This is a genomic window from Neisseria sp. P0014.S009, assembly GCF_051958155.1.
Taxonomy (GTDB): domain Bacteria; phylum Pseudomonadota; class Gammaproteobacteria; order Burkholderiales; family Neisseriaceae; genus Neisseria; species Neisseria flavescens_C.
The window spans coordinates 1-50958 of sequence record NZ_JBQCVS010000014.1; the positions used below are offsets into that span (position 1 = coordinate 1).

Consider the following 50958-nt stretch of genomic DNA (forward strand, 5'->3'; position numbering starts at 1 on the left):
TGCTCATGGAAAATCCCCTAAATGTCTTGGTGGGAATTTAGGGGATTTTGGGGAATTTTGCAAAGGTCTCGGCCTTTTTGTTTTTTTATTTTATTCACAATATTCTTTTTATAATCCAAAGTCCGATAACTTTTTGTGTTTACTTTCAAGTAAATCATGAATAAATTGTGGTTCTATTTCTAATAATGATTTTACAGTATCATGGATTTCCCAATACCGTTTACTTGGATAGTCAATAATATGCTGTAGATATTCTTTAACGAGCGGCACATACTCTATAAACTGCATTTTCGTGACCAGCCAAAACAACTCACTGATAGAAAAATCTGCCGATGATGCTTTACGAATAATTCTAACCACAAGAGGAAAGATTTTCTGACGTGCATCATCACCTTTTTGCTGACTCTGATCTGCTTTAGATGCCCAGTAACTGATAAAAGCAGACAAGATATGCCGATCTGTATCATCATAACCATGTAAACGATGATCAATCATTCCCTCTGTCTCCCCTTTCTCAAACATCAAAACCAAAGTATCAAAGCCTTCATCAATACCCCAATGAGCAAGCAGGCGTGCTGAATCAAATTGTAATACCTCATTTTCATTGGATAGCAATTCGATTAATCCATCTATCCTCTCTTGCGGCACATCCTCCAAGTCAAGCTCTTCTGGAATCGTCGTATAGTCCACATTTTCCGGTACACTATACAGCAAAAAATCTATTTTTTTCTCATCCATTAATTTGACCCTTAGATAACTTGCTTCAGCTGCATATTTTAATAGAGCGTTTCAACTGATTTGGATTCTGGGCAACCCAAATAACCAGTTTGAAACGCTCCAATCCGCTTCCGATTTATTCCACTTTCCCTAAAATCATCGCATCGCCATAGCTGAAAAAGCGGTATTCTTGTTCCACCGCATGACGGTAAACGCTGCGGATATGCTCCATGCCCGAAAACGCACTGACGAGCATCAGCAAGGTTGATTTGGGCAGGTGGAAATTGGTAATCAATCGGTCGGCAACATTGAAGCGGTAACCCGGCGTAATGAAAATATCGGTATCACCGCGTCCGGCTTTCAGACGGCCTGTTTCGCGTGCGGCGGACTCCAAGGCGCGCATGGAGGTTGTGCCCACTGCCCACACCTTATTGCCGCGCGCTTTGGCGGCTTCAACGGTAGCAACGGTCTCGGCCGGTACGTCAAACCACTCGCTGTGCATTTTGTGTTCTTCAATTTTATCGACGCGCACGGGTTGGAATGTGCCGGCACCGACGTGCAGGGTTACTTCTGCGGTTTCTACGCCTTTGGCTTTCAGACGGCCCAACAACTCATCGGTAAAGTGCAAACCTGCCGTCGGCGCGGCCACTGCGCCTTGATATTTGGCGTACACGGTCTGATAGCGGCTGTCGTCTTCATCATCGGCCGCACGTTCGATATAAGGCGGCAACGGCAAATGGCCGTTTTGCTCCAAAAGTTCGTAAACGGTTTGCTCGCCTTCAAATTTCAGGCAAAACAATTCCTCCGCGCGCTCCATCATGACGGCACGGATATCGCCTTCAAAAATCAATTCTGTACCCGGTTTCGGCGATTTGGACGAGCGGATGTGCGCCAATGCAGTATGCGCGTCCAATACCCGCTCAATCAGGGCCTCAATTTTGCCGCCGCTGGCTTTTTGGCCGAACAGGCGTGCCTTCATCACTTTGGTATTGTTAAACACCAGCACATCGCCCGGTGCAACATAATCGGGTAAATCGCCGAAATATTGGTCTTCAATCGGCAATATAGGCAAAGCAACCAAAAGCCTGCTGCTGCCGCGCACTTCCGGAGGATGCTGGGCAATCAGTTTTTCGGGCAATTCAAAATCAAAATCGGAAATATCCATTGTCGCGCATACTTTAAAAAAACAGGCGCCATTATACGCGCAAAGTTGGTTTTCAGACGGCATGTTTTGTCGAAAAACCAATAAATTAGAATAAACGCTCTTGAAAAAATCACTTTTTAACAAAAATCAGCGTTCCTTTCTTTTTTCGCCGAAAAACGCCTTTTTTCTATCTTTTACTGGACATTTACCGACAAGTTCGGGAAAATAACCAGATTCATTTCTCAGGCTCAGCCCTGTTCCGACATTATTTAAACGCCGGATGGCAAACCTGCCTTCCGACGTCTCAGGAAATCATCTAAAACCACAGCGGCGCATACCCAATATGCACTTTATGCCGCGCTAAAAAGGAAAAGCAATGGATTTGCGTAAATTAAAAAAACTGATTGATTTGGTCGAAGAATCAGGCATTGCAGAAATTGAAGTTACCGAAGGCGAAGAAAAAGTCCGCATTACGCGCACCACTGCCGCCGCAGCGCCTATTTATGCTGCTCCGGCACCTGCCGCAGCCGCTCCGGTTGCCGCCCCTGTTGCTGCTGCTCCGGTCGCAGCCGCTCCAGCCGCCACCCCTGCCGCTCGCGATTTGTCCAACGCGCAAAAATCGCCTATGGTCGGTACGTTCTACCGCGCCCCAGGCCCTAACGCCGCAGCTTTCGTTGAAGTAGGTAAACAAGTAAAAGCCGGCGATACTTTGTGCATTATCGAAGCCATGAAGCTGATGAATGAAATCGAAGCCGAGAAATCCGGTGTCGTTAAAGAAATTCTGGTTGAAAACGGTACTCCGGTCGAATACGGCGAGCCGCTCTTCATCATTGAATAATCCGTTTTTTCAGACGGCCTTTATCTTTAAGGCCGTCTGAAATTCCTTTTTCTGTTCATTAAGGACAAACCATGCGTCTGATTTTGGCTATTTTCTTGCCATGGTTGCAGTTTTTCACCATCGGCCGTCCGTTTGCAGGCATCATCTGTCTGATTCTGCAATGTACGCTGGTTGGCTGGATACCGGCAGCCATGTGGTCGGTTTATGCCTTGAGCCAATACAAAACCGACCAAAAAATCCGCAACGCATTAGGCGGCCGATGAGGCCGTCTGAACCATCCGGAAAGATTATCATGCTGAAAAAAGTATTGATCGCCAACCGGGGCGAAATCGCCCTGCGCGTCCTGCGTGCCTGCCGTGAAATGGGCATCGCCACCGTCGCCGTCCATTCCGAAGCCGACAAAGACAGCCTGCACGTCAAACTCGCCGACGAATCCGTGTGCATCGGCCCTGCCGCATCTGCACAAAGCTACCTCAACATTCCCGCCCTCATTGCTGCCGCCGAAGTAACCGAAGCCGACGGCATCCACCCGGGCTACGGCTTCCTCGCCGAAAACGCCAATTTTGCCGAACAAGTCGAACAATCCGGCTTTGTCTTCATCGGCCCGAAAGCCGACACCATCCGTCTGATGGGCGACAAAGTATCCGCCAAACACGCCATGATCGAAGCCGGCGTGCCTTGCGTTCCCGGCTCTGAAGGCGCATTGCCGGACGACGGTGAAGAAATCCTGAAAATTGCCGATAAAGTCGGTTATCCCGTCATTATCAAAGCCTCCGGCGGCGGCGGCGGTCGCGGTATGCGCGTCGTCGAGAAAAAAGAAGACCTCCTCCAGTCTGTCGAAATGACCAAAGCCGAAGCAGGCGCAGCATTCGGCAACCCGATGGTTTACATGGAGCGCTACCTGCAGCGTCCGCGCCACGTCGAAATCCAAGTGATTGCCGACGAACACGGCAACGCCATCTACCTCGCCGAGCGCGACTGCTCCATGCAGCGCCGCCACCAAAAAGTCATCGAAGAAGCACCGGCTCCGTTCATCACTGAAGAAGAACGCGCCAAAATCGGCAAAGCCTGTGCCGACGCTTGCAAACGCATCGGCTATCGCGGCGCAGGTACGTTTGAATTCCTGTACGAAGACGGCGAATTCTTCTTTATCGAGATGAACACACGCGTTCAGGTTGAGCATCCGGTTACCGAGCTCATCACCGGCGTGGACATCGTCCAAGAGCAATTGCGCATCGCATCCGGCCTGCCTTTGCAATACAAACAGGAAGACATCCAAGTTGAAGGCCATGCGTTTGAGTGCCGTATCAACGCCGAAGACCCGTACAACTTCATTCCAAGTCCGGGCCTGATTGAAAGCTGCCACTTGCCCGGCGGCTTCGGCGTCCGCGTCGACAGCCATATTTACCAAGGCTACCGCATCCCTCCTTACTACGACAGCCTAATCGGCAAAGTCTGTGTCGTCGGTAAAGACCGCGACCAAGCCATGGCCAAAATGCGTGTTGCCCTCGATGAGCTGGCGATTACCGGCATCAAAACCAATACGCCGCTGCACCGTGACTTGTTCAGCGACCCAGGCTTCCAAAAAGGCGGCGTCAGCATCCACTACTTGGAACATTGGTTGGAAGAACGCAAAGCCAAACTGGATAAATAATCCCTTGTTTTGACTAAAAATCGGGCCGTCTGAAACGCAAAATAAAGTTTCAGACGGCCTTTTTTAAGGCGAAGCAGGCTTCTCCAAATACCGCGTGGACTTTGACGCGCTGGAAAGCCTGCCCGAACTCAAAGCAGGCAAAATCGGCGCGATTTGCTGTTCGCGTCCGACCAACCCGACCGGCAACATGCTGACCGACGGCGAAATGGCGCAGCTGGACGCTTTGGCGCAAGAACACGGCATTCCGCTGATTATCGACAACGCCTACGGAATGCCGTTCCCCAACATTATTTACAGCGACGTGAGGCTGAATTGGCACGAAAACATCATCCTCTGCTTCAGCCTGTCCAAAGTCGGCTTACCTGGCGTGCGCACCAGCATCATCGTCGCCGCGCCCGAAGTCGTCAAAGCCGTCAGCAGCCTGAATGCGATTGTGAACCTGTCGCCCACCCGCTTCGGCGCGGCCATCGCAACGCCGCTGTTGCGGGACGGTCATCTGAAACAGCTTTCAGACGACGTCATCCGGCCGTTTTACCGCAGCCGTCTCGCTGCTCAAGCGCGAGCTGGGCGCGTATCCGCTGAAAATCCACAAGCCCGAAGGTGCGATTTTCCTGTGGCTCTGGTTTGAAAACCTGCCCGTTTCGTCGCAAACTCTGTACGAAATGCTCAAAGCCGAAGGCACGCTGATTATTCCGGGCGAGCATTTCTTTGTCGGCATCGATAGGCAAGACTATCCGCACGCGCACGAGTGCATCCGCATGAGCATTGCGCAGGACGCGGAAACGCTGGAAAAAGGCATTACCGCCATCGGCAGGGTGGTGCGCGGTTTGTACGATGCGGCGTAAACGGTAAAGTTGATAGCCATTCAGTCAAAAGGTCGTCTGAAAACAGTTTCAGACGACCTTTTATCATTTATTTATTTTTTTGAAATGAAATTAATTTTCTTTTAAAATTAGCCGTTACGATCGACTTTTGAAAGAAAATACAAATGATTAAGCCCGCTTCCAGACTCAGCATCCTCAGCCTCTCCCTCCTTGCCGTTTCGGCGGCATTTGCCTCAGACGAACCTCAAGCCCGAGAAATCTCCGAACTTGAAACCATCACCGTAACCGCCAGCGCGGACGCATCCAAGGGCGGTTTGATTCCTGCATTTAAGGGCGGACAGGTGGCTCGCGGCAGCCGCGTGGGTATTTTGGGCAATAAAAAAAACCTAGAATCGCCGTTCTCCAATACTGCTTACACCAATAGGCTGATTCAGGACAAACATGCGCGCAGCGTCGGCGACGTACTGCAAAACGACCCGACCGTCCGCGTTGCGCGCGGTTACGGCAATTTTCAGGAATCGTATTTCATACGCGGCTTTGCCGCCGAATCGGACGATACCATGTACAACGGCCTTTACGGCATCCTGCCGCGCCAATACATCGCCACCGAGCTTTTCGAACGCGTGGAAGTCCAACGCGGCGCATCCGCCTTCTTAAACGGCATGGCGCCGGGCAGCAACAATATCGGCGGCACGGTATCCGTATTGCCCAAACGCGCGCCCAATGAAGGATTGAACCGGCTGACTGCCAATTACGGCGCGGGAAAACGCGGTGGTTTGGCGGCGGACGTGGCGCGCCGTTTCGGACAAAATCAGGAATTCGGCGTGCGCGTCAATGCGGCGCACCATAACGGCAAAACCGCAATAGATGACGAAAAGTCCAAACTCAGCCTGGTCAATGTCGGCCTAGACTGGCGCAATGAAAATGCCCGCCTGTCCGCCGATTTGGGCTGGCAGGACAACAAGCTCAAAGCCACGCGTACCAATGTTACCCTGTCAGGCATGGCCGCCGTGCCGGCCGCGCCTGATGCCTCGTCCAACTGGGCGCAGCCGTGGACGTATTCCAACGAGCGCGACTGGTTCGGCACAATGCGCGGCGAATACGATTTCAACGACAACCTGACTGCCTACGCCGCCTACGGCTTCCGCCGCAGCAAGGAAAATAATTCTCTGGCAAACCTGACTGTCGGCAATGTCAACGGCGATGGATCGATTTACCGCTTCGACAACGCGCGTAAGGATAAAATCGACACGGGCGAAATCGGTTTGCGCGGCAAATTCAATACGGGCGCGGTAGAACACGAATGGACCGCCGCCGCCAACCGGTTCCAATCCTCGCGCAAAAACGCTTATATCATGGATTGGGGCAACCAATATACGACCAACCTCTACAACCCATCCCGCTATCCGCAACCCGCAGCCGCCGACCCGCTGTATTCGGGCAACGACATGGGCAATCCTGCTGTTACCGGCAAAACACGCCTGACCAGCTTCGCCTTGGGTGACACCTTCAGCCTTTGGGACAAACGCCTGCAATTCATGCTCGGTGCGCGCTGGCAGCAGGTGCATAACAAGGCTTACGCCTATAATACGGGCGCGCAAACCGAAAATTACAAAAAATCGCGCCTCAGTCCCGCCGCCGGCGCGGTGTACCGCATTACGCCGAATTGGTCGGTGTACGGCAACTACATCGAAAGCCTGGGACAAGGCGCGACTGCAGGCTCGACTGCCTCCATCAACGGCCGGGTCTACGCCGTCAGCAATACCGGCGAATCGCTCAAACCCTATGTTTCCAAACAAAAAGAAATCGGCACGAAATTTGAAGCCAACGGCTTCGGCGCGGGATTGGCCCTGTTCCACACCGACAAACCGCGTTCGCTTTACGTTGCCGAAAGCGACAACACCGCCCGCTTCACCTCCGAAGGCAAAGACCGCCACCGGGGCGCGGAAATCACCGTTTACGGGGAAGTCGCACAAGGTGTGAGGCTCTTGGGCGGCATTACCCTGCTCGATGCCAAGCAGAAATCTACCGGCTCATCTTTAACTGACGGCAAACGCACCATCGGCGCGGCTAAAACCCAAGCCAACATTGGCTTGGAATGGGAAGTGCCGAAAGTGCAAGGTTTGGCATTTGACGGACGCATGGTTTACACCGGTTCTTCCTACGCCGATGCGGCCAATACGCTTAAAGTTAGCGGCTGGACGCGCTTCGACATCGGCGCGCGCTACCACACCCAAATCGGCAGGCACGAAGCCACCTTCCGCGCCCGCCTCGATAATGTTGCCAACAAGAAATACTGGGCATCCGTCGGCGGATACCCTAACAGCGGCTACCTGAACGCCGGCGCACCGCGCAGCTTCACCCTGTCGGCTTCGGTCGATTTTTAAGGGACGGGCAGCAAACGGCCTCCAACGGTTCAAAGGTCGTCTGAAACGTTTTCAGACGACCTTGGAGCCTGGGGCGTCCGACTTTGCCCTACGCTTTCGGACAACCGCCGTAAAACTCCGCCTTTGCGGCATCGGTACCGACAACGGGCAATGGATTTTGCTGCGCCGCCGCTTTCTCCGAATAACGTCAAACCCACTAAAAGGTCGTCTGAAACGTGTTCCAAATCCAAAACGCCACCTTCGCCATACCAGGCCACTCGCTGCTGCACGACATCAGCGTCAACTTTTCCCCTAACCGCGTGTACGGCCTCATTGGTCATAACGGCTCGGGCAAGTCCACGCTGTTGAAACTGCTCACCCGCCAGCATGAACCCGCAGGCGGCAGGATATTGCTGAACGACAAAGAAATACGCGCCTATTCCGCCCGCGCATACGCCAAAGAAGTCGCCTATCTTCCGCAGCAACTGCCCGCCGCTACCGCGCTGACCGCGCGCGAGCTGGTTATGATGGGGCGTTATGCCTGGAGCGGGCTTTTAGGGCGCACGAACGATGCGGACAGACAGGCGGTGGAACAGGCGTTGCGGCTGACGCATACGGAAAAATTTGCCGATCAAATCGTCGATACGCTATCGGGCGGCGAACGTTCGCGCGTCTGGCTGGCGATGTGCCTGGCGCAGCAAAGCCGCTTTTTGCTGCTGGACGAACCACTTGCCGCTTTGGACATCGCCCACCAAATCGACGTGATGGCACTGGTGCGCGAGCTGTCTCGCAATTTGGGTTTGGGCGTCATCATCGTCATCCACGACATTAATCTGGCGGCGCAGTATTGCGATGAACTGGTCGCGCTCAAACAGGGACGGCTATTAAAAACGGGCAAACCCGCCGACATTATGACCGCAGAAGTGTTGAAAGACATTTACAGCGTCGATATGAACATCATCGCCCATCCTGAAAACGGCTGCCCCGTGGCATTGCCTTGACGCAGGCAAACCGTCCCGCCGCATAAGTTCCGACCATAAAATCCGCCGCCCGAATCCAAACCGGATGACATCGCAGACCATTGTGGAATACCTGTATCCGATATGTTTCAGACGACCCTTTATTCAAAAACCGAAAGACCTTCCAAGCTCATGTCCCACCGCTTTTCAGACGACATTCCCCGCCTTGCCGCACGGCTGTTTTTTACTGCTGCCCTCCTATTTTCCCTGCCTGCACCCGCCGCACCGCGCGTGGCGACTTCGGACTGGACGGTCGCCGAAACACTGACGGCGATGGGGCATCCGCCCGTCAGCGTTGCCGACCGCCGCGTGTACGATACCTGGGTGAACCATCCGCCACTGCCCGCTGCCGTCAAGGAAGCGGGGCTGCGCTTCCAGCCGAATTTGGAGCGGCTGTATCAGATAAAGCCTGATTTTTTCGTGCAATCTTCCTGGTATGCCGCCGCCAAGTCCCAGTTTGAAAAAATCGCCCCGGTACGCGAAGTGGATTTCGGCACGGCAAAAGGCATCGAATATGCCCACACGGTCGAAGCCACGCGCAGGCTGGGTAAAATCATCGGCGACCCTGCCGCTGCCGAAAAGCTGATTGCCGGTACGGAAAACCTGTTTGCCCGCGCCAAACCCGTGCTTTCGGCATATCGCGGCCGCCCGTTTGCGGTGGTGCAGTTTGTCGACGGGCGGCATTTGCGGATTTACGGCAAGACTTCGCTGTTTCAGGCCGTGTTCGACAAATTGGGGCTGAACAATGCCTGGACGGGCAAAAGCAACGAATGGGGTTTCGAAAACATCACGCTTTTAGATTTGGCAAAGCTGCCGCCGGACACGCTGCTAATCATCGTCAAACCGCATCCTCAAAATACACGTGCAACGCTCGAAAAAAGCGCGCTTTGGCAACGCCTGCCGTTCTGCCGCCCTGCAAACCGCCGCATCTTCGAGCCATCGTGGAGCTACGGCGCACTGCCGTCCATGCAGCGTTTCACTTTGCAACTGATGCGTTCGATGTCGTCTGAAAACCCGTCCGCACAAAAGGAAGCCGCATGGTAAAGATTTTCAGACGACCCCTGCCTATCCTTGCCGCCGCGTTGGCAATATCGTGCGCGCTGACGGCGTTTTGGATATTGAAGCTGGAATGGACGCTGCCGTGGCTGCGGCTGTTTGACCGTCCCGACAGCCTGCCTTTGGATGCGCTGATGGTGCAGAACAACACCCTGCCCCGCATGGCGATGGCGCTGCTCGCGGGCGGCAGTACGGCGATGGCGACCATGCTGATGCAGCAGTTGATGCGCAATCCGCTCGCATCCGACAGTACACTGGCAGTCAGCAGCGGCGCGCAGGCGGCTTTGGTGGCGGCGACCGTGTTCGCCCCTTCCTTCCTTGCCTACGGCACGTCCGCCGTGGCGTTTGCTGGCGCAGCGGCGGCTTTGGGCGCGGTATTGCGGCTGTCGGCTCGGCGCGCCCTGCAACCTCTCAGCGTCGTGCTGGCGGGTTTGGTGGTCAGCCTGTATCTGGGTTCCCTCACCGGTATCGTGATGCTGTTTTTCAGCGAAGAGACGCGCGGCGTGATGCAGTGGGGCAGCGGCTCCCTGGTGCAGGACAGTTGGCGCGATACGTTGGGGCTTTTGTGGCGGATTGCCGTTGCCGCCATACTTACCGCCTTTTTAATCAAACCGTTAAACATCATGAGCCTGGGCGACATACAGGCGGAATCGGCAGGCATACCGGTGAAGAAAATCCGTCTGCTGTCTTTGGCGGTTGCTGCATTTTTGAGTGCGGGCGTGGTCGGCTTTGTCGGCATGATGGGCTTTGTCGGATTGGCGGCGGCGACGCTGGTGCGGCAAATGGGCGTACGCACGCTGTCCATGCGCCTGATTTGTTCCTTCATCGTCGGCGCACTGCTTTTGATGCTGACGGACAACGGCCTGATGCTGCTGAAACACTACCGCGGCACCGATCTGCCCGCCGGCGCTGTAACTGCCCTCGTCGGCGCGCCGCTTTTGTTGTGGCTGACGGCGAAAGCACCTCCGCGTCCTTCGTTTCAGACGACCTCCGATATTTCAACCGCCGCGCCGTACGTCCCGCGCCTCTTGCGTTTTCTGCTGCTTATCGCCGTCGCCGTATCGGTATTGGCGTTTACGGTCGGACGCTATGACGAAACCCTGCGCCTGACCATAGACCCGGAATATTTCGTATTCCGCTACCCGCGCGTGCTGCTCGCCGCCGCCACCGGCACCATGCTCGCGTTGACCGGCGTCATACTGCAAAGGCTGACGCAAAACCCGATGGCGGGACCCGAACTCTTGGGCATCAGCTCTGGAACGGCATTCGGCGCGATGTCGGTAGTGATGCTGTTCGGCATTACCTCGGGCAGCGGCTGGTTTTGGCTGACAGGTATCGTTTCCGCTCTCGTATCCTTGGGGCTGTTGATGCTGTTCAACCGCAAAAACGGATTTACTCCCGAAAAAATCCTGCTTACCGGCATGGCGCTGGCCGCACTCGCCGATGCCGCCATCCGCATTTGGATGGCAACCGGCGATTTCCGCGTACAACTGCTTTTATTGTGGATGTCAGGTTCGACCTATCAGGCAACACCCGAATCCGCCCTTACCGTCGGCCTCCTTGCCGCCGCCTCGCTCCTCCTCATCCTCACGCTGCAACGCTGGCTCGGACTGCTCAGTCTGAACGCAACAATCGCCCGCTCCGTCGGCATCAACGTCCCCCTCGCACGGCTGGTGCTGATCGTCTCAAGCGCAGCGTTAACCGCCTTATCCACACTGCTTATCGGCCCCTTGAGCTTCGTCGGACTGCTTGCGCCGCATCTGGCCCGTATGCTCGGCGCACGCCTGCCCAAACAGCAACTTGCCGCCGCCGCACTCATCGGCGCATCGGTTATGATGACGGCCGACTGGCTGGGCAGGCAGATAATGTTCCCTTACGAAGTCCCCGCCGGAATGATGGCCACGCTCATAGGCGGCGCATATTTCATGATGATGATGCGCAAGCTTTAATGCGAACGGAGATACAAAAAGGTCGTCTGAAAACAGTTTCAGACGGCCTTTTTGTTTAACATGTTTATTCGATAATAAAAATCTAACAAAAATAAAATCTCAATTAACAATAACAATATTAAATTGAAGTCATAGTTCCAATAGTCAAAGCCTTTCTGTATAGTTCTTTTCATAGTTTAAATAAAAGGAAAAACAAATGTCGATACAAGAAATTTATGAGAATCAAGAAACCGGCTACGAATATGCCTTCCGGCAAATCGTTTTATAAACCACTGACCATTTTGCAAAGGAAACCATCATGACTACCTCCAAATGCCCTGTTACCCACCTGACCATGAACAACGGAGCGCCCGTTGCCGACAATCAAAACAGCCTGACCGCCGGCCCACGCGGCCCGCTGCTGGCGCAGGATTTATGGCTGAATGAAAAACTCGCTGACTTCGTGCGCGAAGTCATCCCCGAACGCCGTATGCACGCCAAAGGTTCAGGCGCGTTCGGTACGTTTACCGTAACACACGACATCACAAAATACACCCGCGCCAAAATCTTCAGCGAAGTCGGCAAAAAAACCGAGATGTTTGCCCGTTTCACCACCGTGGCAGGCGAGCGCGGCGCAGCCGATGCAGAACGCGACATCCGCGGCTTTGCGCTGAAGTTCTATACCGAAGAAGGCAACTGGGATATGGTCGGCAACAACACGCCCGTGTTCTTCCTGCGCGACCCGCGTAAATTCCCCGACCTGAACAAAGCCGTCAAACGTGACCCGCGTACCAATATGCGTTCTGCCACGAACAACTGGGACTTCTGGACGCTGCTGCCCGAAGCCCTGCACCAAGTTACCATCGTCATGAGCGACCGCGGCATCCCAGCCAGCTACCGCCATATGCACGGCTTCGGTTCGCATACATACAGCTTCTGGAACGAAGCGGGCGAACGTTTCTGGGTGAAATTCCATTTCCGCAGCCAGCAAGGGATTAAAAACCTGACCAACGAAGAAGCCGCAAAAATCATCGCCGACGATCGCGAAAGCCACCAGAGCGACTTATACGAAGCCATCGAACGCGGCGAGTTTCCAAAATGGACGATGTACATCCAGGTCATGCCTGAAGCCGATGCGGAAAAAGTACCTTATCATCCGTTTGACTTGACCAAAGTTTGGCCGAAAAAAGACTATCCGCTGATTGAAGTGGGCGAATTTGAGTTAAACCGCAATCCCGAAAACTTCTTCGCAGATGTGGAACAATCAGCTTTTGCACCAAGCAACCTTGTGCCCGGTATCGGCGCCAGCCCCGACAAAATGCTGCAAGCCCGTTTGTTCAATTACGCCGATGCGCAACGCTACCGTTTGGGCGTAAACTTCCGCCAAATTCCCGTCAACCGCCCGCGTTGCCCCATCCATAGCAACCAGCGCGACGGACAAGGCCGCGCCGACGGCAACTACGGCAGCCTGCCGCACTACGAACCCAACAGCTTCGGCCAATGGCAGCAACAACCCGACTTCGCCGAACCGCCTTTGAAAATCAACGGCGACGCGGCGCACTGGGACTACCGCCAAGACGATGACGACTATTTCAGCCAACCGCGTGCTTTGTTCAACCTGATGAGCGACGCACAGAAACAGGCTTTGTTCGACAACACCGCCGCAGCCATGGGCGATGCGCCTGACTTCATCAAATACCGCCATATCCGCAACTGCTACCGTTGCGACCCGGCATACGGCGAAGGCGTAGCCAAAGCCCTTGGACTGACTGTCGAAGATGCCCAAGCGGCACGAGCCAACGATCCGGCTTTAGGTCAACCTGGTTTACTGTAAGGAGGCATTATGTGGATAGAAATTGAAGAAATCTTGTCTCAAGCTGTCCGATACAGCCGTTCAAACAAAAAGTAACAGTTTAGATCATTAATCAGGCCGTCTGAAACGCAAAATAAAGTTTCAGACGGCCTTATTTTGATGATGAAGTTTATTTGATTGCTTCTGATTCAATGGAACTGACTGCCCTTATTTCTCTGTAAATCATGGCGTACCCCTTACCATCTCATGCCTCTACTGCAAATAAAAAACCGCACGGCTGCTTGCCGTGCGGTTTTGCTTTTTGTCTGAAGGTTTCAGACGGCCTTACATCATGCCGCCCATACCACCCATGCCGCCCATATCAGGCATAGCAGGTTTTTCTTCAGGGATTTCAGCGATCATGCAGTCTGTGGTCAGCATCAGGCCGGCGATAGATGCGGCGTGTTGCAGCGCAGAACGGGTTACTTTGGCAGGGTCGAGTACGCCCATTTCGATCATGTCGCCGTATTCGCCAGAGCCTGCGTTGTAACCGTAGTTGCCTTTGCCTTCCAACACTTTGTTCACAACCACGCTAGGTTCGCCGCCTGCGTTGGCAACGATTTGGCGCAGCGGAGACTCAACGGCGCGCAAGACGATTTGTACGCCTGCGTCTTGGTCTGCATTGCCGGTGTGCAGGTTTTCCAAAGCCGCACGGGCACGCAACAGGGCTACGCCGCCGCCGGCAACCACGCCTTCTTCAACGGCTGCGCGGGTAGCGTGCAACGCGTCTTCCACGCGGTCTTTTTTCTCTTTCATTTCGACTTCGGTAGCGGCACCGACTTTGATCACTGCCACACCGCCGGCCAATTTAGCCACGCGCTCTTGCAGTTTTTCTTTGTCGTATTCGCTGGTTGCGGTTTCAATTTGTTGGCGGATTTCGGCAACACGCGCTTCGATTTGGGCTGCGTCGCCGAAGCCGTCGATGATGGTGGTGTTTTCTTTACCGATTTCGATGCGTTTGGCTTGACCCAAGTCGTCCAAAGTCGCTTTTTCCAGAGACAGGCCGACTTCTTCGGAAATCACCACACCGCCGGTCAGGATGGCGATGTCTTGCAACATGGCTTTGCGGCGGTCGCCGAAGCCTGGGGCTTTAACGGCAACGGTTTTCAGAATACCGCGGATGTTGTTCACCACCAAAGTCGCCAAGGCTTCGCCTTCTACGTCTTCAGCGATAATCAAGAGCGGACGGCTGGCTTTGGCCACTTGTTCCAAAACAGGCAACAAATCGCGGATGTTGCTGATTTTTTTGTCGAACAACAATACAAACGGATTGTCCAAAGCAGCGATTTGTTTTTCAGCGTCGTTGATGAAGTAAGGAGACAGGTAGCCGCGGTCGAATTGCATACCTTCAACCACATCCAGCTCGTTTTCCAAAGATTTGCCGTCTTCAACGGTAATCACGCCTTCTTTGCCGACTTTTTCCATCGCTTCGGCGATAATCGCGCCGACTTGTTCGTCAGAGTTAGCGGAAATAGAGCCGACTTGGGCGATTTCTTTAGAAGTGTCGCAAGGTTTGGCGATGTTTTTCAGCTCGTCAACCAAAGCGGCAACAGCTTTGTCGATACCGCGTTTCAGGTCGGTCGGGTTCATGCCGGCGGTAACGTATTTCATGCCTTCGGCAACGATGGATTGCGCCAATACGGTTGCAGTAGTGGTACCGTCACCAGCCACGTCGTTGGTTTTGGACGCCACTTCTTTCACCATCTGCGCGCCCATGTTTTCGAATTTGTCTTTCAATTCGATTTCTTTTGCAACAGACACACCGTCTTTAGTGATGTGCGGGCCGCCGAAAGCGCGGTCAAGTACCACGTTGCGGCCTTTAGGGCCCAAAGTTACGCGTACGGCGTTTGCCAATACATTGACGCCGTTTACCATTTTTTGGCGAACTTCATTGCCGAATTGTACGTCTTTTGCTGCCATTTAAATTCTCCAAATCAATATTAAAAATCTGTTCGAGGCCGTCTGAAAACTTCATGTTTGATTCAGACGGCCTTTTGGTTCTGAAACTTAATTCAACAATTATTCAACGATACCGAAGATGTCTTCTTCACGCATTACCAACAGCTCTTCGCCGTCGGCTTTTACAGTTTGGCCGCTGTATTTGCCGAAGATCACTTTGTCGCCGACTTTGACATCCAGCGGACGGCGCTCACCGTCTTTACCGATTTTGCCCGCACCCACGGCGATTACTTCGCCCATGTCGGGTTTTTCAGTAGCCGCACCCGGCAAAACGATGCCGGAGGCGGTTTTTTCTTCAGCTTCTAAGCGTTTGACGACTACGCGGTCGTATAAAGGGCGGATGGTCATGTCTTAATGCTCCGATAAATAAATAGATTGAAAACAATTGTCTGTCGGACATGACAGACACGGTTTGCTTGGAAATAGCGGCACACTTAGTAGAAAGCCTGCCGTAATGGCGGGTAGATTTGGGTTGTTTGCGACAAATTCAAGGGAAAAAGTAAAAAATTCTATGCAGTCTTTCCAAATATTTTCATACGCAAAAATGCCCGATCACTTATTTTTCAGACGGCCTGACATACAAACTGCAAAATTCGTTTAAAAACAACACAATTCCTTTACAAATGCAACACAACTCTTTACAACTATTTCTTTTCAATGCATTATTATAAATGATGATTATTCTTAATTGCATATTTTAAAGATAATTTCTCTTTATTTGCTTTTATTTTTTTATTACTGTCATTTTATTAAGGACATTTCTCAATGAATACGCCCCTGTTCCGACTGAGCCTGCTGTCACTGACACTGGCGGCCGGTTTTGCACACGCAGAAAATGAAGCCAAAGACAATGTTGTGCTTGATACCGTTACCGTTAAAGGTGACCGCCAAGGCAGCAAAATCAAAACCAATATCGTCACCCTTCGTCAAAAAGACGAAAGCACATCAACCGATTTGCGCGAATTGTTAAAAGAAGAACCAGCCATCGATTTCGGCGGCGGTAACGGCACATCCCAACACATGACCTTGCGCGGCATGGGTCAGAACTCTGTCGACATCAAGGTAGACAACGCCTATTCCGACAGCCAAATACTGTATCACCAAGGCCGTTTCATCATCGACCCTGCGCTGGTCAAAATCGTCTCCGTACAGAAAGGCGCGGGCTCGGCATCTGCCGGTATTGGCGCGACCAACGGCGCGATTATTACTAAAACAGTCGATGCCGAAGACTTGCTAAAAGGTTTGGACAAAAACTGGGGCGTGCGCCTCAGCAGCGGCTATGCCAGCAATGACGGCGTAAACTACGGCGCCAGCGTGTTCGGAAAAGCCGGCAACTTCGACAGCTTATTCTCTTACAACCGCAACGATGAAAAAGATTACGAAGCAGGTAAAGGCTACAAAAGTCCCAACGGCGGCAAAACCGTACCTTACAGCGCACTGGACAAACGCAGCTACCTGGCCAAAATCGGAACAACCTTCGGCGACGGCGACCACCGCATCGTGTTGAGCCACATGAAAGACCAGCACCGGGGCATCCGTACTGTGCGTGAAGAGTTTACAATCTTCGAGTCCGACCCTGCAAAAGACAGGCAGAAACCCTCATACCGTGAAACTACCCAATCCAACACCAACTTGGAGTACACGGGTAAAAACCTGGGCTTTGTCGAAAAACTGAACGCCAACGCCTATGTGTTGGAAAACGAACGCTATTCCGCCGATGACAGCGGCAGCGGTTACGCAGGCAATGTGGCAGGTCCGACCACAACCAAAATCACCACCAAAGGTGCAAATATCAACTTCGACAGCCGCCTTGCCGAAAAAACCCTGTTGAAATACGGTGTCAACTACCGCCATCAGGAAATCAAACCTCATACCTTCCTGAATTCGCAATACACCAGCACCGATGCCGCCCTGCAAAGTCTGGTACGCGGATACAGCCTGACCAACCCGACCAAAACCGATTACGGCGTGTATGTCGAAGCCATCCAAGATATCGGCGATGTTACCCTGACCGGCGGTCTGCGTTACGACCATTTCGATATCAAAACCCATGACGGCAAATCGGTTTCAGACGGCAAAGTCAACCCGAGTCTGGGCGTAATTTACCAACCTGTCGAAAACTTGAGCTTCAGCGTAAGCCACAACTACGCCAGCCGCAGCCCGCGCCTGTATGACGCGCTGCAAACCCACGGCAAACGCGGCATCATCTCGATTGCCGACGGCACTAAAGCTGAACGCGCGCGCAATACCGAAATCGGCTTCAACTACAACGACGGCACGTTTGCCGCAAACGGCAGCTACTTCTGGCAGACCATCAAAGACGCGCTTGCCAATCCGCAAAACCGCCACGACTCTGTCGCCATCCGTGAAGCCGTCAACGCCGGCTACGTCAAAAACCACGGTTACGAATTAGGCGCGTCCTACCGTACAGGCGGCCTGACTGCCAAAGTCGGCGTAAGCCACAGCAAACCGCGTTTTTACGATACGCACAAAGATAAATTGTTAAGCGCGAACCCCGAGTTTGGCGCACAAACCGGCCGCACTTGGACGGCCTCCCTTGCCTACCGCTTCCAAAATCCGAATCTGGAAATCGGCTGGCGCGGACGCTATGTTCAAAAAGCCGTGGGTTCGATATTGGTGGCGGGTCAAAAAGGTCGCGACGGCAAACTGGAAAACGTTGTACGCCAAGGTTTCGGTGTGAACGATGTCTTCGCCAACTGGAAACCGCTGGGCAAAGACACGCTCAATGTCAATCTTTCAGTCAACAACGTGTTTAACAAGTTCTACTATCCGCACAGCCAACGCTGGACCAATACCCTACCAGGTACCGGACGTGATGTACGCTTGGGCGTGAACTACCGCTTCTAAGCAATCAGCTTGAAAAGGCCGTCTGAAAACAAAAGTTTTCAGACGGCATCTAGCTTTATAATCCGATACAAGTTATCATTTCGATTTACTTTATTTCCGACCACGGAGAAACCCTATGTTACGTTTGACCGCTTTAGCCGTATGCTGCGCCCTTGCTTTGGGTGCGTGTTCACCGAAAGATTCTGCTTCCAATCAGGCGCAAACTGCTTCCGCTTCTGCCGCACAAACCGAAGGCGCAGGCCTGACGGTGAAAACCGCACGCGGCGATGCGAAAGTGCCGCAAAATCCGGAGCGTATCGCCGTTTACGATTTGGGCATGCTCGATACTTTAAACAAATTGGGCGTGAAAACCGGTTTGTCCATCGACAAAAACCGCCTACCCTACTTGGACGAATATTTCAAAACGACCAAACCTGCCGGCACGCTGTTTGAGCCTGACTACGAAGCCTTAAACGCTTACAAACCGCAGCTTATCATCATCGGCAGCCGTGCAGCCAAAGCATTTGACAAGTTGAACGAGATTGCCCCGACCATCGAAATGACCGCCGAAACCGCCAATCTGAAAGAAAGCTCAAAAGAGCGCATCGACGCGCTGGCGCAAATCTTCGGCAAACAGGCCGAAGCGGACAAGCTGAAAGCGGAAATCGATGCTTCGTTTGAAGCGGCGAAAACTGCTGCGCAAGGCAAAGGCAAGGGTTTGGTGGTATTGGTCAACGGCGGTAAAATGTCGGCTTTCGGCCCTTCCTCACGTTTGGGCGGTTGGTTGCATAAAGACATCGGCGTTCCCGCTGTTGATGAATCGATTAAAGAAGGCAGCCACGGCCAGCCTATCAGCTTTGAATACCTGAAAGAGAAAAACCCTGATTGGCTGTTTGTTTTGGACCGCGGCGCGGCCATCGGCGAAGAAGGTCAGGCTGCGAAAGATGTGTTGAACAATCCACTGGTTGCCGAAACGACCGCCTGGAAAAAAGGCCAAGTCGTGTACCTCGTGCCGGAAACCTATCTGGCAGCCGGCGGCGCACAAGAATTGCTGAACGCTTCCAAACAGGTAAGCGATGCGTTTAATGCAGCCAAGTAATTCGGCGCTGGCATAGCCGCCCGCTTCTTTCAGACGGCCTGAAGGGTTTGATGATACACAGGATCAAGCTGCTTGACTTGAAGTCATTGGATCTAGGCCGTCTGAAAATACATGGTGCAAATGGACAATTTTTGCCTGTTTGCATCTGTTTTTATGATGGGCAAACCTGCCCTTTTTTGCCAAATACCTTAACCCTTCTTTCAGACGGCCTTATTTTTTTCGAACCATTTTATGTTTCACAAACCTTCATTTTTAAATGCGATCAACGGTGTGGCGCTGCTGATGTTGTTTGCCGTCAGCCTGTCGGTCGGCGTGGCCGACTTCAAATGGTCCGCCCTGTTTTCACTATCCGACAGCCAGCAAGTGATGTTCATCAGCCGCCTGCCGCGCACGTTTGCGATTGTGCTGACGGGTGCGTCGATGGCGGTGGCCGGCATGATTATGCAGATTTTGATGCGCAACCGTTTTGTCGAACCGTCGATGGTGGGCGCAAGCCAAAGCGCGGCTTTGGGTTTGCTTCTGATGACCCTGATGCTGCCGGCCGCGCCGCTGCTGGCAAAAATGTCGGTTGCCGCCGTTGCCGCGCTGATCGGGATGCTGGTCTTTATGCTGCTGATCCGCCGCCTGCCGCCGACTGCGCAACTGATGGTGCCTTTGGTCGGGATTATTTTCGGCGGTGTGATTGAGGCGGTGGCCACCTTTATCGCGTATGAAAACGAAATGCTGCAAATGCTCGGCGTGTGGCAACAGGGCGATTTTTCCGGCGTGTTGCTCGGGCGGTATGAATTGTTGTGGGCAACGGGGATTTTGGCTTTGTTTGCCTATTTGATTGCCGACCAGCTGACGATTTTGGGTTTGGGCGAAACGGTAAGCGTGAATTTGGGGCTGAACCGGACGGCGATTCTGTGGTCGGGGCTGATTATTGTGGCGCTGATTACGTCTTTAGTGGTCGTGACGGTCGGCAATATTCCGTTTATCGGCTTGGTCGTGCCGAACATCATCAGCCGCCTGATGGGCGACAAGCTGCGCCAAAGCCTGCCTGCAGTGGCCTTGCTGGGCGCGTCTTTGGTGTTGCTGTGCGATATTGTCGGACGCGTGATTGTGTTTCCGTTTGAAATTCCGGTCTCTACGGTTTTTGGTGTGATGGGGACGGCTTTGTTTTTATGGCTTTTATTAAGGAAACCTGCTCATGCCGTCTGAAAAAAATATCGGTTTTATGGCAGGAAGCAGCCGTCCATTGTGGGTCGCCTTTGCATTGTTGCTGGTTTCCTGCATTCTGTTTATGACACTCAACGTCAAAGGCGACTGGGACTTTGTCTTGCACCTGCGCCTGACCAAGCTTGCCGCGCTGCTGATGGTCGCCTATGCAGTCGGCGTGTCCACGCAACTCTTCCAAACGCTGACCAACAATCCGATTCTGACCCCTTCAATTTTGGGTTTCGATTCGCTGTATGTGTTTTTGCAGACCTTGCTGGTGTTTACGCTCGGCGGCGTGGGCTATGCATCCTTGCCGTTGACGGGCAAATTCGGCTTTGAACTGGTCATCATGATGGGCGGCTCGCTGCTGCTGTTCTACACGCTCATCAAACAGGGCGGACGCGATTTGTCGCGCATGATTTTAATCGGCGTGATTTTCGGGATTTTGTTCCGCAGCCTGTCATCGCTGCTTTCGCGCATGATTGACCCCGAAGAATTTACCGCCGCGCAGGCGAATATGTTTGCCACTTTCAATACCGTCCATTCGGAATTGTTGGGTATCGGCGCAATCGTGTTGCTCATCAGCGCCGCCGTGATCTGGCGCGAACGCCACCGCCTCGATGTTTACCTGCTCGGTCGCAATCAAGCCATCAATTTGGGCATCAACTACACGCGCAATACCTTATGGCTGCTGCTCTGGATCGCCGCACTGGTTGCAACCGCCACCGCCGTTGTCGGCCCGGTGAGCTTTTTCGGCCTGCTGGTTGCCGCGCTGGCCAACCATTTTTCCCCATCGGTCAAACATTCCGTCCGCCTGCCCATGACTTTTTGTGTCGGCGGCATCCTGTTGGTCGGCGGGCAAACCATCTTCGAGCACTTCCTCGGCATGCAGGCTGTATTGAGCGTGGTCGTCGAATTTGCAGGCGGATTGGTATTTTTATATTTGGTGTTGAAAAAGAAATAAATTAAACGTGCCCAACCGCTCGCAAAAATAAACTCAGGCCGTCTGAAACCTTCAGACGGCCTAAGCAAACCCATAAAGGACAACCCTCATGACACAAGAACGCCTCCCTTCATTCTTCGATAATGCCCCGACCATTACCGTCCAAGACGCATTGGCCGACTTCCTCGGCGCAGCCGAAAACGGCATCCTCACTTACCGCTACGCCGATGCCGTGCGCCTGTGCGGCCACTCCTGCCCGACCGTCGCCGGTGCCTACCTGATGGTGGTCAAAGGCCTGAAAGCCCTTTACGGCGCAGAGCTGCCGCAACGCGGCGACATCGAAGCCTTTATGCAGGGCGAGCGTGACGAAGGCACGACCGGCGTTACCGCTTCCGTTGTCCAACTCCTTACCGGTGCGGCACCCGAAACCGGCTTTGGCGGCGTAGGCTCGGCCGGGCGCTTTGCCCGCCGCCACCTCTTGTCCTTTGGTGCAGGCGAAATCAACGGCACGCTCGCACTCCGCCGCCGCGATACCGGCAAAACCGTTGCCGTCAGCCTCAACGCCGCGCTCCAACCCTTTGCGCCGCAAATGCGCGACATCATGCCCAAAGCCGTCAGCGGCAGCGCAAGTGCCGACGAACTCAAACAATTCGGCGAACTTTGGCAAGAACGCGTTCGCGCCTTCCTGATTGACCAAGCCAACAATCCCGAATTTGTCACCGTCAGCGAAATCTAACCACACCATACAAGAATAAAATTCAGACGGCCTCACGCTGAAAGGCCGTCTGAAACTCAAATTTCCACTTGGATCCGCCTATGATTACCATCCGCAACGTCAGCCACACCATCGGCAGCAACCCCATCCTCAACGACGTCAGCCTCGACATCCCCGAAGGCGGCATTACCGCGCTGATCGGCCCGAACGGCGCAGGCAAGTCCACCCTCCTCTCCTTTATGGCTCGCCTGCAGCCCTTGGTATACGGCAACATCAGCTACGCAGGCAAAGACATTAAAACCACCCCCACCGCCGAACTCGCCCGCACGCTTTCCATCCTCACCCAAGAAAACAGCATCATGAGCCGCATTACCGTGCGCGACCTGCTCATGTTCGGCCGCTATCCCTACCATCAAGGCAGGCCGTCTGAAAACGACAAAACCATCGTCGAAGAAGCGCTTGCCGAGTTCCACCTGCAAGACTTTGCCGACCGTTACCTGACCGAGCTTTCCGGCGGCCAACGCCAGCGTGCCATGATTGCCATGGTGTTCTGCCAGCGCACCGACTACGTTTTGCTGGACGAACCGCTGAACAACCTCGACATGTATCATGCCCGCTCCCTCATGCAAATCCTGCGCCGACTGACCGACGAACACAAACGCACCACCGTCGTCGTCCTGCACGACATCAACCAAGCCGCCGCCTACGCCGATTACGTCGTCGCCATGAAAAACGGCCAAGTCGCCATGCAGGGCAAGCCCAACGATATTTTCACCGCCGAAAACATCAAAACCTTATTCGATATGGACGTCAACGTCCTCGATTACGAAGGCAAAAAACTGGTTATCCACCATATCTAAATCCGACAAAAAGGCCGTCTGAAACCCGATTGTTCATGTTTCAGACGGCCTTTGTCTATTCAAAGCGTTTATTTTTTATCGTACAAACCGCGCACCACGCGACCGATCGCGGCAATGCCTTTTTCCAGCGTTTCCGCGTCCTGTGCAATGCTCATGCGAATGCACTCGTGCGCGTGCGGATAGTCTTGCGTATCAATGCCGACAAAGAAATGCTCGCCCGGAATAATCAGCGTGCCTTCGGCCTTGAGCATTTCGTACAAGGTTTTCGACGAAACAGGCAGGTTTTCAAACCAAAGCCATAAGAAAATCGCACCTTCAGGCTTGTGGATTTTCAACGGATACGCGCCCAATTCGTGTTTGATCAGGGAGACCGCCGTTTGCGCCTGCTGACGGTAAAACGGCTGAATCACTTGGTCGGCCAGCTGTTTCAGACGGCCGTCGTTCAACAGCGGAGTCGCAATCGCCGCACCGAAACGGGTTGGCGACAGGTTCACAATCGCATTCAAACTGCTGACGGCTTTGACCACTTCCGGCGCAGCGACAATAATGCCGGTACGCACGCCGGGCAGGCCGATTTTAGAAAGGCTGAAGCAGAGGATGATGTTTTCGTGCCAGTTGAGCGTCACATCACTATAAATAATATTCGGGAACGGCATTCCGTAAGCGTTGTCGATAATCAGCGGAATCCCGTGTTCCTGCGCCAATGCGTCCAAACGCGCCATCTCGCCGTCGGTCAATACATTGCCGGTCGGGTTGGTCGGGCGCGAACAGCAAATCGCACCGATTTTGCCCTCTTTCAATTCAGGCAGGCTCTCCAGCGCGTCAAAATCCACGCGGTATTTGAAAAAGCCCGCTTCGCCTTCGTGTTCGACATTTTCGATTTTCGGTTTTACCGAAATAAAATGCTGCCCCTCAACATGCACGTCGGCATAACCGATATATTCAGGCGCCAGCGGCAGCAAAATGGCTTTCTCAGCCGTTTGGCCGTCTGAAAGATTGAATTTGCCGCCGAACAAGTTAAACAAATAGAAAAACGCATTTTGCGAACCATTGGTCAGCGCGATATTGTCCGCCGTCAGGTTCCAGCCGTATTCGCGGTTGAGAAACTCAGTCAAAGCCGCAATCAGCGCCGCATCGCCCTGCGGATTGGAATAATTGCCGATATTCTCAACAGCGTGTTCCGCTGCCAACTTGGAAAACACATCGGCGAACACCGCATTGACTTCGGCGATCCGCGCCGGATTGCCGCCGCCGAGCATGTTGACGGGCTTGTCGCTTTTGAGCGCGTCGCCCAAATCGTCCATCAACTGCAAAATACCGCTGTGTTGTGTGAATTTTTCGCCGAATGCTGAAAACTGCATGGAAACTCCGTTGCTGAGTGTGTAAAAAAATAAACCACTATTATAAGAACAAAGGCCGTCTGAAAACCAGTTATCCTGATTTTTCAGACAGCCTATTTGACGGAATGGTGGCTTGATACAACCTTATTGGTCTACAGGTATTATTTCTTCCTGCCAAAAATCAATGATATCACCGACAAGATCAAGAAACCGGCAAATAAAATTTTGGCTATGCCTGCCGCACTACCTGCAATACCACCGAAACCTAATACAGCTGCAATAATAGCGATGATAAAGAAAACGATCGAATAATGAAGCATGATTTTTTCCTTTCGGTTTAATATAAAAACGGTCAAGGGAGACACGACCGTTTATTGGGAAATTCAACGGTCTTAGCTGTTCAACCAATCATCAATTTCTTTTTCAGCTTCATCTTTAGTGCGACCGTAACGCTCTTGGAGCTTACCAGCCAACTGATCGCGCTTGCCTTCGATGATTTCTAAATCATCGTTTGTCAACTCGCCCCATTTTTCTTTGGCTTTACCTTTAAGTTGCTCCCATTTTCCTTTGATAATATCTTCATTCATGGTTATACCATCCTATCTTATTGATTAATATTTAACTCACGGATAAAACCGCTTGTATTTAACCTTACTTGATAATTTTTTAATTTGCAAGCAATGCCAATGCTGATTTTTTAATCAGCTACCCAATATCTTATTAATTTCATAAATAATCAATAAGTTATATAAAATTGTTAAATTTTGAAAATATTAAGATATTATTGATTACCGCCTTTTAAGTGTATTCTTTAAATCAATCGACCTCACTATAAAAAACAGGCCGTCTGAAAATCTTTCAGACGGCCTTTACTATCCAATCTTTCCTTTAACGGCCAAAATTCTCGCGGCGTTCGCGCCAGTCTTGGCGGATGGAGCCGCTTTTGCCGACCGGTGTGTCTTGTTCGACTTCCCAAATAAAATTCGTTCCGCCACCAATCGGATGCGAACCGCGCAAGCCGATGTGGCTGCCTTGGTCGGCAACGGCAGTTCGGCTGTATGTTTGGCCGCCGAAACGGGTTTGCGAGGTTTCGATGCCGCTTTTGATGCTGCCGTAAAGCTGTACGTCGGCATATGCGGCAAGTGCGACGGTGGAAAGTGCGGCAGTGAGGAGAAGTTTTAAGTTCATGGTTTATCCTTTTTTTGGAGAGGAATTGTGTGACGATTGTATCGGCCTTGTGCGTAAACAAGTTACAATTCTTGCAAAATCTGACAGGAGTTTTGATGATGCGCTCTTTACGCGCCACCGCTGTGCAAATGGTGTCGTCTACCGACCCCGAAACCAATATTGCCACCATGAGGCGACTTGTCCGCGAGGCGGCCGAACAAGGGGCGGATTGGGTGTTGCTGCCCGAATATTGGCCGCTGATGGGCAAAAGCGATACGGATAAGCTGACATTTGCCGAGCCTTTAGATGATGGACGCGTTGGCGAAACCTGCCATCCCCGTTTTCAGACGGCCTTAAGCGAAACGGCAAGGGAATGCGGTGTGGTGTTGTTTGGCGGTACGGTTCCGCTTCAAAGCCCAGACGCTGGCAAGGTGATGAACACGATGCTGGTGTATGACCGCGACGGCAACCGAATCGGGCTTTACCACAAAATGCATCTTTTCGGCTTTTCCGGTTTGGGCGAACGCTACGCCGAAGCCGATACGATACTGGCAGGAAGCGATGTGCCGAAGTTAAGCGTGGACGATGTTCCGCTGGCGGCCGGCGTCTGCTACGATTTGCGCTTTCCTGAGTTTTTCCGCGCCCAGCAGCCATTTGATGTTTTGCTGTTGCCGGCCGCGTTTACCTACACGACCGGCAAGGCGCATTGGGAATTGCTGCTGCGCGCCCGTGCTGTGGAAAACCAATGCTACGTCATTGCGTCGGCACAAGGCGGACTGCATGAAAGCGGCCGCCGCACATTCGGCCACAGTATGATTATCGACCCTTGGGGCGATGTGTTGGCGACGTTGCCGGAAGGCGAAGGCGTGATTTGTGCCGATTTGGATACCGCGCGCCTGCAAAGCGTGCGCACGCGCCTGCCAGCCCTGAAACACCGATTACTTTAAACACGCACTATGTCCCAGCTCCAACCCACACGCATTCTCGGCATTGATCCCGGCAGCCGCGTGACCGGCTTCGGCGTGATTGATGTCCACGGCCGCGAGCATCATTATGTTGCTTCCGGCTGTATCAAAACGCCGACCGGCGCGTCGCTTTCCGAACGCATCGCCGTGATTGTCCGCCATATCGACGAAATCATCCGCCACTATCAACCCCATCAGGCGGCCATCGAGCAAGTCTTCGTCAACGTCAATCCGGCCGCGACGTTAATGCTCGGTCAGGCGCGCGGTGCGGCGATTGCCGCTTTGGTCATGCACGATTTGCCCGTATTTGAATACACCGCGCTTCAGGTCAAGCAGGCCGTGGTCGGCAAGGGCAAGGCCGCCAAAGAGCAGGTGCAGCATATGGTGGTCCAAATGCTTGCACTTTCAGGTACGCCGCAAGCCGATGCCGCCGACGGACTCGCCGTCGCCCTCACCCATGCCCTGCGCAATCACGGATTGGCTTCGCAACTCAACCCCGACGGCTTGCAGGTCAAGCGCGGCCGTTTCCAATGGTAAGCCGACATTCAGGCCGTCTGAAATAGTGTTCCAGCCCTTTTTCAGACGGCCTTTCGGTTATAATAACCCTTTGCCTACATACAGCGAGCCTTCATGAAAGCCGCCTTCCTTTTTCTCTACCTCATCCGCCTGCTGCCCTTTTGCGTGTTGCACAAAATTGCCGACGCAATCGGCATTCTCGCCTATTACGCAGTCAAACCGCGCCGCAAAGTCGGCGAGGTCAACCTCAAAAAATGCTTTCCCGAGCTGAACGACAGCCAGCGCACCGTCCTGCTCAAACGCCATTTTCAGCACATGGCGAAGCTGATGCTCGAATACGGCCTCTACTGGTACGCACCTGCGGACAAGCTGCACTCGTTGGTGCGTTATCAAGACAAACACCATCTTGACGAAGCCCTCGCCGTCGGCGAAAAAGTCATCATCCTCTATCCGCACTTTACCGCATTTGAAATGGCGGTTTACACGCTCAATCAGGATGTGCCGCTGACCAGCATGTATTCGCATCAAAAAAACAAAGCCCTGGACGAGCAAATCCTGAAAGGCCGCCACCGCTACAACAATGTTTTCCTGATCGGCCGTACAGAAGGCCTGCGCGCCATCATCAAACACCTGCGCAAAAGCGATGCGCCCTTTCTTTATCTGCCCGACCAAGACTTCGGCCGCAACGATTCCATTTTCGTCAATTTCTTCGGCATTCAGACGGCCACGATTACCGGCCTCAGCCGTATCGCCGGCATGACCAAAGCCAAAATCATTCCCGCCATTCCCACGCGCGAAGCTGACAATACCGTAACCCTGCGCTTCTATCCGGCTTGGGACAATTTCCCGACCGAAGATGTTGAAGCCGATACCCAGCGCATGAACGACTTCATCGAAGAGCGGGTACGCAAGCATCCCGAACAATATTTCTGGCTGCACAAACGCTTCAAAACCCGTCCCGAAGGCGAAAACAGCTTTTATTGACTACACTGAATTACAATTTAAATATGCAAAAAGCGGCGAAATCCTTCTTTCGCCGCTTTTTCATTTTAATTGAATCAAACCGAAACTCATGTTTGATTTTAAACAATCAAATAATATTCCGCTTTAAATGCTTTAAAAACAACTTTTTTCATCATGATTGAAACTTTCAAACAACCCTATATTTTTTCTCAAATGAAAAACATCAGGCTCAATACACTTTTTTCATTTACATATTAAATTTAATTTCTTTTAAAAACAATATATTACAAAACAGTTCATCTGAAAAAATACATTTTAATCATTCAAAATATGAAATAAAATTAAATTAAAATTTAAAAATACAAAATAAATATCTAAATTTAAAACAATTATGAAATATAATTGCAAAAATATGACAATACCTGAAATTTATACCGAAACTAGCCTTCAGAAAAAAATACTTGGCAAACTGTAAAAATTCGCGTAAATTTCACTACATCAGATTACAAAACATTCAGACGGCCTCGCCGGTTTTAGATACTTTTGTAAGCAGTTTTCTGATATTGCAAGAATTTGCGGTATTTTAGAGGATTTCGGTGCAATGCCCGAAATGAAAGTTTACTGATGCAGAGTTGAGCTGCATCTGTAAAGCCGCAGGTGAAAGCCTGTATTGTTTGTGAAGCGTAAATCTCTGATTTGAGGTATTGGGGCAATCCTGTGGGGGATTGCCTCTTTTTTTATCTGCGCCGTCATGCCACAATGACATCATCCCTTATCCAATCCGATCACGCCATGACTCCGATACTCGCCTTCGACATCGAAACCATCCCCGACGTAAACGGCATCCGCCAGCTTTACGATTTACCTGCTGATTTGCCCGACAACGAAGTCGTCCTGTTTGCCCAGCAGCAACGCCGTGCCAAAACCGGCAGCGACTTTATGCAACACCATCTGCACCAAGTCGTCGCCATCTCCTGCTGTATGCGCTGGGGTCAGGACAAAATCCGCGTCAGCACCATCGGCGATCCCGAAGACAGCGAAGAAGTCATGATTGCCAAATTCTTCGAGGTCATCGAAAACTATACGCCGCAACTCGTCAGCTGGAACGGCGGCGGTTTCGACCTGCCCGTCCTCCACTACCGCGCCCTGATACACGGCATCAGCGCCGCCCGCTATTGGGACACGGGCGACGGCGACTTTGGCGACAGCCGCGACTTTAAGTGGAACAACTACATCAGCCGCTACCACACCCGCCATTGCGACCTGATGGATTTGCTCGCCCTCTACCAACCGCGTGCCAGCGTGCCTTTGGACGATATGGCCAAACTCTGCGGCTTCCCAGGCAAATTGGGCATGGACGGCAGCAAGGTTTGGGACGCTTATCATGCAGGCCGTCTGAAAGACATCCGCGACTATTGCGAAACCGATGCCGCCAACACCTACCTGATGTACATGCGCTTTCGCATGATGAGCGGCGCGCTCGACGCCGACGAATACGAAGTCGAAATCAAACGCATCAAACATTATCTGGCTGCACAAGCCGAAGAAAAACAACACTGGGCGGAGTTCGTCGCTGCTTGGCGTTAAACCAAACCGTCTGAACAGACAAACCAAAAAACCAAAAGGGCGTGATCGACACGCCCTTTTTTATTTCCGACAAACCATGCCCACTAAGCTGGCAAACGCCCCAGCGTTATCCTGTCCAATCCAGCCAAATCCTGCTCTGTTGCCACTTCTGAAAAACCGTTCTCCAGCATAATGTTCCGCACTGCTTCGCCTTGGTCGTAGCCGTGTTCAAACAGCAGCCAGCCGTTGGCTTTCAGGTATTTGGGGGCTTCTTGGGTAATATGGCGGATATGGCTGAGGCCGTCTGAAAAGTCGGTCAACGCGTTTTGCGGTTCAAACCTCAAATCGCCTTGCGACAAATGTTCATCGCCGTCCTCGATGTACGGCGGATTGGAAACAATCACATCGTATCGGCCTTCAGACGGCCTGTCGGTATCAAACCACGAACCCTGCGCAAACTCGACTTTTGCGCCCAATTCGGCCGCATTTTGACGGGCAGTATCCAAAGCACCGACGCTGATATCGGATGCGCGAACATCGGCATCAACGCATTCAAGCGCGACGGTCACGGCAATGGCGCCGCTGCCCGTTCCCAAATCCCACACGCGGCCTTGCGGCGGCAAGCGTTTGAGCACGGCTTCCACCAAATGCTCGGTTTCAGGACGGGGAATCAGCACATGGGGATTGACGGCAAAGCGTCGTCCGTAGAACTCGCGTTCGCCCAACAGATAGGCCATCGGCTCGCCTTTCAGACGGCGTTGCGCCAAAGCCTCCAAGATTTGCAGGTCAGATTCCGCCAAATCGTCCGTACCGCGTGTAACCAACTGCGCGCGCGTGTAACCCAGCGCATATTGCAACAACATCCGCGCTTCGTTTTTGGGCAGTGCCGATTGGCGCAACCATTCATCAAGCATCATTTTTCGTCCCATCTGCCATCACTGTGGCTTTTCTTTCCTTAATCTTTCCGGCAAACGTGCTGATGGTGGCAACCGCAAATGCGGCATACCACAAATAAAATCCTGCACCGTAGCGCACGATATCCGATGTATTCCCTGCTTCATCGACGTGTACGGCTTTCACACTGAAAGCCACCAGCGCCAAGCCCCAAAGTGCCGCATGGACAGGCACGACCTTCTTCCGCAACGCCAGCAACACAATGGCCGCCAACCAAACATAATTGGCATAGGCCGCACAATACCTGATATCCAAAGAAGTAAATATCGACCCCAAAATCAAAACGGTCACGCCCTTCATGCTTTCATGATTGTCCAAATAAAATACAACATTGGACAAAGACGCGATCCACAGGGCAACCGACACCAGCAACATCACTATGGGAAAACTTGATTTCCGATTCTGTTTCTGCATGGTTTTATCCTAATGTAAAAGGCCGTCTGAAAACCTTTCAGACGGCCTGCCGTTTAAATTTCGCTACCGCCGACGGTCAGTCCTGCATCAATCCTCAGTGTCGGTTGTCCGACGCCGACCGGAACGCTCTGCCCTTCTTTGCCGCATACGCCGATGCCGCTGTCGAGCGCAGTGTCGTTGCCTATCATGGAAACGTGTTTCAGCACTTCGGGGCCGTTGCCGATAATGGTCGCGCCTTTGACAGGGTATTGCAGCTTGCCGCCTTCCACCCACCACGCTTCGGATGCGCTGAACACGAACTTGCCACTGGTAATGTCCACTTGTCCGCCGCCGAAGTTGACGGCGTAAATGCCCTTGTCGATGGACGCGATGATTTCTTCCGGCTCATAGCCGCCGTTTTCCATAAAGGTATTGGTCATGCGCGGCATAGGAGCGGAAGCGTAACTTTCGCGGCGGCCGTTGCCGGTCGATTGCGTACCCATCAGGCGGGCGTTGGTTTCGTCCTGCATATAGCCGACCAAAATACCGTCTTCAATCAATACCGTACGGCGGGTCTCATTGCCTTCGTCGTCGATATTGAGCGAACCGCGTCTGTCGGCAATATCGCCTTGATCCACAACGGTAACACCTTTGGCGGCCACACGTTCGCCGATTCTGCCGGAGAAAACGCTGGTTTCTTTGCGGTTGAAATCGCCTTCCAAACCATGTCCGACCGCTTCGTGCAACAACACGCCCGGCCAGCCGTTGCCCAAAACGACGGTCATCTCGCCGGCAGGTGCAGGACGAGATTCGAGATTGGTCAGGGCTTGTTTGACGGCGGAATCGACAAACCGATGCACCAAGTTTTCATCGAAATACGCCAAATCATAACGTCCGCCGCCGCCTGCGCTGCCCTGCTCGCGACGCTCGCCCTGCTTGGCAATGACGGTGACGTTCATGCGCACCATCGGGCGGATATCGGCAGCGTGTTTACCGTCCAAACGGGCGATGTACACCATGTCGTATTCGCAGGTCAAACCGGCCATCACTTGCACGATACGCGGATCGGCGGCTTTGGCCAGCGTTTCAACTTTGTTCAACAGCGCGACTTTGGCAGCGGAATCGAGGCTGGCAATAGGGTCAATCGCCATGTGGACAGGCTTGCCGTAGGCAGGTGTCGGCACTTTGACGCTGGCCTCGTTGCCGGCCGCACCAATCACGCGCACAGCTTTGGCAGAGCGGTTGATCGAATCGATACACAGGCTGTCGGCGTAGGCAAAAGCAGTTTTATCGCCCGAAACGGCACGCACGCCCACGCCCTGATCGATTTGGAAGCTGCCTGATTTGACGATGCCTTCTTCCAAATGCCAGCTTTCATAAGCAGTACGCTGACAATAGATGTCGGCATAATCGACATGGTTGGCGCCGATAATGCTCAGGCTTTGGGCGAGCAAATCGGGGGAAAGGTGGTTGGCTTCGAGCAAATCTCGCTGTACGGTGGCGTAGGTTTGTTGCATAATTTTTCAGACGGCCCGACAAGCAGGCAAAGTTAATTTGGCCTTGATTATACGGTATTTTATATGGCTTTGGATATGTTGATTGCTTGGGTTTATGAGTGATTGAAACAAATCAAAAGGCCGTCTGAAATATAGGGTTGAAATGTTTGCCTTACCCTATTTCAACATCAGCCGCGTAATGAAGATAACAAATCATCGTATGATTGATGCAACGGCAGACTGATAAAGATTCAAATAATAAATAGATTGGAATTAAAATGAAAAAGTTACTTGTTGTATTGCTAGGACTGGCAAGTCTTAATGTTTATGCTGCTGACCCCGCAACTAGAGGAGCATTGCAAAACAATCCGGCGCTGTGTCAGTATGGCTATAATCCCAACTGTACGTCGTCTCGTCAGTATCAACGAAATCAACCTACGGAAATTGTTAATATCGATGTCCCTTCAAAATATGGTGCATGGGCAATCAATCCTAAAACAGGTATATCAGGTGGAGCACTTGAGATGGATTCACTTGATGCTGCAAAAAAACTAGCCATTAAAACCTGTGAAGAAGGTGGAACAAATAAACCGTGTAAAGTTAGAGCCTGGGTTCGCAATGGCTGTATCGCTGTTGCTCAAGGAAAAGATGGTTCAGCTTTTTTTGGCGTAACCCCCCCGGGTATGGCTGAAGCGGAGGCATTAAAAAAATGTCAAAAACGTGGAGCTTTACAATGCAGAATTATTACCCCCGAAGGCTGCTCAATGCCTAAATTCTAATAGACAAAAGGCCGTCTTTATTCAGACGGCCTTTTCAATCATGGCAAAGCCAATACCGAAACTTAATTTCCATACAAAACAAAGCATTACAACAAAAACCATTATTTTTTTCAATTTTGCTATTGATAATAGTTATTATTAGCGTATAATCAAAACCACTCGGAAGACGTCCTAATCCGAGCCATTAAACGACAGATTTTATCCCCCTCTTCCCCATTATCTCTTGATACTCGGAGTGCGCATATACGAAACATACCTGTTCCCCTTTATATCAGATACTCAAAACCGAAAAACATGAAACCCACTGCCGATACAGTGGGTTTCGTGTTTTTTGGCGTTCGGTTTATCAGGCTTGGGACTGCTGGTCAGGCCATCTGAAACTGAATAGACCTGATTATCGGCAGGTTTTCATGTTCAATTTGCCATAACGGCCGACAATGTTTCTGATGTCTTGAGCATCGCGCTCGTCGACCGCCATAAAGACCACGGTCATGCGCGCTACGCTCAAACCGGTATCGGGTGCGCTTTTGTCTTCCTGCTCGACAATGCGCGCGCCGCCGAAACCTGCGCTGGACAAGCGTGAAATCAAAACTTGGGCGGAAGAACGGCTGCGTGTTACGTCAACGCTGATTTCGCCGTTGTGAATGCTGCCGCTAAAGCCGCGGCTGCCCAAGGCATCAAGCTGGGCGGAAGTGTCGCCGTCGGCAGGCAAGACCACGCGGAAGGTTTTGGAAGAAGTCTCGCCACCGGATGCGCCGTTGCGTTTTTCGATACTGCGGCTGGCCGCATGAGGCCATTTGCCCAACAGGCCTTTGATGCGGTGGTAATCGTCTTCATCCATCACTACAGTGGCGCTGCTGGTACACAAGCGTTCCACGCCGGCTGCGTCCATCTCTTCTTCGGCGGCGCGGCGTTCTTGCGCTTCTTTCTCGCGGCGCATTTTTTCTTTTTTCTCTTTCAACTGCTGCGCTTCTTGCTTTTTACGCAAGGCTTCTGCTTCTTCGGATTCAGGTTCGGCCATAATCAGGCCGTCTGATTCGACCACCACCCAATCGGGTTGCGATGCCTGCCGAGGCTCGGCTTTAGGCGCGTCCAAAGAAGACGGGCGTAATAATTCGTGCGTACCGCCTTCCAAAGCAGATTCGGGTCTGGCGGTTTTATGTTGTGTCCGATAGGCAACCATGCTGCCAAAAACAATGATGTTGAGTGCGACCAAGACCGCAAACAGCCATTTCATGATGCGTTTTCCTTTTTATTGTCCGTTGCGATGGGCAATCCAATGCAAGAGCCCGTGAATCACGAGATTATCGACGATTTTCACTTGATTGTCATGAACGAATGACTCCGGCAGCGCCTGCACGACTCTGGCCGCGCCGCCACCCGTGATAATGATATCGACCGGTTTACCCTCGCCCGTTTTGTCTTTCAGACGGCCATGCATCATCATCAACGCGCCGCAAACGGCATCCATCATGCCGCTGGCAATGGCGTTCGGCGTTGTGGTTGGGAACGGATATACCTTGCCGATGGGGCGGTTGAGGTTGGCGGTTTTGAGCGCCATCGCCTCTTTCATCAAGTGAAAACCGGGCATGATGGTGCCGCCGAGATAATGGTTGTCTTCCGTCAGCGCGTCGGTGGTTACGGCGGTACCGCAGCTGACGACGACGCAGGCGTTTTGCGTAAAACGGCGACTGCCCAGCGCATTAAACCAGCGGTCGGAGCCATGTTCTTCAGGGCGGCGGTAATGGTTGCGGATACCCAAAGCCTGCGGCATGGAAGACAGCCATTCGACCGGGCGGGTTAATTGTTCTTCCACCATCGCTTTTTTGACCGAACCGCACACGGCGCAACCGACAATCTTCACATCGTCATCGGCAAATTGCAGCCATTCTTCACCCAGCTGGGTTAAATCACGATACGGCGCGCGGCCGACTTCGGAAAATGTGCCGTTCTCTACCCACGCCCATTTCAACTGACTGTTGCCGCCGTCCAGCAGCAAAAAGCGTTCCGGCTTGGCGGCGGCAGGTTGTGCCGGGCGGTTATCCGGGCGCAAGCTGATCTCGCCGCTGACAATGGTTTTCTCGCCATTGTCGGTCAACAAACGCAACGCGCCTTGCGCATCCACGCCTTTGACTACGCCTTCATGAACAATGCGCCCTTCTTGAAGCAGTAATACCGGCCTGTCCGTGTCGCGGTTGGCGGCATCGTATTCGCCGACACATGACGCGAATCCGTTTTGAGCGTATTCGTTCAACAGCGCATCGAGTTGCGCCAATACCGCATTCAATAAGGTTTTGACGCTTACGCCCTGCTTAGAGGCCGTCTGAAACAAGGCCTGCACGGAAGTGGCGTTTTCAACTTCTTTCGGCAATACAAAATTGATGCCGATGCCGATGACGGCGACAGTCTTATTATCTACCCGCGCCGTTTCAATCAAAATACCGGCCAATTTATCGTTGGCCACGACCAAATCGTTCGGCCACTTGATATTTACGTCCAAACCGATATCGGCAAGCGCACGGCGGCAAGCCAATGCCACCACCAACGCTAGCGAACCCAGCTCATACTGCGGCTTATCAAACGCCCAGCCCAGGCTGAACATCAGACATTCGCCCTGTCGGTTGACCCAGCTTCGCCCTTGCCGTCCGCGTCCTTTGGTTTGGAAATGCGCCACGCACAAGGCCTTATGCGCCAAATCTGCCGACTGACGCGCCAATACCATAATTTCGTCGTTACTGGACGAACATTCGTGTTTCAACTGCGCACGAAAACCCTGTTTTCCGGCCATTTGTTGTAGAGATTCTTCGGCAAACACAGCCAAAGGGCGCACCAAGCGCCATTGCCCGTCGTGCTGGCGCAGCAAACCGCGGATATGGCCCGGCATCTGCTGCCAGAATCCGTTTAATTGTTGCGGCTTCATCCCGACCACTCGCGCCAACTGAGAAACGTGTTGCGGCAGGCCGTCTGAAAGCGCGGCGAGCAAGGCCCAATGGCGGCTGTTCAAATCCGTCATTCGCCTCCTCCGGCTTCGCGGATTTTCGCCAAAGTTTTGGTGGTCGAAGTCTGGTGTAAAAACGGAATCGAAAATACTTTACCGCCACGCGCAAACGTCTCGGCCGCACCGACAATCTTATCCACAGGCCAGTCGCCGCCTTTAATCAATACATCGGGTTTGACCATTTCAATCAGCGCGGCCGGCGTATCGTCATCAAACCAAGTGACCAAATCCACGCTGGCCAATGCCGCTGCCACTGCCGCGCGGCTTTCCAAAGGATTAATCGGACGGTCGTCCCCTTTGCCCTGACGACGCACCGAAGCATCGGTATTCAACGCCAATACCAAAGCCGCACCGGCCGATCGCGCCTGCGCCAGATACGTTACATGACCCCGGTGGAGAATATCGAAACAGCCGTTGGTAAACACCAGCGGACGGGGCAATGCCGCCAAACGCTCCGCCAGCTTTTCGGGCGGACAGATTTTGGATTCAAATTCTGGAGCTGACCATTCGGACATGATGCGGTTCCTTTGGGAATAAAACAGAAAATAATCGGGGTATTATAAAGGATAACGGCGAAACGCCATAAAAAGATACCGAACGGTATAATATTTAGGCTTGATTGAGTATTCATTGATATTTGATAACACCGCAAACGCCATTTTGCCGATGCCATGATGAAACGGTTTGATAAATACTTTTTTGAAACCCAATTAAATCTGAAGTAAAATTCGGATATAAACGGAAAAAAGCCTGCATACAATATGCAGGCTTTTATCTGGGGTGGCTGATGGGGCTCGAACCCACGACAACTGGAATCACAATCCAGGGCTCTACCAACTGAGCTACAGCCACCGTAAAAATTGGCACGCCCGACAGGAATCGAACCTGTAACCCCCGACTTAGAAGGTCGGTGCTCTATCCGGTTGAGCTACGGGCGCTCATGCCGATTCGTGCGAAGAATTTTGTGGTCGGGGCGGTGGGATTCGAACTCACGACCCTCTGCTCCCAAAGCAGATGCGCTAACCGGGCTGCGCTACGCCCCGACTGAATACCTGAACTATACAGACCCTTTTTAATCCGGTCAACACCTACTTTGCTTTATTTTTTCATTTTTTGATTATCTTATTATTTTTAATCGTTATTTATTTTTATGCTTCACAATCAGGGCTACTCTTTTGTGTCAGGCCGTCTGAAAAATGCGATAATTTAAACGCAATATTTATCCCTATTGAGGAGGAAAAATCATGGCTGCACAACTTATAGACGGAAAAAAAATCTCCCAGCAACGCATCGAGGCGGTCGCGCAGGCGGTAAAAGCGCGTCAGGAAAAAGGTTTGCACACGCCTTGCTTGGCGGTGGTATTGGTTGGCGACGACCCTGCCAGCGCGGTTTATGTACGCAATAAAAAACTGGCCTGCCAAAAAAGCGGCATCGAATCGCGCTCTTATGAGCTGCCGTCTGAAACCACGCAAGACGATTTGCTGAAACTGGTGGACGAATTGAACGGCGACCCTGCCGTCGACGGTATTTTGGTGCAACTGCCGCTGCCGGCACACATTGACAGCCAAGCGGTTTTGGAGCGTATCGAACCGCATAAAGATGTGGACGGCTTCCACCCTTACAACGTCGGCCGCCTGGTCGTCAAAATGCCGCTGATGCGCCCTTGCACGCCCAAAGGCGTGATGACTTTGTTGGAAGCCTACGGCATCGACCCGAAAGGCAAAAAAGCCGTCGTCGTCGGCGCGTCTAATATTGTCGGCCGCCCGCAGGCGTTGGAATTGCTACTGTCCCGCGCGACGGTAACCATCTGCCACAGCGCCACGCAAAACCTTGCCGATGAAGTTGCGGCCGCAGATATTTTGGTGGTCGGCGTAGGCATTCCGAATTTCGTTAAAGGCGAATGGGTCAAACCCGGCGCCGTCGTTATCGATGTGGGTATCAACCGCTTGGACGACGGCAGCCTGTGCGGCGACGTGGAGTTTGATGTTGCCAAAGAACGCGCATCCATGATTACGCCCGTTCCCGGCGGCGTCGGCCCGATGACGATTGCCACTTTATTGGAAAACACGGTACACGCGGCTTCATTGCACGATTAATCGCTGTCATTAAGTTAGGCCGTCTGAACATGGTTTTTCAGACGGCCTGACCTGTTTTTTTGCTTTTTACCTTATTGGTTTCACATGTCCTTACTCTCTTCCCACACCGACAACCCGACTTTCCGCAACGCTTCCTATATCCTGATGGGTTTGGCTTTGCTGATTGTCTTGCACTACCATTTTCTGCCGCTGCTGCTGTCGGTTATCCTGACCTATATCTTTATTACGCGCACCAACGGAGTCATCCTCAAGCTCCGCCGCCGTGTTTTACCGCGCAACACGCGGCTGCATAAATCGCTCAATGCGCACAATATCAACCTGATTTCCACCACGCTGACTCTGGCCATCGTGTTCAGCATCATCACGATGATGTCTTTGGGTATTTACCACCTGATACACGGCGGCCATGTCGGCTTCATGCTGGCCAAGCTGGCGGCAATTTTGGAAGACACCAAAAACAGCCAAGACCTGCCTGCGGCCATTCTCAATATGCTGCCCAACAATATGGCCGAAATCAAAGCCTCGGCAATCAAGCTGATTGAAGAATACCGCGCCGCGCTGACCCGTATCAGTAAAAACAGCATCACGTCATTCGTGTACATCCTCATCGGCATCATCATCGGCGCCATGCTCAGCTTCCACCGCCTGAAAATGCGCAAAAACCGCCATAAAATGCCTCTGTTTAAAGCCGAATTGGTGCACCGCATCGTCAATTTTGAAACCAGTTTTGAACGCGTGTTCCTCGCCCAAGTCAAAATCTCGCTGATCGACACTTTCCTGACCGGCCTGTACCTTTACTTGGTTTTACCGCTGTTCGGCGTTGAGCTGCCGTTTAAAATGACCGTCCTGATCATCGCCTTTATCGTCGGCCTGATTCCGGTGGCGGGCAACCTGATTTCCAACACCATCATCATTATTTTGAGCCTCGGCGCATCGCTTTACGTCGCACTCGCCTCGCTGGTTTTCCTCGTTGTCATCCACAAGCTCGAATATTTCCTCAACGCCAAAATCATCGGCTCGGAAATCGAATCCAGCGCGTGGGAATTGCTGGTGGCGATGGTCGTCTTTGAACGCATTTTCGGCATCGGCGGCATCATCGTCGCGCCGGTTTATTACGCCTATTTGAAAAACGAATTGAAACTGCGAAAATTGATTTAATCAGTTGCATTTATACACATCAAAGGCCGTCTGAAAACGACAATCAGGTTTTCAGATGGCCTTTGCTTTACCTTTTCTTACACTTTACGGCATAATGGCAGCCACGCATTTCTAGAAGAAAGATAAACAATGTCAACCAAAACCCCATCCCTATTCGGCGGCGCGATGATTATCGCCGGTACGGTTATCGGCGCAGGCATGCTTGCCAACCCGACCGCCACGTCCGGCGTATGGTTTGCCGGCTCGCTGGTCGTGTTGCTGTACACCTGGTTTTCCATGCTCTCCAGCGGCCTGATGATTTTGGAAGTCAACACCCATTATCCGCACGGCGCCAGCTTCGACACCATGGTCAAAGACCTGCTCGGCCCGGCTTGGAACATCATCAACGGCGTTGCCGTCGCTTTCGTTTTATACCTGCTCACTTACGCCTACATCTTCGTCGGCGGCGACCTGACCGCCAAAGGCATCGGCAGCGCGGTAGGCGGCGAAATTTCTCTCTCCGTCGGCCAACTCGTCTTCTTCGGCATCCTCGCCTTTTGCGTTTGGGCATCCGCACGCTTGGTTGACCGCTTCACCAGCATCCTCATCGGCGGCATGGTATTGACCTTTATTTGGGCAACCGGCGGCCTGATTGCCGACGCCAAAATGCCTGTTTTGTTTGACACCCAAGCCCCTGTCGGCACCAGCTACTGGATGTATGCCGCCACCGCCCTGCCCGTCTGCCTTGCGTCATTCGGCTTCCACGGCAACGTCTCCAGCCTGCTCAAATACTTTAAAGGCGACGCACCCAAAGTGGCCAAATCCCTGTGGGCAGGCACGCTGATTGCCTTGGTAATTTACGTCCTCTGGCAAATCGCCATCCAAGGCAACCTGCCGCGCAGCGAGTTCGCACCGGTTATCGCCGCAGAAGGACAAGTTTCCGTCCTGATCGAAACGCTGTCCAAGTTCGCCCAAACCGGCAATATGGACAAAGTGTTGACCCTGTTCTCCTACATGGCGATCGCAACGTCCTTCCTCGGCGTAACGCTCGGCCTGTTCGACTACATTGCCGACATCTTCAAATGGAACGACAGCATCTCCGGCCGCACCAAAACCGCCGCACTGACCTTCCTGCCGCCTTTGATTTCCTGCCTGCTCTTCCCTACCGGCTTCGTTACCGCCATCGGCTACGTCGGCCTAGCCGCAACCATCTGGACAGGCATCATCCCCGCCATGCTGCTCTACCGCTCGCGCCATAAATTCGGCGCCGGCAAAAACTACAAAGTTTACGGCGGATTCTGGTTGATGGTTTGGGTCTTCCTCTTCGGCATCATCAACATTGCCGCCCAAATACTGAGCCAAATGGAACTTGTCCCTGTATTTAAAGGTTAAATTCCCTTAAGGCCGTCTGAAACACCCTCTTTCAGACGGCCTAATTCATTATTTTCCGCTACAATACCCCCTTTCCCCCAACGAACACCGTCCATGTACGACAATATCCGCTTCCATCTCGACGAAGACTATCCCGACCAGCTCCCACCCGAAAACGCCGCCACCCATATCGGCATGTACTGGCAGTGGGCGGCGCATGCAGGCCTCGTCAACCCCGTCTGGCAAACCGCCCCCGAAACCGCGGCTGACTTCGCCGCCATGGCCTCGGGCAAAATCAGCGGACGGCACTTTCTGCTCAAACACATGGACGGCGCATTAACGGCGGACGACTTTACCGAACTCGGCCAACGGTTTACCGAGTTCTACTACACCGACGAAGAAGACGGCTACGGCGCATTTATGGAAGACTACGTCCTCGCCCTCGACACGCCCTCGCTCGGCGGCTTCTACCACGTCAAAAACACCCCGGAAACCTTCGCCAAACTGACACCCGTTTTTCAGACGGCCTTTGAAAAATGGCAAAGCAGTTTGAAAGCAGAAAAATATTCGAAAGAATCCACACAATGAAGCCGAACTATTCTATCGACATTGCTATTAACTGCTTCCGTCCAGGAGGAGGCATGGAAAGCTACACCTTCGACCTTGTCCGTGGTTTAAGCGCACACGGCCTCAAACCTACAGTCTTTGCTGCACAAATCGATACAACGGTTCCTGAATACCGCCAAGTTGATACGCATCACGTCAATCAAAAAAAGATTCCAAAAAAGTTGCGCCCTTTTTTCTTCAGTATGCAATTGGCCAAGCTTCGGCAAAACAGAAATATTCCCCTTATTGCCTGCAATCCTAGTGATTATGCTGATATCTTTGTCTGCGGCGGTACACATTTAGGTTACCTGCACAACATGGGTAAAACCCCAAACTTACTTGATAGACTCATCATTCGGCGTAACCGTACCAACTACTCAACGTCAAAATTGATCATGGCGCATTCACACCTAATGCAACACGAGTTGATCAACCTCTATGGGGTGCCTTCTGAAAAAATCCGTGTTATCCATCCACCTGCCGATACTGCACGCTTCTACACCAAACCGGAAGAAATTCCTGCAACTCGTGCGAGATACGGATTCAAAGACGACGAAACTATTTTCCTATTTCCATCAACCGGACATACCCGAAAAGGCTTGGATTTATTAGCAGAATTTTTCGAGCATACCGATTTACCCATCAAACTGGCTGTTGCCGGATCGCCCTTACCTCGACCAATGAACAACGTTATTGAGCTTGGTTTCTGCAAAAATATGCCTGAACTTTACCGAGCTGCTGACTTCACTATCATGGCATCACTGTACGAACCATTCGGACTGGTTGGCATAGAATCTATTTTGTGCGGAACCCGAGTTGTTTTCTCCGACAATATGGCATGTACCGAAGTCATGAACGAAAATGCAGGCTTCTTTTTCTCACGTCAAAACCCAGAAACACTGGCACAAGCCATCACTAAAGCGGTTTCTCTCAAACAACAGGGAAAACACAAAATTACCTCTCCTATGCAGGCATTAACCTATAATCCCACCTTAGCACATCATATCGACCAGACTCTCAATATACTGTACTGAAAGATATCAGAATAATACTTCACTAAAGATATTGAGAGCTTTAAAACACAGATTGAAATCAATGCGGGTAATAAGGATAAGTTAGAAATCAGAAAGGCTGTGCCATTAGCCAAATGAAATATCTCCGAACATAGATAACAGTAGAATATGCAGGACATCCGCATGTAATATTAGAAGTAACGGGTTCTTTGATAATACAGTTAATGCTCAATAAGCTGCCAATCAAGCACTTGCTCTAACTACAACAAAGCGAAGTAGCAGCTATTATGACTTTAGAGTTTTACTGAAAATGCTCACGAACAATCCCCTAAATATCTTGGTAGAAATTTAGGAATTTGAGGGGCTTTTACAAAGACCTCAAAACAGTCTTTATGTTACAAAACTTGATTTTCAAACTACAAAAAGACGGGCATTCTTGCCCGTCTTTTTATGGAAACTACACTACATATTATATAAACAAATGATGTATGGTTACGTAGATTCTCGTTGTACCTCTTTTTCTAGAAGCATACGTCTTATCATTTAAGTTAAATGCCTAACGTACAATTTTCAGGATACTATACAAGTAATTTCGGTAATCATTAACAAGCTTACTATTGTAACAATCTTCAAGCCTACCATTGCTTAAACTTCGCATGGTCATATTTGCTTTCATGAAATTGTCTGTAGGAGAAAGACCTGCCACATTCATTAACATTCCTCCAGCAAAAGCAAGGTCAAGAAAATCCTGTTCTTGTCTAAATCCCGAGGTAATATTACTTCTAACCACAATTTGCGTAATATAGTCAGGATAAGCAAAATTTCCTTTTTTCTTAGGAGAAACACCATCAAATGATGCCTGATGGTCACCGAAATAAGCAAACACAAACGGTTTGTTACGTTCATGCAAATAATGGTTAAAACTTTCTGTCGCTTTATCCAAATCGACAATACGCTCGATATAGTCGTTGATTGCAGAAATAGTTTTCATATCTAAATCTGGAGAGTCCAGCCCAAACACATTATCCATGTCTGTCCTGTAAGGCCCATGTTCTTTCATAGTCAAAATATAGACGAACATCGGTTGCTGTACATCTGCTAAACTAGGATGACGTTTTTCTAGAATCATCCGCGCATATTGCATCATTTCTTCGCTAGAAATGTGCCATAAATTTTTGCCCATCGGGGCAGGATACCCCAAATCTTGAGGCTGTAACATAAGATCAAAACCAAAATGATCATAGGCGGCTTTGGCATTATAGTTACCCTTAGTAAAGGGCGACAAAGCTACACAAAAATAACCATGCTCACGCAAATTTCGGATAAGCCCAGTCTGTAAATGTGGCACCACTGAATAAAATACCCCGCTAGCCAATGCGCCAAAGTCAGTAGACGGCACACCTGCTAAAAACGCAAATTCAGATTTCCATGTTGCACCACCAAACGTATGTACGCGCAATGGAGAAGCAAACACGGTATCCATCTGCTGCTCAAACATCCTTAATTTAGGAATATCGGCTGACGTGAAATCAAATTGATGTGGATTAAGCGTCGATTCCATCAGCGTAATGACAATATCGGGTTTTTCCAATGTTTCAGGATATATGTTTTCAGTTAACAGTTTCTCAGCAAATTCCTGTCCATTACCTTCAAACATCGGCACTTGGAAAAATACTGCCCTGCAAGACATCGGCAAATTTAAAAATACATCCCTACCATCATCTGGCAACGAATCCAGCCATGTTCTAACTGCTCCAGGATGCTTTGAAAAATACCACATTGCAAAAAATGACATTATGAATATGATTGCACCAGTATACTGCCACACTATATCCATAGGCTCCGCATCGTACCAACCAAACACGGCGTAAACAATCAATACCATTAATCCCAGTACGCCAACGATGGCTTCTTTATAATGAAACAATGTCTCCCAGTTACGCCAATCGACGATGAGTCGGAAGTCTGAAATCAATAATGGTTGTTTATAATAATGAATTTTTAATCTATGAAACAAAGCAAACACAACAAAACATACTGATACAAAATTCAACGCTCGTTGCCACTGCCCTGTAAACATCAACATACCAGCTGCCAAAAACATAAATAGCATTGAAGCAAAAAAATAGGTCCACCGATAGTGCGACTTTATAATCAGTACTACTGCTACTGAAACAAACAAAAATAGGAAAATATAAGCAAACATGACGCTATCCCCTTATTAATAGGCTTCTATCAGCACACAATCAGAAGAATTCTTAAAACAAGACGGCATAATAACACAGCGTAGGCACACTCTTTAATCTTTAATATAATATTGACCCTCACTATCTAAAAAAACACCATGAAACTCATCATCCTCGACCGCGACGGCGTCATCAACCAAGACCGCGATGATTTCGTCAAATCCGTTGACGAATGGATTCCCATCGAAGGCAGCATGGATGCCATCGCCTTTTTAACGCAGGCAGGCTACACCATCGCCGTGGCCACCAACCAATCCGGAATCGGCCGCAAATACTTTACCGTGCAAGACCTGACCGAAATGCACGCGAAAATGCACCGCCTTGCCGTTCAAGCAGGCGGTACCATCGACGGCATTTGGTTTTGCCCGCACACTGCCGCCGACAACTGCGAATGCCGCAAACCCAAGCCCGGCATGATTATCGACATCATCGAACGCTTCAAGGCCAATGCCGCCGAAACCTGGCTGGTCGGAGACAGCCTGCGCGACCTGCAAGCCATTGATGCTGCAGGAGGCAAATCCGCGCTCGTTCTGACCGGCAAAGGCAAAAAAACGCTGGCCCAACACGAGCAAGAACTGCCCGAACACACCCAAGTCTTCGACAACCTGCTCGCTTTCTCGCAATACATCATGCGTGAAAACACACAAATCGAAGAAGCCGCGCAAGCCATCCTATAAACGACAAGGCCGTCTGAAACCTGCCGACAACGGCGTTCAGACGGCCTTCAAACGACAGACTTTTCCCCGATATGCTGATTATCCGCAACCTGATTTACTGGTTCATCCTTTCCTCTAGCATTATTTTGCTGTTCCCCTTTATGCTGCTTGCCCTACCCTTCCAAGGCGGTGCGCACAAAATGGCGCAAGTTTGGGTGCGTATCCTCAACTGGTCGCTCAAGCACATCATCGGTTTGAACTACACCTTAAGCGGCGCGGAAAACATTCCCGACCACCCTGCCATCATCTGCGCCAAACACCAAAGCGGCTGGGAAACCCTCGCTCTGCAAGAGATTTTTCCGCCGCAAGTCTATGTTGCCAAACGCGAGCTCTTCAAAATCCCTTTCTTCGGCTGGGGCTTGAAGCTGGTTAAAACCATCGGCATCGACCGCAGCAACAGCCGCGAAGCCAACAAACAACTCTTAGAACAAGGCCTTGCGCGTAAAAACGAAGGCTATTGGATTACCATTTTCCCCGAAGGCACACGCCTGTCGCCCGGTGAAAAAGGCCGCTACAAGCTCGGCGGCGCGCGCATGGCAAAAATGTTCGAGATGGACATCGTCCCCGTCGCACTCAATAGCGGCGAGTTTTGGCCGCGCAACTCCTTCCTCAAATACCCCGGCACAGTCAGCGTCATCATCGGCAAACCCATTGCCCACAACAACGGCAATGAAGCCGAACTCATGGCCCAATGCGAGCAATGGATCGAAAGCCAACAGCCCCTGATTACCGGACAAGGCCCATTCGCGCCCAAAACCAAATAAATCATTCCATCGGGTGGGCCGCTATGCCCGCCCTTTTCATGCCGTCCAATATTTTTCTCAACATCATGCCCCACCTCCATACCCACACCCTTTCAGATGGCCTCACCATTCATATCCAGCTCAAACGCAGCGCCAAGAAAAACCTCATCTTGCGCCCCGTTTCCGCCGATACCGTCAGCATCAATATCCCTCCGTTTGTTACCCAACGCACCTTTACCCAATGGCTGAACGACAACGAAGCCCTCCTGCGCCGTACCCTAAACAAAACACCGGCCCGACAAACACCCACCGACACGCTTCCCGAATGGATTTGGTATCAAGGCGTTCAGACGGCCTTGTCCGTCCACGCAGCAAACCACATCCAACTTAGGCCGTCTGAAATTCTGTTGCCCGAAAAAGAAACCGCCGCCCAACTCACCCATTTGCACCGCTTCCTGCACGAGCGTGCGCGCGAGTATCTGCTGCCGCGCCTCGAAGGCCATATCCGAACCACCCGCCTTACCCCGAGCGCCATTTCCCTTTCCAACGCCAAAACCTTCTGGGGCGTTTGCCGCCACACTACCGGCATCCGCCTCAACTGGCGGCTCATCGGCGCGCCCGAATATGTCGCCGACTACGTCTGCCTGCACGAACTCGCCCACCTGCGCCATCCCGACCACAGCCCTGCGTTTTGGGCTCTAACCCACTCGTTCACACCGCATGTCGACCAAGCCAAACAATGGCTGAAGGCACACGGTGGCAAATTGTTCCTTCTCGGCTAAGCCTTTACTTTCAGTATTTTTCTGCAAGCAAACACCAGCCCAAAGCAAAGAATCAACGCCCTCCAAACAAGTAATGTAGCCGCGCGTAAAATCAGGTTTATCCGCTTGCCGCCCCTCAGGCACGCCGATAAGATGATTTCGTTCTCAAAACCCTTTTCAGAAAGGAAAACCGATGACCAAAGCAAAATCGTTACTGGCCACCGGCATTTTAGCTCTTTTCTCCGCCACGGCATTCGCCTCCCCGCTGCCTTCCGAAATCTACCGTCCGGCAGGCGCGCACACCATCAAAGCCGATCATCAAGGCAACGGCGAATTTGAATACGAAGCCGAAATTTCCGGCCGACACAATTCCATTCCTTCTCTGGCCAAAAAAGTGATCGCCCACGCGCGCAGCAAAGGTTTCCATGTGGTTGAGTCTGAAATCAAACACGACGATGCCGATCTGAAATTCAAACGCGGCAAACAAGAGCTGGACGTTTCCATCGAAGACAAAGGCCAAGGCCGTATCGAATACAAAGCCGATTTGGATTTGGACTTGGACCAAAACTAAATCCGACTCGCAAATAAAGGCCGTCTGAAATCCCATCGGGTTTCAGATGGCCTTTTGTCGTCTTTATCAGATATAATGGCACTCGGTTTGTAAAATTTCCGACTCAAAACATTGTACAATCTGCCCACTTATACCGATAACATCCCAAACATTGCCATGAAAAAACGTCTGCTCCTCCTCGCCATCCTTCCCCTTTCCCTTCACGCCGCCGATGTGCCGCCTGATGTGAAACCCGAGCTTCAAGTCAATACAGCCGAACCCCAACAACCCGAAACGCACAACATCCCTGCCGAGCAGACAAACAGGCCGTCTGAAAAAATCATCAACGTCGATGCCGATACCCTGCTTGCCAACACCGAATTACTGGCACGCGCCATGTATTCCGCCGTCGTCGCCCACAACATCCCCGGCATCAAAGCCGTTTTGCCCATTTACGAACAATGGCCAGAACACGACCGCGCCATGGCACGCTATGCCAAAGGTTTGCTTGCCCAATCCGAAGGACGCGCCGCCGAAGCCATCGGCCATTACCGCCGCTTTATCGCCGAGCAACCCGATGCCTCCGCCGTCCGCTGGCAGCTTGCGACCGCCTTGTTTGAAGACAAACAAAACGAAGCCGCAGCCGACCAGTTCGACAAACTGCAAACCGAATCCCTCCCGCCTGCCTTGCAAGAACGCATCGAAACCTACCGCAAAGCCCTGCGTGAACGCGACTCATGGCAATTCAATGCCGGCTTGAACATCACGCGCGAACAAAACATCAACCAAGCCCCCGGCCAACGCCGTCTGGGCAACCACCTGAACGATGAACAATGCCGCGCCGTGCGCCTTGCCTATCCCGACGACGACTGCTTCCGAGGCTGGACATTCCCCGAACCCATCGATGCCACTGCCATCCATTACCAAATCGGCGCAGAAAAAAAATGGTCGCTGCCCCGCGGCTTCTATGCCACGGCAGGCGCAGACCATTACGGCAAAATCTATCCCAAACACACCAACTACAACGACCTCACCACACGCTTTTCGGCAGGCATCGGCTATGCCGACCAGCGCAACGATATCGGCATGACCCCGTTCCATGAACGCCGCTTCTACGGCAACGACCCCTACACCTACACCAACGGCGCACGCCTCCACTACAACCATTGGTGGCAACCCAAGCTGCAAACCCTCAGCGCATTTGAAGCAGGCCGTCTGAAAAACGGCCGCCGCGAGCATTCCAACAACACCAGCCAACTGCTCAGCAACTCCATCGTGTACTACCGCAACGCGCGCCAATACTGGGTAGCCGGTATCGACCTCTACCGCGAACGCAACCGCGACGACAAAAGCGACAGCTTCAACCGCTACGCCCTGCGCACCACATGGGGGCAAGAGTGGCCCAAAGGCCTCTCCACCGTCCTACGCCTCAGCGCCGCCCAACGCCGTTACCAAGCCCCCGCCTTCTTCAGCAACGAACAAAACCGCCGCGACAAAGAAACCTCCGCCTCCCTGAGCGTATGGCACCGCGCCCTCCATTTCAAAGGTATCACCCCGCGCCTGACCATTGCCCACAACAAAACATGGAGCAACGACAAGTTCTACGAATACGGCAAAACCAAAATGTTTGTCGAATTGAGCAAAACGTTCTGACAAATAGAACCAATCTGTGAATAAAGCAAAAATGCCTGTCCTGCATACTGATTTACAAGACAGATTCAAACTTTTACAGATACCGGATAAATAGATTTTTAAGGCATAATTTCTTATTAAATTCATATTTATCAAATAGATGAAGTTTAAGCCGATATTACTTTACAACGTAACGTACAACACTACATAACGCTACAAAGAAATCAGGCCGTCTGAAACCCGACTTGGCGTTTCAGACGGCCTGAGTATTCGTATCATATCCGCTTACCTCTTCAGAAAGTATGATGATGAACGCCCTAAACAAAACCCTCTTATCCGTTTCTGTCGCGCTGGGATTGAGCGCCTGCGCTTCCGTCAAAACCGCAGACACCTACGACCTAGACTTCTCCAAACAAAAATACACCGAACAAAGCATCGAAGTGAACGGTCAAGCCATCAAATTCCGCGCTTACGAAGGCGTGGTTTACGTCCGCAATCCTGTCGATACCCGTTACGAAATCATCAATATTTATGTACCCGAAGCCTATTACAACGGCGGCGAGATAGACGGTTTCAACGCCGAAACCGCACCGATTTTCCTGCCCAACCAAATCGGCGGCTATATGCCGGCCGAACCGGGCAAACCCGCTTTAGAAGGCAAACGCGGCGAGCCTGAAGACGGCCAAAAATCGCCTAACACCGCCCTGGTTGCGCTCTCCAAAGGCTACGTCGTCGCCTCCCCTGGCGCACGCGGCCGAACAGAACCCACCGGCAAAGCACCTGCCGCCATCGTTGATTTGAAAGCCGCCGTCCGTTACCTGAAAGCCAACGACAAAGTCATGCCCGGCGATGCCGAAAAAATCATTTCCAACGGCACAAGCGCAGGCGGCGCGATGTCCGCCCTCTTAGGCGCAACAGCCGACCAAAAAGATTACGAAAACCACCTCAAAGCCTTAGGCGCGGCAGACGGCAGCGACAAAGTTTTCGCCGTATCTGCCTACTGCCCGATTACCGATTTGGATCATGCCGACATGGCTTACGAATGGCAGTTCAACGGTATCAACGACTACAAAAAAATGAACATTTCCATGCTCGACTACCGCGTCAAACGCGAGCTGGTCGCAGGTACACTGACCGATGACGAGAAAAAACTGTCCGACCTCCTCAAACCCCTATACCCCGCATACCTCAACAGCCTGAACCTGAAATCCCCCGAAGGCAAACCCCTGACGTTGGACGCCCAAGGCAACGGCAGCTTTAAAAACCATATTGCCGGTTTAATTGCCAAATCCGCACAAGCCCAACTTGATGCAGGCAAAGACCTGAGCGACCGCACTTGGCTGACCGTCCGCAAAGGCAAAGTTGTCTCCGTCGATTTCGATGCCTACGCCAAAGCCGCCGGCCGCCAGAAAACACCGCCGGCCTTTGACGGCGTAGATTTAAGCACAGGCGAAAACCAACTCTTCGGCACCAATACCGTCGACAAACGCCACTTCACCGCGTTCTCCATGCAACACAACACCGCCGCCAACGCCGAAATCGCAGATGAAGAAACCATCAAAATCATGAACCCGCTCAACTACATCGGCAAACCGGGCGTGAACCTGCCGCAAAACTGGCGCATCCGCGTCGGCACCAACGACCGCGACACCTCACTAGCAGTCTCCGCCATCTTAGCCGCCAAACTGCAAAACAACGGCCAAACCGTCGACTACGCCCTGCCTTGGGATGTCGGCCACGGCGGAGATTATGACTTAGACGAACTGTTTGCCTGGATAAAACAGGTCAGCAGCTCTGCAAAATAAGCGTTCCAACATGGATTGAGATGAGATTTGGTATCCCGTTTTAATTAAAGAAAGGCCGAGACCTTTGCAAAATTCCCCAAAATCCCCTAAATTCCCACCAAGACATTTAGGGGATTTTCCATGAGCA

Annotated in this window: 45 protein-coding genes, 3 tRNA genes and 1 pseudogene; 31 read left to right on the forward strand and 18 right to left on the reverse strand. The window is 51.8% G+C overall.

Annotation, left to right across the window (positions count from 1 at the left end):
- Nucleotides 1-108: 108 nt before the first annotated feature.
- Together ACTHS4_RS09455 and queA are read right to left on the reverse strand one after the other, a co-directional pair.
- Complete coding sequence (locus ACTHS4_RS09455; protein WP_128582104.1) at nt 109-738, reverse strand: hypothetical protein; 630 nt, start codon at nt 736-738, stop codon at nt 109-111.
- A 115-nt stretch (nt 739-853) separates the two neighbouring features.
- Nucleotides 854-1882 (reverse strand): tRNA preQ1(34) S-adenosylmethionine ribosyltransferase-isomerase QueA, encoded by a 1029-nt coding sequence (gene queA / locus ACTHS4_RS09460; protein WP_128582105.1) that lies wholly within the window; start codon nt 1880-1882, stop codon nt 854-856.
- A 355-nt stretch (nt 1883-2237) separates the two neighbouring features.
- On the opposite strand from queA, the gene accB reads away from it, so the two are divergent.
- The 9 genes and pseudogenes from accB (at nt 2238) to katA (ending at nt 13380) form a co-directional block, all read left to right on the forward strand.
- Nucleotides 2238-2699: an acetyl-CoA carboxylase biotin carboxyl carrier protein gene (gene accB / locus ACTHS4_RS09465; RefSeq protein ID WP_128582106.1), complete on the forward strand. Its 462-nt coding sequence runs from the start codon at nt 2238-2240 to the stop codon at nt 2697-2699.
- A gap of 71 nt (nt 2700-2770) precedes the next feature.
- Nucleotides 2771-2962 (forward strand): YqaE/Pmp3 family membrane protein, encoded by a 192-nt coding sequence (locus ACTHS4_RS09470; RefSeq protein ID WP_003680299.1) that lies wholly within the window; start codon nt 2771-2773, stop codon nt 2960-2962.
- A 29-nt stretch (nt 2963-2991) separates the two neighbouring features.
- The gene (accC, locus tag ACTHS4_RS09475) at nt 2992-4353 is read left to right on the forward strand and encodes an acetyl-CoA carboxylase biotin carboxylase subunit (RefSeq protein WP_049336912.1); all 1362 of its coding nucleotides are present in this window, start codon (nt 2992-2994) and stop codon (nt 4351-4353) included.
- 67 nt (nt 4354-4420) lie between these two features.
- A pseudogene (locus ACTHS4_RS09480) lies at nt 4421-5198 on the forward strand (aminotransferase class I/II-fold pyridoxal phosphate-dependent enzyme); the annotation flags it as partial.
- A gap of 143 nt (nt 5199-5341) precedes the next feature.
- Nucleotides 5342-7564, forward strand: a complete 2223-nt coding sequence (locus ACTHS4_RS09485; protein ID WP_070826351.1) for a TonB-dependent receptor — start codon at nt 5342-5344, stop codon at nt 7562-7564.
- Nucleotides 7565-7779: 215 nt separating this feature from the next.
- Nucleotides 7780-8544, forward strand: a complete 765-nt coding sequence (locus ACTHS4_RS09490; RefSeq protein ID WP_440365828.1) for an ABC transporter ATP-binding protein — start codon at nt 7780-7782, stop codon at nt 8542-8544.
- A gap of 150 nt (nt 8545-8694) precedes the next feature.
- Nucleotides 8695-9606, forward strand: a complete 912-nt coding sequence (locus ACTHS4_RS09495; RefSeq protein WP_440365830.1) for an ABC transporter substrate-binding protein — start codon at nt 8695-8697, stop codon at nt 9604-9606.
- Entirely contained in the window at nt 9600-11567 is a 1968-nt protein-coding gene (gene fhuB / locus ACTHS4_RS09500; protein ID WP_440365832.1) for a Fe(3+)-hydroxamate ABC transporter permease FhuB, read from the forward strand. The genes ACTHS4_RS09495 and fhuB overlap by 7 nt, the downstream gene beginning before the upstream one ends.
- 298 nt (nt 11568-11865) lie before the next feature.
- Nucleotides 11866-13380 carry a catalase KatA gene (gene katA, locus ACTHS4_RS09505; RefSeq protein ID WP_070826348.1) on the forward strand — a complete coding sequence of 505 codons (1515 nt, stop codon included), beginning with the start codon at nt 11866-11868 and terminating at the stop codon, nt 13378-13380.
- A 303-nt stretch (nt 13381-13683) separates the two neighbouring features.
- Here katA and groL read toward each other — a convergent pair whose 3' ends face one another.
- Together groL and groES are read right to left on the reverse strand one after the other, a co-directional pair.
- Nucleotides 13684-15318 carry a chaperonin GroEL gene (gene groL / locus ACTHS4_RS09510; protein ID WP_049322649.1) on the reverse strand — a complete coding sequence of 545 codons (1635 nt, stop codon included), beginning with the start codon at nt 15316-15318 and terminating at the stop codon, nt 13684-13686.
- A gap of 99 nt (nt 15319-15417) precedes the next feature.
- Nucleotides 15418-15705: a co-chaperone GroES gene (gene groES, locus ACTHS4_RS09515; RefSeq protein ID WP_371460459.1), complete on the reverse strand. Its 288-nt coding sequence runs from the start codon at nt 15703-15705 to the stop codon at nt 15418-15420.
- Between the two features lie 417 nt (nt 15706-16122).
- Between groES and ACTHS4_RS09520 the strand changes: the two genes are divergently transcribed.
- From ACTHS4_RS09520 to ACTHS4_RS09545, 6 genes are all read left to right on the forward strand, one after another.
- Nucleotides 16123-18225, forward strand: coding sequence for a TonB-dependent siderophore receptor (locus ACTHS4_RS09520; protein ID WP_070826347.1), 2103 nt, complete (start codon nt 16123-16125; stop codon nt 18223-18225).
- Between the two features lie 115 nt (nt 18226-18340).
- On the forward strand, nt 18341-19303 hold the full coding sequence (locus ACTHS4_RS09525) for a siderophore ABC transporter substrate-binding protein (RefSeq protein ID WP_070826346.1): 963 nt from the start codon (nt 18341-18343) through the stop codon (nt 19301-19303).
- Between the two features lie 231 nt (nt 19304-19534).
- Nucleotides 19535-20503 carry an ABC transporter permease gene (locus ACTHS4_RS09530; protein ID WP_440365835.1) on the forward strand — a complete coding sequence of 323 codons (969 nt, stop codon included), beginning with the start codon at nt 19535-19537 and terminating at the stop codon, nt 20501-20503.
- A complete protein-coding gene (locus ACTHS4_RS09535; RefSeq protein WP_440365837.1) occupies nt 20493-21464 on the forward strand; it encodes an iron chelate uptake ABC transporter family permease subunit in 972 nt (323 codons plus the stop codon). Before ACTHS4_RS09530 ends, ACTHS4_RS09535 begins: the two co-directional genes overlap by 11 nt.
- 88 nt (nt 21465-21552) lie before the next feature.
- Complete coding sequence (locus ACTHS4_RS09540; protein ID WP_440365838.1) at nt 21553-22179, forward strand: FmdE family protein; 627 nt, start codon at nt 21553-21555, stop codon at nt 22177-22179.
- Between the two features lie 80 nt (nt 22180-22259).
- On the forward strand, nt 22260-23018 hold the full coding sequence (locus tag ACTHS4_RS09545) for an iron ABC transporter ATP-binding protein (RefSeq protein WP_107867869.1): 759 nt from the start codon (nt 22260-22262) through the stop codon (nt 23016-23018).
- A 68-nt stretch (nt 23019-23086) separates the two neighbouring features.
- Here ACTHS4_RS09545 and ACTHS4_RS09550 read toward each other — a convergent pair whose 3' ends face one another.
- The 4 genes from ACTHS4_RS09550 to ACTHS4_RS09565 all read right to left on the reverse strand — a co-directional run bounded on the left by ACTHS4_RS09550 (nt 23087) and on the right by ACTHS4_RS09565 (nt 25546).
- Entirely contained in the window at nt 23087-24379 is a 1293-nt protein-coding gene (locus tag ACTHS4_RS09550; protein WP_440365839.1) for a valine--pyruvate transaminase, read from the reverse strand.
- A 140-nt stretch (nt 24380-24519) separates the two neighbouring features.
- The gene (locus ACTHS4_RS09555; protein WP_039862543.1) at nt 24520-24678 is read right to left on the reverse strand and encodes a DUF1328 domain-containing protein; all 159 of its coding nucleotides are present in this window, start codon (nt 24676-24678) and stop codon (nt 24520-24522) included.
- Between the two features lie 72 nt (nt 24679-24750).
- The gene (locus ACTHS4_RS09560; protein WP_063068317.1) at nt 24751-24945 is read right to left on the reverse strand and encodes a CsbD family protein; all 195 of its coding nucleotides are present in this window, start codon (nt 24943-24945) and stop codon (nt 24751-24753) included.
- A gap of 301 nt (nt 24946-25246) precedes the next feature.
- Nucleotides 25247-25546, reverse strand: a complete 300-nt coding sequence (locus ACTHS4_RS09565; protein WP_440365840.1) for a porin — start codon at nt 25544-25546, stop codon at nt 25247-25249.
- Nucleotides 25547-25641: 95 nt separating this feature from the next.
- Here ACTHS4_RS09565 and ACTHS4_RS09570 point away from each other — a divergent pair, with 95 nt between their 5' ends.
- From ACTHS4_RS09570 to ACTHS4_RS09585, 4 genes are all read left to right on the forward strand, one after another.
- The gene (locus ACTHS4_RS09570) at nt 25642-26472 is read left to right on the forward strand and encodes a carbon-nitrogen hydrolase family protein (protein ID WP_440365841.1); all 831 of its coding nucleotides are present in this window, start codon (nt 25642-25644) and stop codon (nt 26470-26472) included.
- A 9-nt stretch (nt 26473-26481) separates the two neighbouring features.
- Entirely contained in the window at nt 26482-27027 is a 546-nt protein-coding gene (gene ruvC, locus ACTHS4_RS09575) for a crossover junction endodeoxyribonuclease RuvC (RefSeq protein ID WP_070625240.1), read from the forward strand.
- 93 nt (nt 27028-27120) lie between these two features.
- Nucleotides 27121-27990 carry a lipid A biosynthesis lauroyl acyltransferase gene (locus ACTHS4_RS09580; RefSeq protein WP_440365842.1) on the forward strand — a complete coding sequence of 290 codons (870 nt, stop codon included), beginning with the start codon at nt 27121-27123 and terminating at the stop codon, nt 27988-27990.
- A 771-nt stretch (nt 27991-28761) separates the two neighbouring features.
- On the forward strand, nt 28762-29556 hold the full coding sequence (locus tag ACTHS4_RS09585) for a 3'-5' exonuclease (protein WP_342685637.1): 795 nt from the start codon (nt 28762-28764) through the stop codon (nt 29554-29556).
- A gap of 83 nt (nt 29557-29639) precedes the next feature.
- On the opposite strand, the gene prmC is transcribed toward ACTHS4_RS09585, so the two are convergent.
- The 3 genes from prmC to tldD are packed head-to-tail and all read right to left on the reverse strand — an operon-like array spanning nt 29640 to nt 32399.
- Nucleotides 29640-30452, reverse strand: coding sequence for a peptide chain release factor N(5)-glutamine methyltransferase (gene prmC / locus ACTHS4_RS09590; RefSeq protein WP_440365843.1), 813 nt, complete (start codon nt 30450-30452; stop codon nt 29640-29642).
- Nucleotides 30442-30903, reverse strand: coding sequence for a hypothetical protein (locus tag ACTHS4_RS09595; RefSeq protein ID WP_440365844.1), 462 nt, complete (start codon nt 30901-30903; stop codon nt 30442-30444). The genes prmC and ACTHS4_RS09595 overlap by 11 nt, the downstream gene beginning before the upstream one ends.
- 53 nt (nt 30904-30956) lie before the next feature.
- On the reverse strand, nt 30957-32399 hold the full coding sequence (gene tldD, locus ACTHS4_RS09600) for a metalloprotease TldD (protein ID WP_371460464.1): 1443 nt from the start codon (nt 32397-32399) through the stop codon (nt 30957-30959).
- Between the two features lie 257 nt (nt 32400-32656).
- Here tldD and ACTHS4_RS09605 point away from each other — a divergent pair, with 257 nt between their 5' ends.
- Nucleotides 32657-33157, forward strand: a complete 501-nt coding sequence (locus ACTHS4_RS09605; RefSeq protein ID WP_371460465.1) for a DUF4189 domain-containing protein — start codon at nt 32657-32659, stop codon at nt 33155-33157.
- A gap of 394 nt (nt 33158-33551) precedes the next feature.
- Here ACTHS4_RS09605 and ACTHS4_RS09610 read toward each other — a convergent pair whose 3' ends face one another.
- From ACTHS4_RS09610 to ACTHS4_RS09635, 6 genes are all read right to left on the reverse strand, one after another.
- Complete coding sequence (locus ACTHS4_RS09610) at nt 33552-34394, reverse strand: cell division protein (RefSeq protein WP_371460466.1); 843 nt, start codon at nt 34392-34394, stop codon at nt 33552-33554.
- A gap of 15 nt (nt 34395-34409) precedes the next feature.
- Nucleotides 34410-36170: a bifunctional biotin--[acetyl-CoA-carboxylase] ligase/type III pantothenate kinase gene (locus tag ACTHS4_RS09615; protein ID WP_371460467.1), complete on the reverse strand. Its 1761-nt coding sequence runs from the start codon at nt 36168-36170 to the stop codon at nt 34410-34412.
- The gene (locus tag ACTHS4_RS09620) at nt 36167-36673 is read right to left on the reverse strand and encodes an adenylyltransferase/cytidyltransferase family protein (RefSeq protein WP_107857446.1); all 507 of its coding nucleotides are present in this window, start codon (nt 36671-36673) and stop codon (nt 36167-36169) included. The genes ACTHS4_RS09615 and ACTHS4_RS09620 overlap by 4 nt, the downstream gene beginning before the upstream one ends.
- A gap of 258 nt (nt 36674-36931) precedes the next feature.
- A tRNA-His gene (locus ACTHS4_RS09625) sits at nt 36932-37007 on the reverse strand.
- 9 nt (nt 37008-37016) lie between these two features.
- Nucleotides 37017-37093: transfer RNA gene (locus ACTHS4_RS09630), tRNA-Arg, on the reverse strand.
- Nucleotides 37094-37120: 27 nt separating this feature from the next.
- Nucleotides 37121-37198: transfer RNA gene (locus tag ACTHS4_RS09635), tRNA-Pro, on the reverse strand.
- Nucleotides 37199-37399: 201 nt separating this feature from the next.
- Here ACTHS4_RS09635 and folD point away from each other — a divergent pair.
- The 5 genes from folD (at nt 37400) to ACTHS4_RS09660 (ending at nt 42399) form a co-directional block, all read left to right on the forward strand.
- Entirely contained in the window at nt 37400-38251 is an 852-nt protein-coding gene (gene folD / locus ACTHS4_RS09640; RefSeq protein WP_049336906.1) for a bifunctional methylenetetrahydrofolate dehydrogenase/methenyltetrahydrofolate cyclohydrolase FolD, read from the forward strand.
- Nucleotides 38252-38335: 84 nt separating this feature from the next.
- Nucleotides 38336-39409 carry an AI-2E family transporter gene (locus tag ACTHS4_RS09645; RefSeq protein WP_440365845.1) on the forward strand — a complete coding sequence of 358 codons (1074 nt, stop codon included), beginning with the start codon at nt 38336-38338 and terminating at the stop codon, nt 39407-39409.
- Between the two features lie 129 nt (nt 39410-39538).
- Nucleotides 39539-40780, forward strand: a complete 1242-nt coding sequence (locus ACTHS4_RS09650; RefSeq protein WP_440365846.1) for an aromatic amino acid transporter — start codon at nt 39539-39541, stop codon at nt 40778-40780.
- Between the two features lie 93 nt (nt 40781-40873).
- Nucleotides 40874-41347 (forward strand): DUF7832 domain-containing protein, encoded by a 474-nt coding sequence (locus ACTHS4_RS09655; protein ID WP_440365847.1) that lies wholly within the window; start codon nt 40874-40876, stop codon nt 41345-41347.
- Nucleotides 41344-42399, forward strand: a complete 1056-nt coding sequence (locus tag ACTHS4_RS09660) for a glycosyltransferase family 4 protein (RefSeq protein ID WP_440365849.1) — start codon at nt 41344-41346, stop codon at nt 42397-42399. The genes ACTHS4_RS09655 and ACTHS4_RS09660 overlap by 4 nt, the downstream gene beginning before the upstream one ends.
- A 535-nt stretch (nt 42400-42934) precedes the next feature.
- On the opposite strand, the gene ACTHS4_RS09665 is transcribed toward ACTHS4_RS09660, so the two are convergent.
- On the reverse strand, nt 42935-44584 hold the full coding sequence (locus ACTHS4_RS09665) for an LTA synthase family protein (RefSeq protein ID WP_440365848.1): 1650 nt from the start codon (nt 44582-44584) through the stop codon (nt 42935-42937).
- 138 nt (nt 44585-44722) lie between these two features.
- On the opposite strand from ACTHS4_RS09665, the gene gmhB reads away from it, so the two are divergent.
- The 6 genes from gmhB to ACTHS4_RS09695 all read left to right on the forward strand — a co-directional run bounded on the left by gmhB (nt 44723) and on the right by ACTHS4_RS09695 (nt 50831).
- A complete protein-coding gene (gene gmhB, locus ACTHS4_RS09670; RefSeq protein WP_107792245.1) occupies nt 44723-45301 on the forward strand; it encodes a D-glycero-beta-D-manno-heptose 1,7-bisphosphate 7-phosphatase in 579 nt (192 codons plus the stop codon).
- Nucleotides 45302-45372: 71 nt separating this feature from the next.
- Nucleotides 45373-46104, forward strand: coding sequence for a lysophospholipid acyltransferase family protein (locus ACTHS4_RS09675; protein ID WP_070826336.1), 732 nt, complete (start codon nt 45373-45375; stop codon nt 46102-46104).
- A 65-nt stretch (nt 46105-46169) separates the two neighbouring features.
- On the forward strand, nt 46170-46865 hold the full coding sequence (locus ACTHS4_RS09680; protein ID WP_070826356.1) for a M48 family metallopeptidase: 696 nt from the start codon (nt 46170-46172) through the stop codon (nt 46863-46865).
- Nucleotides 46866-47037: 172 nt separating this feature from the next.
- The gene (locus ACTHS4_RS09685; RefSeq protein WP_070826335.1) at nt 47038-47415 is read left to right on the forward strand and encodes a hypothetical protein; all 378 of its coding nucleotides are present in this window, start codon (nt 47038-47040) and stop codon (nt 47413-47415) included.
- Between the two features lie 156 nt (nt 47416-47571).
- Complete coding sequence (locus ACTHS4_RS09690) at nt 47572-49047, forward strand: surface lipoprotein assembly modifier (protein WP_070826334.1); 1476 nt, start codon at nt 47572-47574, stop codon at nt 49045-49047.
- Between the two features lie 287 nt (nt 49048-49334).
- Entirely contained in the window at nt 49335-50831 is a 1497-nt protein-coding gene (locus ACTHS4_RS09695) for a subtype B tannase (RefSeq protein WP_210402772.1), read from the forward strand.
- Nucleotides 50832-50958 lie beyond the last annotated feature (127 nt).

What these genes read in the sequence shown, in the direction of transcription:
- ACTHS4_RS09680 (WP_070826356.1), top strand. Translation starts at nt 46,170, where the DNA reads ATGCCCCACCTCCATACCCACACCCTTTCAGATGGCCTCACCATTCAT.
- queA (WP_128582105.1), bottom strand. Translation starts at nt 1,882, where the DNA reads ATGGATATTTCCGATTTTGATTTTGAATTGCCCGAAAAACTGATTGCC.
- ACTHS4_RS09595 (WP_440365844.1), bottom strand. Translation starts at nt 30,903, where the DNA reads ATGCAGAAACAGAATCGGAAATCAAGTTTTCCCATAGTGATGTTGCTG.
- ACTHS4_RS09525 (WP_070826346.1), top strand. Translation starts at nt 18,341, where the DNA reads ATGTTACGTTTGACCGCTTTAGCCGTATGCTGCGCCCTTGCTTTGGGT.
- katA (WP_070826348.1), top strand. Translation starts at nt 11,866, where the DNA reads ATGACTACCTCCAAATGCCCTGTTACCCACCTGACCATGAACAACGGA.
- ACTHS4_RS09585 (WP_342685637.1), top strand. Translation starts at nt 28,762, where the DNA reads ATGACTCCGATACTCGCCTTCGACATCGAAACCATCCCCGACGTAAAC.
- ACTHS4_RS09605 (WP_371460465.1), top strand. Translation starts at nt 32,657, where the DNA reads ATGAAAAAGTTACTTGTTGTATTGCTAGGACTGGCAAGTCTTAATGTT.
- groL (WP_049322649.1), bottom strand. Translation starts at nt 15,318, where the DNA reads ATGGCAGCAAAAGACGTACAATTCGGCAATGAAGTTCGCCAAAAAATG.
- ruvC (WP_070625240.1), top strand. Translation starts at nt 26,482, where the DNA reads ATGTCCCAGCTCCAACCCACACGCATTCTCGGCATTGATCCCGGCAGC.
- ACTHS4_RS09615 (WP_371460467.1), bottom strand. Translation starts at nt 36,170, where the DNA reads ATGACGGATTTGAACAGCCGCCATTGGGCCTTGCTCGCCGCGCTTTCA.
- ACTHS4_RS09690 (WP_070826334.1), top strand. Translation starts at nt 47,572, where the DNA reads ATGAAAAAACGTCTGCTCCTCCTCGCCATCCTTCCCCTTTCCCTTCAC.
- ACTHS4_RS09610 (WP_371460466.1), bottom strand. Translation starts at nt 34,394, where the DNA reads ATGAAATGGCTGTTTGCGGTCTTGGTCGCACTCAACATCATTGTTTTT.
- ACTHS4_RS09665 (WP_440365848.1), bottom strand. Translation starts at nt 44,584, where the DNA reads ATGTTTGCTTATATTTTCCTATTTTTGTTTGTTTCAGTAGCAGTAGTA.
- folD (WP_049336906.1), top strand. Translation starts at nt 37,400, where the DNA reads ATGGCTGCACAACTTATAGACGGAAAAAAAATCTCCCAGCAACGCATC.
- accC (WP_049336912.1), top strand. Translation starts at nt 2,992, where the DNA reads ATGCTGAAAAAAGTATTGATCGCCAACCGGGGCGAAATCGCCCTGCGC.
- ACTHS4_RS09470 (WP_003680299.1), top strand. Translation starts at nt 2,771, where the DNA reads ATGCGTCTGATTTTGGCTATTTTCTTGCCATGGTTGCAGTTTTTCACC.
- ACTHS4_RS09655 (WP_440365847.1), top strand. Translation starts at nt 40,874, where the DNA reads ATGTACGACAATATCCGCTTCCATCTCGACGAAGACTATCCCGACCAG.
- ACTHS4_RS09660 (WP_440365849.1), top strand. Translation starts at nt 41,344, where the DNA reads ATGAAGCCGAACTATTCTATCGACATTGCTATTAACTGCTTCCGTCCA.
- ACTHS4_RS09555 (WP_039862543.1), bottom strand. Translation starts at nt 24,678, where the DNA reads ATGCTTCATTATTCGATCGTTTTCTTTATCATCGCTATTATTGCAGCT.
- ACTHS4_RS09550 (WP_440365839.1), bottom strand. Translation starts at nt 24,379, where the DNA reads ATGCAGTTTTCAGCATTCGGCGAAAAATTCACACAACACAGCGGTATT.
- ACTHS4_RS09540 (WP_440365838.1), top strand. Translation starts at nt 21,553, where the DNA reads ATGACACAAGAACGCCTCCCTTCATTCTTCGATAATGCCCCGACCATT.
- ACTHS4_RS09685 (WP_070826335.1), top strand. Translation starts at nt 47,038, where the DNA reads ATGACCAAAGCAAAATCGTTACTGGCCACCGGCATTTTAGCTCTTTTC.
- prmC (WP_440365843.1), bottom strand. Translation starts at nt 30,452, where the DNA reads ATGATGCTTGATGAATGGTTGCGCCAATCGGCACTGCCCAAAAACGAA.
- fhuB (WP_440365832.1), top strand. Translation starts at nt 9,600, where the DNA reads ATGGTAAAGATTTTCAGACGACCCCTGCCTATCCTTGCCGCCGCGTTG.
- groES (WP_371460459.1), bottom strand. Translation starts at nt 15,705, where the DNA reads ATGACCATCCGCCCTTTATACGACCGCGTAGTCGTCAAACGCTTAGAA.
- ACTHS4_RS09520 (WP_070826347.1), top strand. Translation starts at nt 16,123, where the DNA reads ATGAATACGCCCCTGTTCCGACTGAGCCTGCTGTCACTGACACTGGCG.
- ACTHS4_RS09695 (WP_210402772.1), top strand. Translation starts at nt 49,335, where the DNA reads ATGAACGCCCTAAACAAAACCCTCTTATCCGTTTCTGTCGCGCTGGGA.
- ACTHS4_RS09455 (WP_128582104.1), bottom strand. Translation starts at nt 738, where the DNA reads ATGGATGAGAAAAAAATAGATTTTTTGCTGTATAGTGTACCGGAAAAT.
- accB (WP_128582106.1), top strand. Translation starts at nt 2,238, where the DNA reads ATGGATTTGCGTAAATTAAAAAAACTGATTGATTTGGTCGAAGAATCA.
- ACTHS4_RS09545 (WP_107867869.1), top strand. Translation starts at nt 22,260, where the DNA reads ATGATTACCATCCGCAACGTCAGCCACACCATCGGCAGCAACCCCATC.
- ACTHS4_RS09495 (WP_440365830.1), top strand. Translation starts at nt 8,695, where the DNA reads ATGTCCCACCGCTTTTCAGACGACATTCCCCGCCTTGCCGCACGGCTG.
- tldD (WP_371460464.1), bottom strand. Translation starts at nt 32,399, where the DNA reads ATGCAACAAACCTACGCCACCGTACAGCGAGATTTGCTCGAAGCCAAC.
- ACTHS4_RS09530 (WP_440365835.1), top strand. Translation starts at nt 19,535, where the DNA reads ATGTTTCACAAACCTTCATTTTTAAATGCGATCAACGGTGTGGCGCTG.
- ACTHS4_RS09675 (WP_070826336.1), top strand. Translation starts at nt 45,373, where the DNA reads ATGCTGATTATCCGCAACCTGATTTACTGGTTCATCCTTTCCTCTAGC.
- ACTHS4_RS09560 (WP_063068317.1), bottom strand. Translation starts at nt 24,945, where the DNA reads ATGAATGAAGATATTATCAAAGGAAAATGGGAGCAACTTAAAGGTAAA.
- ACTHS4_RS09580 (WP_440365842.1), top strand. Translation starts at nt 27,121, where the DNA reads ATGAAAGCCGCCTTCCTTTTTCTCTACCTCATCCGCCTGCTGCCCTTT.
- ACTHS4_RS09650 (WP_440365846.1), top strand. Translation starts at nt 39,539, where the DNA reads ATGTCAACCAAAACCCCATCCCTATTCGGCGGCGCGATGATTATCGCC.
- ACTHS4_RS09565 (WP_440365840.1), bottom strand. Translation starts at nt 25,546, where the DNA reads ATGAACTTAAAACTTCTCCTCACTGCCGCACTTTCCACCGTCGCACTT.
- ACTHS4_RS09645 (WP_440365845.1), top strand. Translation starts at nt 38,336, where the DNA reads ATGTCCTTACTCTCTTCCCACACCGACAACCCGACTTTCCGCAACGCT.
- gmhB (WP_107792245.1), top strand. Translation starts at nt 44,723, where the DNA reads ATGAAACTCATCATCCTCGACCGCGACGGCGTCATCAACCAAGACCGC.
- ACTHS4_RS09570 (WP_440365841.1), top strand. Translation starts at nt 25,642, where the DNA reads ATGATGCGCTCTTTACGCGCCACCGCTGTGCAAATGGTGTCGTCTACC.
- ACTHS4_RS09485 (WP_070826351.1), top strand. Translation starts at nt 5,342, where the DNA reads ATGATTAAGCCCGCTTCCAGACTCAGCATCCTCAGCCTCTCCCTCCTT.
- ACTHS4_RS09535 (WP_440365837.1), top strand. Translation starts at nt 20,493, where the DNA reads ATGCCGTCTGAAAAAAATATCGGTTTTATGGCAGGAAGCAGCCGTCCA.